Annotated in this window: 61 protein-coding genes; 24 read left to right on the top strand and 37 right to left on the bottom strand. The window is 62.6% G+C overall.

Annotation, left to right across the window (positions count from 1 at the left end; genetic code table 11):
* Positions 1 to 104 precede the first annotated feature (104 nt).
* The 3 genes from H9532_RS06845 to H9532_RS06835 all read right to left on the bottom strand — a co-directional run bounded on the left by H9532_RS06845 (position 105) and on the right by H9532_RS06835 (position 2,948).
* A complete protein-coding gene (locus H9532_RS06845; RefSeq protein WP_296366830.1) occupies positions 105 to 1,250 on the bottom strand; it encodes a beta-ketoacyl synthase N-terminal-like domain-containing protein in 1,146 nt (381 codons plus the stop codon).
* Between the two features lie 38 nt (positions 1,251 to 1,288).
* Positions 1,289 to 1,717, bottom strand: a complete 429-nt coding sequence (locus tag H9532_RS06840; protein ID WP_296366828.1) for a VUT family protein — start codon at positions 1,715 to 1,717, stop codon at positions 1,289 to 1,291.
* Between the two features lie 82 nt (positions 1,718 to 1,799).
* Positions 1,800 to 2,948 (bottom strand): naringenin-chalcone synthase, encoded by a 1,149-nt coding sequence (locus H9532_RS06835; RefSeq protein ID WP_296366826.1) that lies wholly within the window; start codon positions 2,946 to 2,948, stop codon positions 1,800 to 1,802.
* Positions 2,949 to 2,998: 50 nt separating this feature from the next.
* Here H9532_RS06835 and H9532_RS06830 point away from each other — a divergent pair, with 50 nt between their 5' ends.
* Complete coding sequence (locus H9532_RS06830; RefSeq protein ID WP_296366824.1) at positions 2,999 to 3,379, top strand: hypothetical protein; 381 nt, start codon at positions 2,999 to 3,001, stop codon at positions 3,377 to 3,379.
* Between the two features lie 26 nt (positions 3,380 to 3,405).
* Here the strand turns inward: H9532_RS06830 and corA are convergent, their stop codons facing one another.
* Positions 3,406 to 4,395, bottom strand: coding sequence for a magnesium/cobalt transporter CorA (gene corA, locus H9532_RS06825; protein WP_296366822.1), 990 nt, complete (start codon positions 4,393 to 4,395; stop codon positions 3,406 to 3,408).
* Between the two features lie 313 nt (positions 4,396 to 4,708).
* Positions 4,709 to 5,587, bottom strand: a complete 879-nt coding sequence (locus H9532_RS06820) for a proline iminopeptidase-family hydrolase (RefSeq protein ID WP_296366820.1) — start codon at positions 5,585 to 5,587, stop codon at positions 4,709 to 4,711.
* A 105-nt stretch (positions 5,588 to 5,692) separates the two neighbouring features.
* On the opposite strand from H9532_RS06820, the gene H9532_RS06815 reads away from it, so the two are divergent.
* The gene (locus tag H9532_RS06815) at positions 5,693 to 6,142 is read left to right on the top strand and encodes a cupin domain-containing protein (RefSeq protein ID WP_296366819.1); all 450 of its coding nucleotides are present in this window, start codon (positions 5,693 to 5,695) and stop codon (positions 6,140 to 6,142) included.
* 4 nt (positions 6,143 to 6,146) lie between these two features.
* On the opposite strand, the gene H9532_RS06810 is transcribed toward H9532_RS06815, so the two are convergent.
* Positions 6,147 to 6,485: a multidrug efflux SMR transporter gene (locus tag H9532_RS06810; protein WP_296366817.1), complete on the bottom strand. Its 339-nt coding sequence runs from the start codon at positions 6,483 to 6,485 to the stop codon at positions 6,147 to 6,149.
* 190 nt (positions 6,486 to 6,675) lie between these two features.
* Complete coding sequence (locus tag H9532_RS06805; RefSeq protein ID WP_296366816.1) at positions 6,676 to 7,131, bottom strand: hypothetical protein; 456 nt, start codon at positions 7,129 to 7,131, stop codon at positions 6,676 to 6,678.
* Between the two features lie 334 nt (positions 7,132 to 7,465).
* Here H9532_RS06805 and H9532_RS06800 point away from each other — a divergent pair, with 334 nt between their 5' ends.
* Complete coding sequence (locus tag H9532_RS06800) at positions 7,466 to 8,200, top strand: glutaredoxin (protein WP_296366814.1); 735 nt, start codon at positions 7,466 to 7,468, stop codon at positions 8,198 to 8,200.
* 212 nt (positions 8,201 to 8,412) lie between these two features.
* The gene (locus H9532_RS06795; protein WP_296366838.1) at positions 8,413 to 9,438 is read left to right on the top strand and encodes a Gfo/Idh/MocA family oxidoreductase; all 1,026 of its coding nucleotides are present in this window, start codon (positions 8,413 to 8,415) and stop codon (positions 9,436 to 9,438) included.
* 147 nt (positions 9,439 to 9,585) lie between these two features.
* On the opposite strand, the gene H9532_RS06790 is transcribed toward H9532_RS06795, so the two are convergent.
* The 11 genes from H9532_RS06790 to def form a co-directional block, all read right to left on the bottom strand.
* Entirely contained in the window at positions 9,586 to 10,113 is a 528-nt protein-coding gene (locus H9532_RS06790; protein WP_296366812.1) for a VOC family protein, read from the bottom strand.
* A gap of 327 nt (positions 10,114 to 10,440) precedes the next feature.
* A complete protein-coding gene (locus H9532_RS06785) occupies positions 10,441 to 11,790 on the bottom strand; it encodes an MFS transporter (RefSeq protein WP_296366810.1) in 1,350 nt (449 codons plus the stop codon).
* A 566-nt stretch (positions 11,791 to 12,356) separates the two neighbouring features.
* Positions 12,357 to 12,812, bottom strand: a complete 456-nt coding sequence (locus tag H9532_RS06780; RefSeq protein ID WP_296366808.1) for a DM13 domain-containing protein — start codon at positions 12,810 to 12,812, stop codon at positions 12,357 to 12,359.
* 35 nt (positions 12,813 to 12,847) lie between these two features.
* A complete protein-coding gene (locus H9532_RS06775; RefSeq protein ID WP_296366807.1) occupies positions 12,848 to 13,837 on the bottom strand; it encodes a DMT family transporter in 990 nt (329 codons plus the stop codon).
* Positions 13,804 to 14,514 (bottom strand): DUF4079 domain-containing protein, encoded by a 711-nt coding sequence (locus H9532_RS06770; RefSeq protein WP_296366804.1) that lies wholly within the window; start codon positions 14,512 to 14,514, stop codon positions 13,804 to 13,806. The genes H9532_RS06775 and H9532_RS06770 overlap by 34 nt, the downstream gene beginning before the upstream one ends.
* A 72-nt stretch (positions 14,515 to 14,586) precedes the next feature.
* Positions 14,587 to 15,867, bottom strand: coding sequence for a 2Fe-2S iron-sulfur cluster-binding protein (locus H9532_RS06765; RefSeq protein WP_296366802.1), 1,281 nt, complete (start codon positions 15,865 to 15,867; stop codon positions 14,587 to 14,589).
* Between the two features lie 122 nt (positions 15,868 to 15,989).
* Positions 15,990 to 17,036 (bottom strand): DMT family transporter, encoded by a 1,047-nt coding sequence (locus tag H9532_RS06760; RefSeq protein ID WP_296366799.1) that lies wholly within the window; start codon positions 17,034 to 17,036, stop codon positions 15,990 to 15,992.
* A 44-nt stretch (positions 17,037 to 17,080) separates the two neighbouring features.
* Positions 17,081 to 17,758: a molybdopterin-dependent oxidoreductase gene (locus H9532_RS06755; protein WP_296366795.1), complete on the bottom strand. Its 678-nt coding sequence runs from the start codon at positions 17,756 to 17,758 to the stop codon at positions 17,081 to 17,083.
* 21 nt (positions 17,759 to 17,779) lie between these two features.
* Positions 17,780 to 18,349, bottom strand: a complete 570-nt coding sequence (locus H9532_RS06750; RefSeq protein ID WP_296366792.1) for a cytochrome b/b6 domain-containing protein — start codon at positions 18,347 to 18,349, stop codon at positions 17,780 to 17,782.
* A 177-nt stretch (positions 18,350 to 18,526) separates the two neighbouring features.
* Entirely contained in the window at positions 18,527 to 19,384 is an 858-nt protein-coding gene (locus H9532_RS06745; protein ID WP_296366790.1) for a hypothetical protein, read from the bottom strand.
* A gap of 2 nt (positions 19,385 to 19,386) precedes the next feature.
* Positions 19,387 to 19,929, bottom strand: a complete 543-nt coding sequence (def, locus tag H9532_RS06740; protein ID WP_296366788.1) for a peptide deformylase — start codon at positions 19,927 to 19,929, stop codon at positions 19,387 to 19,389.
* 75 nt (positions 19,930 to 20,004) lie between these two features.
* On the opposite strand from def, the gene H9532_RS06735 reads away from it, so the two are divergent.
* Complete coding sequence (locus H9532_RS06735) at positions 20,005 to 20,817, top strand: sulfite exporter TauE/SafE family protein (protein WP_296366786.1); 813 nt, start codon at positions 20,005 to 20,007, stop codon at positions 20,815 to 20,817.
* A 104-nt stretch (positions 20,818 to 20,921) separates the two neighbouring features.
* Positions 20,922 to 21,611, top strand: a complete 690-nt coding sequence (locus H9532_RS06730; protein ID WP_296366784.1) for a J domain-containing protein — start codon at positions 20,922 to 20,924, stop codon at positions 21,609 to 21,611.
* Here the strand turns inward: H9532_RS06730 and H9532_RS06725 are convergent.
* A complete protein-coding gene (locus tag H9532_RS06725) occupies positions 21,608 to 21,859 on the bottom strand; it encodes an NAD(P)H-quinone oxidoreductase subunit O (RefSeq protein ID WP_296366781.1) in 252 nt (83 codons plus the stop codon). The genes H9532_RS06730 and H9532_RS06725 overlap by 4 nt on opposite strands.
* 54 nt (positions 21,860 to 21,913) lie before the next feature.
* Here H9532_RS06725 and H9532_RS06720 point away from each other — a divergent pair, with 54 nt between their 5' ends.
* The gene (locus H9532_RS06720) at positions 21,914 to 23,143 is read left to right on the top strand and encodes a cation:proton antiporter (RefSeq protein ID WP_296366779.1); all 1,230 of its coding nucleotides are present in this window, start codon (positions 21,914 to 21,916) and stop codon (positions 23,141 to 23,143) included.
* A 28-nt stretch (positions 23,144 to 23,171) separates the two neighbouring features.
* Complete coding sequence (locus H9532_RS06715; RefSeq protein ID WP_296366778.1) at positions 23,172 to 24,101, top strand: TIGR01777 family oxidoreductase; 930 nt, start codon at positions 23,172 to 23,174, stop codon at positions 24,099 to 24,101.
* Here H9532_RS06715 and H9532_RS06710 read toward each other — a convergent pair.
* The 4 genes from H9532_RS06710 to H9532_RS06695 are packed head-to-tail and all read right to left on the bottom strand — an operon-like array spanning position 24,070 to position 26,466.
* Positions 24,070 to 24,351 (bottom strand): hypothetical protein, encoded by a 282-nt coding sequence (locus H9532_RS06710; RefSeq protein WP_296366776.1) that lies wholly within the window; start codon positions 24,349 to 24,351, stop codon positions 24,070 to 24,072. The genes H9532_RS06715 and H9532_RS06710 overlap by 32 nt on opposite strands.
* A complete protein-coding gene (locus tag H9532_RS06705; RefSeq protein ID WP_296366774.1) occupies positions 24,344 to 25,564 on the bottom strand; it encodes a lipid-A-disaccharide synthase-related protein in 1,221 nt (406 codons plus the stop codon). Before H9532_RS06705 ends, H9532_RS06710 begins: the two co-directional genes overlap by 8 nt.
* Positions 25,561 to 25,989: a hypothetical protein gene (locus tag H9532_RS06700; RefSeq protein ID WP_296366772.1), complete on the bottom strand. Its 429-nt coding sequence runs from the start codon at positions 25,987 to 25,989 to the stop codon at positions 25,561 to 25,563. The genes H9532_RS06705 and H9532_RS06700 overlap by 4 nt, the downstream gene beginning before the upstream one ends.
* A 57-nt stretch (positions 25,990 to 26,046) precedes the next feature.
* A complete protein-coding gene (locus H9532_RS06695) occupies positions 26,047 to 26,466 on the bottom strand; it encodes an iron-sulfur cluster assembly accessory protein (protein WP_296366771.1) in 420 nt (139 codons plus the stop codon).
* A 104-nt stretch (positions 26,467 to 26,570) separates the two neighbouring features.
* Here H9532_RS06695 and zds point away from each other — a divergent pair, with 104 nt between their 5' ends.
* Genes zds through H9532_RS06680 form a run of 3 tightly spaced genes read left to right on the top strand, consistent with a single transcriptional unit; the run spans position 26,571 to position 29,087 of the window.
* On the top strand, positions 26,571 to 28,064 hold the full coding sequence (gene zds, locus H9532_RS06690; protein ID WP_296366764.1) for a 9,9'-di-cis-zeta-carotene desaturase: 1,494 nt from the start codon (positions 26,571 to 26,573) through the stop codon (positions 28,062 to 28,064).
* A 35-nt stretch (positions 28,065 to 28,099) separates the two neighbouring features.
* On the top strand, positions 28,100 to 28,555 hold the full coding sequence (locus H9532_RS06685) for an SRPBCC family protein (RefSeq protein ID WP_296366762.1): 456 nt from the start codon (positions 28,100 to 28,102) through the stop codon (positions 28,553 to 28,555).
* Positions 28,536 to 29,087 (top strand): hypothetical protein, encoded by a 552-nt coding sequence (locus H9532_RS06680; protein WP_296366760.1) that lies wholly within the window; start codon positions 28,536 to 28,538, stop codon positions 29,085 to 29,087. Before H9532_RS06685 ends, H9532_RS06680 begins: the two co-directional genes overlap by 20 nt.
* Here the strand turns inward: H9532_RS06680 and H9532_RS06675 are convergent.
* The 5 genes from H9532_RS06675 to H9532_RS06655 are packed head-to-tail and all read right to left on the bottom strand — an operon-like array spanning position 29,077 to position 33,358.
* Positions 29,077 to 29,889: a uroporphyrinogen-III synthase gene (locus tag H9532_RS06675; RefSeq protein ID WP_296366758.1), complete on the bottom strand. Its 813-nt coding sequence runs from the start codon at positions 29,887 to 29,889 to the stop codon at positions 29,077 to 29,079. The two genes, H9532_RS06680 and H9532_RS06675, sit on opposite strands and share 11 nt — an antisense overlap.
* Positions 29,890 to 29,894: 5 nt before the next feature.
* Positions 29,895 to 31,088 (bottom strand): glycosyltransferase, encoded by a 1,194-nt coding sequence (locus tag H9532_RS06670; RefSeq protein WP_296366756.1) that lies wholly within the window; start codon positions 31,086 to 31,088, stop codon positions 29,895 to 29,897.
* Positions 31,089 to 31,138: 50 nt separating this feature from the next.
* The gene (locus H9532_RS06665; protein ID WP_296366753.1) at positions 31,139 to 32,752 is read right to left on the bottom strand and encodes a glycoside hydrolase family 3 N-terminal domain-containing protein; all 1,614 of its coding nucleotides are present in this window, start codon (positions 32,750 to 32,752) and stop codon (positions 31,139 to 31,141) included.
* Positions 32,739 to 33,149: a 30S ribosome-binding factor RbfA gene (gene rbfA, locus H9532_RS06660; protein WP_296366751.1), complete on the bottom strand. Its 411-nt coding sequence runs from the start codon at positions 33,147 to 33,149 to the stop codon at positions 32,739 to 32,741. The genes H9532_RS06665 and rbfA overlap by 14 nt, the downstream gene beginning before the upstream one ends.
* A gap of 2 nt (positions 33,150 to 33,151) precedes the next feature.
* Positions 33,152 to 33,358, bottom strand: a complete 207-nt coding sequence (locus tag H9532_RS06655; RefSeq protein ID WP_296366750.1) for a DUF751 family protein — start codon at positions 33,356 to 33,358, stop codon at positions 33,152 to 33,154.
* Between the two features lie 55 nt (positions 33,359 to 33,413).
* Here H9532_RS06655 and H9532_RS06650 point away from each other — a divergent pair, with 55 nt between their 5' ends.
* Entirely contained in the window at positions 33,414 to 34,124 is a 711-nt protein-coding gene (locus H9532_RS06650; protein ID WP_296366748.1) for a glutathione S-transferase family protein, read from the top strand.
* On the opposite strand, the gene H9532_RS06645 is transcribed toward H9532_RS06650, so the two are convergent.
* Entirely contained in the window at positions 34,106 to 34,792 is a 687-nt protein-coding gene (locus H9532_RS06645; protein WP_296366746.1) for a DUF6816 family protein, read from the bottom strand. The genes H9532_RS06650 and H9532_RS06645 overlap by 19 nt on opposite strands.
* Before the next feature lie 52 nt (positions 34,793 to 34,844).
* On the opposite strand from H9532_RS06645, the gene H9532_RS06640 reads away from it, so the two are divergent.
* Entirely contained in the window at positions 34,845 to 35,108 is a 264-nt protein-coding gene (locus tag H9532_RS06640; protein ID WP_296366836.1) for a chlororespiratory reduction protein 7, read from the top strand.
* On the opposite strand, the gene H9532_RS06635 is transcribed toward H9532_RS06640, so the two are convergent.
* On the bottom strand, positions 35,105 to 35,728 hold the full coding sequence (locus tag H9532_RS06635; protein ID WP_296366742.1) for a shikimate kinase: 624 nt from the start codon (positions 35,726 to 35,728) through the stop codon (positions 35,105 to 35,107). The two genes, H9532_RS06640 and H9532_RS06635, sit on opposite strands and share 4 nt — an antisense overlap.
* A 164-nt stretch (positions 35,729 to 35,892) precedes the next feature.
* On the opposite strand from H9532_RS06635, the gene H9532_RS06630 reads away from it, so the two are divergent.
* A complete protein-coding gene (locus H9532_RS06630) occupies positions 35,893 to 36,765 on the top strand; it encodes a 6-carboxytetrahydropterin synthase (protein ID WP_296366834.1) in 873 nt (290 codons plus the stop codon).
* Positions 36,752 to 37,393 (top strand): dihydrofolate reductase family protein, encoded by a 642-nt coding sequence (locus tag H9532_RS06625; protein WP_296366740.1) that lies wholly within the window; start codon positions 36,752 to 36,754, stop codon positions 37,391 to 37,393. The genes H9532_RS06630 and H9532_RS06625 overlap by 14 nt, the downstream gene beginning before the upstream one ends.
* Here the strand turns inward: H9532_RS06625 and H9532_RS06620 are convergent.
* Positions 37,383 to 37,880 carry a hypothetical protein gene (locus H9532_RS06620; RefSeq protein ID WP_296366738.1) on the bottom strand — a complete coding sequence of 166 codons (498 nt, stop codon included), beginning with the start codon at positions 37,878 to 37,880 and terminating at the stop codon, positions 37,383 to 37,385. The two genes, H9532_RS06625 and H9532_RS06620, sit on opposite strands and share 11 nt — an antisense overlap.
* On the opposite strand from H9532_RS06620, the gene H9532_RS06615 reads away from it, so the two are divergent.
* Both H9532_RS06615 and H9532_RS06610 read left to right on the top strand, forming a co-directional pair.
* Entirely contained in the window at positions 37,854 to 39,038 is a 1,185-nt protein-coding gene (locus tag H9532_RS06615; RefSeq protein WP_296366736.1) for a GNAT family N-acetyltransferase, read from the top strand. The genes H9532_RS06620 and H9532_RS06615 overlap by 27 nt on opposite strands.
* Before the next feature lie 23 nt (positions 39,039 to 39,061).
* A complete protein-coding gene (locus H9532_RS06610) occupies positions 39,062 to 39,448 on the top strand; it encodes a DUF4346 domain-containing protein (protein ID WP_296366734.1) in 387 nt (128 codons plus the stop codon).
* Positions 39,449 to 39,464: 16 nt separating this feature from the next.
* On the opposite strand, the gene H9532_RS06605 is transcribed toward H9532_RS06610, so the two are convergent.
* Positions 39,465 to 41,075 carry a radical SAM protein gene (locus tag H9532_RS06605; RefSeq protein WP_296366733.1) on the bottom strand — a complete coding sequence of 537 codons (1,611 nt, stop codon included), beginning with the start codon at positions 41,073 to 41,075 and terminating at the stop codon, positions 39,465 to 39,467.
* A 143-nt stretch (positions 41,076 to 41,218) separates the two neighbouring features.
* Between H9532_RS06605 and H9532_RS06600 the strand changes: the two genes are divergently transcribed.
* Complete coding sequence (locus tag H9532_RS06600) at positions 41,219 to 41,311, top strand: cytochrome b6-f complex subunit 6 (RefSeq protein WP_296366731.1); 93 nt, start codon at positions 41,219 to 41,221, stop codon at positions 41,309 to 41,311.
* Between the two features lie 22 nt (positions 41,312 to 41,333).
* Here H9532_RS06600 and H9532_RS06595 read toward each other — a convergent pair whose 3' ends face one another.
* Both H9532_RS06595 and rimO read right to left on the bottom strand, forming a co-directional pair.
* The gene (locus tag H9532_RS06595) at positions 41,334 to 42,572 is read right to left on the bottom strand and encodes an MFS transporter (protein WP_296366832.1); all 1,239 of its coding nucleotides are present in this window, start codon (positions 42,570 to 42,572) and stop codon (positions 41,334 to 41,336) included.
* A gap of 23 nt (positions 42,573 to 42,595) precedes the next feature.
* Positions 42,596 to 44,008 carry a 30S ribosomal protein S12 methylthiotransferase RimO gene (rimO, locus tag H9532_RS06590; protein WP_296366729.1) on the bottom strand — a complete coding sequence of 471 codons (1,413 nt, stop codon included), beginning with the start codon at positions 44,006 to 44,008 and terminating at the stop codon, positions 42,596 to 42,598.
* Positions 44,009 to 44,116: 108 nt separating this feature from the next.
* On the opposite strand from rimO, the gene H9532_RS06585 reads away from it, so the two are divergent.
* Positions 44,117 to 45,058: a vitamin K epoxide reductase family protein gene (locus H9532_RS06585; protein ID WP_296366727.1), complete on the top strand. Its 942-nt coding sequence runs from the start codon at positions 44,117 to 44,119 to the stop codon at positions 45,056 to 45,058.
* Here H9532_RS06585 and nadB read toward each other — a convergent pair.
* The 3 genes from nadB to H9532_RS06570 all read right to left on the bottom strand — a co-directional run bounded on the left by nadB (position 45,051) and on the right by H9532_RS06570 (position 48,013).
* Complete coding sequence (gene nadB / locus H9532_RS06580) at positions 45,051 to 46,697, bottom strand: L-aspartate oxidase (RefSeq protein ID WP_296366724.1); 1,647 nt, start codon at positions 46,695 to 46,697, stop codon at positions 45,051 to 45,053. The genes H9532_RS06585 and nadB overlap by 8 nt on opposite strands.
* Positions 46,698 to 46,799: 102 nt before the next feature.
* Complete coding sequence (gene psbU, locus H9532_RS06575) at positions 46,800 to 47,177, bottom strand: photosystem II complex extrinsic protein PsbU (protein ID WP_296366722.1); 378 nt, start codon at positions 47,175 to 47,177, stop codon at positions 46,800 to 46,802.
* A 107-nt stretch (positions 47,178 to 47,284) separates the two neighbouring features.
* Positions 47,285 to 48,013 (bottom strand): DUF3120 domain-containing protein, encoded by a 729-nt coding sequence (locus H9532_RS06570; protein ID WP_366664538.1) that lies wholly within the window; start codon positions 48,011 to 48,013, stop codon positions 47,285 to 47,287.
* Between the two features lie 108 nt (positions 48,014 to 48,121).
* On the opposite strand from H9532_RS06570, the gene H9532_RS06565 reads away from it, so the two are divergent.
* The 5 genes from H9532_RS06565 to H9532_RS06545 all read left to right on the top strand — a co-directional run bounded on the left by H9532_RS06565 (position 48,122) and on the right by H9532_RS06545 (position 54,368).
* Entirely contained in the window at positions 48,122 to 48,988 is an 867-nt protein-coding gene (locus H9532_RS06565) for an undecaprenyl-diphosphate phosphatase (RefSeq protein ID WP_296366718.1), read from the top strand.
* A gap of 41 nt (positions 48,989 to 49,029) precedes the next feature.
* On the top strand, positions 49,030 to 50,409 hold the full coding sequence (locus H9532_RS06560) for a TIGR03279 family radical SAM protein (protein ID WP_296366717.1): 1,380 nt from the start codon (positions 49,030 to 49,032) through the stop codon (positions 50,407 to 50,409).
* Between the two features lie 47 nt (positions 50,410 to 50,456).
* Positions 50,457 to 52,139 carry a TolC family protein gene (locus H9532_RS06555; RefSeq protein WP_296366715.1) on the top strand — a complete coding sequence of 561 codons (1,683 nt, stop codon included), beginning with the start codon at positions 50,457 to 50,459 and terminating at the stop codon, positions 52,137 to 52,139.
* Positions 52,140 to 52,206: 67 nt separating this feature from the next.
* Positions 52,207 to 53,562 (top strand): BCD family MFS transporter, encoded by a 1,356-nt coding sequence (locus H9532_RS06550; protein WP_296366713.1) that lies wholly within the window; start codon positions 52,207 to 52,209, stop codon positions 53,560 to 53,562.
* Positions 53,559 to 54,368 (top strand): inositol monophosphatase family protein, encoded by an 810-nt coding sequence (locus H9532_RS06545; RefSeq protein ID WP_296366711.1) that lies wholly within the window; start codon positions 53,559 to 53,561, stop codon positions 54,366 to 54,368. The genes H9532_RS06550 and H9532_RS06545 overlap by 4 nt, the downstream gene beginning before the upstream one ends.
* The last annotated feature ends 62 nt before the right edge of the window (positions 54,369 to 54,430 follow it).

Raw genomic sequence — 54,430 nt, 5'->3', positions numbered from 1 at the left:
GATCACAGAGGGTAATTGTCCCGTGAATCGCTTCGGTTTTCCAGAGCCTCCCTAGTTCCGTAGAAGCCGTGAGCAAGCGGCTCCGTATCAGTCTTTTGTTGAGATTACGGGACTGCTCTGAAGTGGTTCATCACCACGACGCCTCCCATGCCTGATGCCAATTGCAAAGCATTCTGAGGTGCCAGAGCTGGATAATTCTCCGGTTGGTTGAGGCCGAAGGTGGGATCGATCACCTTCGGCCACGGAGGCACTTCGCCTCGATGCAGGCCCTCCACGATCAGAGCAGCCTCCACGACCCCCGCCGCCCCAAGGCTGTGACCCAGGCTCCGCTTGAAGGCGCTGATCCAGGGCAGCGTTGGAAAGGCTTGGTTCACGAACGCGATTTCTTCCTGGTCAAACCTGGGCGTCCCGGTCGCATGCAGACACAGCCAATCAATCGGTGTTTGCTTTCGATCGGCTCCTGACAGGAGCTGTTCCAATAAGGCATGGCTCAAAGCCTGGCCAGGAAGGGGGGCCACCAGGTGATGAGCCTCGCAGCCTGACGTACACCCATGCAGTTCGGCGAGTGGTGTGGCTCCCCTCCTGCTGGCGTGTTCGGGATGCTCCAACACCAGTGCAGCGGCCGCTTCCCGTGGCACCATTCCGCTGCGATCAGCCCGAAGTGGCTGAGACGAGCCGTTGGTTGCCATGGCACCGGATCGTCGGTTGGCTTCGAGCAATAACGAGGGCAGAGCAGGTTCTGCACCCACCACCACGGCTACCTGGAGAATGCGGGCCTCGATCAACCTTGCGGCCAAAGCAATGGCCTGAGCACCACTACTGCTGGCTGCATTGAGATTGAATTGATCCCCTTGAAGCCCAAAACGCACGGCCAACGCGGCGCCTAACGCATTGCCCCGCCACCGACTCAGGCTGGTGGGGCGTGGCCGTGATCCTGGTGTTTGCTGTTCAACCAGCAGGCTGCTCAAATCACCGAGAGCACTGGCACTCACCACGCCAGCCTCACGCCGCCACGGCTGGTTCAGGGGGGCATGTTGCTCACCGCGCAGCGCTTGCCGTTCCGGCGGCAGCCCCGCTTCTTGCCATGCGAGCTCAGCAGCTGCGAGCCCCAGTTGCTGTTGCCGGCTGAGAATGGCCGTTTCCCCACGGCTGAGTAATGCCAGCTGGCAGACCACGTCTGCCTCAATGGTGAGCGCAGGAAGCAGTTCATCGATGCACATCTGCTGCCAGACCTCCCGGCGCCTGTGCATGCCTGCAGTGATCACCGAAGCGCCTGTGATCGCGATGTTCATTGTTGAGACAGCGATTGCTTCCGTAACGACAGACTGATCAGGGCGCCAGCCAGGATCTTGCTGCCGCTACCGATGGCAAACAGATCCCAGCTCCAGAGGTGAGCCAGATGTAGAAATACAGCGGTATCAACCGGTGAGCTGAGTAGGACTGAGCGCCACACGCGCTCGGCGAAGGGGCGCTGGGTGGTGGTGTATACAAGCCAGTCCACCGATTCGCTGATCAGGAAGGCGCACACGCTGGCAAGGGCCACAGCTGGGTTCCCGAGCCAGAAGGAGAGCCCAGCTCCAGCCATCATCCAGAGCAACACCGCATGGCCCCAGCTGCGCTGAGCTCCATCCCGCAGTGCAAGCACTCCCCCCACCAGCACCGACCACAGCCAGTCCAATTCAGGATGGTGACTGAAGCCCACATTCACAACCACCACGCCGCTCAGGTAAGCGGTGGCTGCGGGCCATCGCGTGAGCCTGACACCAGGCTCACGCGTCTGCACAGTCTCTAAATGAGCTTCAGGCGCTGATTTCAAAATGCAGCATCTCCACGCCAATGCCAGGTGAGAACGAAAATGCCAGTCCATTTTTTCCTCGGCTGGCTTTCAGCTTGTCAGTGTGCTCTGTTAGCTCAATAGTGTCATGGCTGTTGTTGTGGCGGCATGCATAAAGATGGCGCTCAAGAACGAACAAGACGGCGCAGCTCAGCATGTTGCCGTACTCCGAAAGCACGTCCCACGAGTGCTTGAGCTGGGCTTCAGATAGGGATAAGCACTCCTGTACTGAGTTCAGGATTCGCGTGCCACCAGGATGCACTGCCCAGATCGCAATATCGCTCCGCTCCAGATTGGCTTTTGCTAGATGTTGATCGGTGATGTCTGGAAGGGCCGTACTGATCATTTCAGGTAGGTGCCTAGAGAGTGTGCAGGTAATGCCGTTGTCTCGGAGGCCGAGCACAATGCCATCCTCTGTTCCTGGTGTGAGCACACTTCTCTGTTCTCGGAGAATGGCTCGTCCACTTGGAATACTACTGGGTTCGTTGACGGATCTCAACACGACCGCCGCACAACCATCACCGAATATGCTGTGGATAATGACATCATTGAGATCATCCTCCAATGAGGCATTCAGCGAGCTCAGCTCGAGGCATACCACTAAAGCTCCGTGGCCAGGATGGGCCTTCACGTGATCACTGGCGATCCGCAGGCCAACCAGTGCGGCAGCACATCCCATGAACAGCACAGGATGTCGTGCCGTATCAAGCTTCAGCCCTAGCTGTTTGATTAAGTGAGCATCAATGCCCGGGGCCAGGAAACCCGTGCTGGATACAAACACAACCAGATCAATCTCGTCCGTTGTGCAGCCTGCATTCTCTAAGGCTGCTTGGCTAACCCGTTCGGCCAGTGGAAGGGCATGGCTCTCATACATCGCCATGCGCGTTTCTAGCGTTCCGTGCTTCCGTAGAAACGATGCTGCTCCAGGTTCCAGCAGCGAGTAGGCCAGATGTCGCTCTTGAATCCGGGTGTGCTCAAAGATGGTTTCGATGCGGTCATGGGTTTTCTCCAGGCCGTCGAGATGAGCCATGAAGGCAGCTGCCTCTTTCTGGGACAAGCGCGCTGCTGGAGCACCGCTGGCAATCCCCTGGATAAACACCTGAGTGTCTTGCATGCCAGCGATATCTGAGCTGCTCTACGATCGCACAGCGCTGTTACAGTTCAATGAGCCTTCACGAGGCCAGCCTGGAGTTGCTCTACGAGAATCCTGAAGAGTGTCCAGGGCCCTACCGTGTGGTGCACAAACTGCCTACACTTCCAGAATCTCTGAAAGATCACATTGAGATTGATAATGTTGTGGTCGACGTCCTGATGACGCATCAGGATTTTCTGAAAGACATCGGAGAACTTACGGCCCGCGCCCTCCTGCAAGTCCATGGTGCCAGCGCAGAGCTCAATACCGCTGCGGTCCGTGGCATGGCTGGCCAAATTGCCACCTCATTGGCAGTCGCAATGTTGCGTGGCGAGATGCTGGAGGACGCGATCGCGGCAGCTCTTGCCAGGTTGAACGCTCAGGGCCAAGCGCAGCTTGCGTGCCCTGAATAAGGGTGGCTCGTGATTGTGAGGTGTGCTTAGCTCCGAGACGTCGTCCAGTCTTCGAACCACCCACGCTTCCATAGGAACCAGCTTTGCACTGAAGCAACGAGCGTCATCACAATCAAGCAGGCGAAATATCCGTAGTGCCATTGAAGTTCCGGCATGTCGTTGAAATTCATTCCGTAAATGCCTGCAATGAATGTCAATGGCGCAAATATCGCTGAAATGATTGTTAGTGTCTTCATGATTTGATTCATGCGATTGCCTGTGCTGGCCATGTGAGCAGCTGTCACCGCGTCGCATTGGTGTCGTAGTAATTCACAGCTTTCAAAGACCTGCTCAATAGTCTGGGCGATTTCATGGAACCCATTTAAGCTTTTGGGGCCTATGAGTGGCTGATTCTGTCTGAGGAAGAGCAGCGTCTGGTGTTTCAGTGGCCATAATTGCTGGCGAATCCTGCGCAGGGTTCCGCGCAAGGCATAGGTTTTCCCGATCACCCGTGGAGTGGGTGCTCTGAGAGCGGCTTCCTCAAGGCTGTCAAGGCGATTAGCGACCTGCTCCAGCATCGGGAAAATACCATCTAGCAAGGTATCCACCATGTAATGCAGCAGATCATCCAGATCCTCGTCTGCTGTGTTCGGGTGTTCATGCACGAGCCAGTCCGTCAGGGCGCTAAATCCTTCTGGTGTCTCAACTTCCTCAATGGTGATCAGGATCCCGTTGATGAGCAGCATGCTCACCTGATCACTGGCGAGACGCAGATTGTTATTCTCGAAGTGCAGCCGGTGCATCACGAGGGCAACGACATCGGCGAAAGAATCCAGCCGTGGAGCCTGGGGCGTCTCCAGTACGAGATCAAGAAAGATGCCGGGGATGTTGCACAACTCAAACAGTTCTCTGATTAACCGTGGCTGCCCGAGGCCATTCACGCGCACCCATAGTGGTCGGCCTGACTGAATGAGTGGATCCAGCTCCTGCACGTGTCGTATCCGACGTTCCTGAGCCCCTTGCGGATCCAGGATCACGGCCGAAAGCTGTGTGTTGGCGATATCCCCCGAGACGGCTAATCGACTCGGAATGCACCCAGGTCGCTCTTCTAGGCGCCTTGAGGTCAGGCTTCCAGGTGTGGGGCGAAACTGGGGCACGATCGGCCTCAACGCTGGTTGACACGGAGGAGTGAGCTGTTCAAGGTCAGCCTGGTATCGCTTCCACTGAGCTCACGCCCCATGCATACCCACTACATGGCTCGAGTGACAGGCTTCGATGTGCATATTGATTCTTTGAGCGTCGATCGAGGTAGCCGAGCTCCCAATTGCCAGGGGCCTACCACTGGATGTTTCAACAGGGTGCTGGCTGGTTTGATTCAACCTTGTCCAGAAAGGTGTTCACTCGCTCGAGATAGCGCTCAGTTTGCTCGAGATGGCAGAGATGCGAGCAATCTGCCATGAGCTCCCATTCTGAGTGGGCAATCCCCTGATGCAGGGCGCCAGCCACTTTGGGAGTGGCTTCATCGTATTGCCCGCTGATCACCAGCGTTGGCTGCTGGATCAGATGTAAGCGATCAGATCGATCCCAGTCTCGCAGCGAGCCTGTCACATTGAATTCACTCTTGCCGCACATGGCGCGATACACCCTTGGATCAGCTTCCATGGAGCTGAAGGAGCGCATCAGGCAGTCTGGCCATTGATCCAGGCGGCAGACATGACGTCGATAGAACACCATCATGGCTTCTTGGTATTCCTCGCTGTCGGTTGTGTTGGCGTTCTCGTGTTGATCCAGACGTATGCGCACCTCCACCGGTAACTCCTGGCGTAGACGGGCTGTTTCTTCGACCCATAGCGGCATGCTGCTCGGAGCGTTGGACAGGATCAGGCTGTTCACGCCCTGAGCATCTGATAACGCCACCTCCAGTGCCAGCATTCCGCCCCAGGATTGGCCATAGAGGTGAATCGTTTCCAGGCTCAGCGCCTTGCGCAGTGAGGCTAGCTCCTCCACAAAACGATTCACTTGCAGCAGAGCGGGATCATCTGGATGATCAGATCGACCACAGCCAAGTTGGTCGTACAGAATCACTTCACGCCCACTCTCTGCCAGGCGCTCGAGGGGTTCCAGATAATCACTCGGAACGCCTGGCCCTCCATGGAGCAACACAACAGGCCATCGACCGGATGCACTCGCTTGCCCAATCCGTTTGCTCCAAACCTTGTAGCCACCCACCTCGACCCACTGCTCATGCATTTGCATCGGATCAATGACCTGCCGTGCTCTTGTCTTTACCTATGCTAGGGCGTGAACCACTATTTACAGCTTGCAAGGTGCGTTATGGATGTGAAGATCCTCAACATCGAGCACGAGATCAAGGCTAGGCAGGGTTTTCAACGAGACACCGTGGAGATTCATGCCGAGGTGTCTTTCAAGACGATTCAATCCCATCTGGATACCCGAATGAACCTGGTCGTCATTGCTGGCGGCCAGAATGGGTTGCAGCTTCCTCATTATCACAAGAACGGATTTGACTTCTTTGTGGTTCTTGAGGGGCAGGGGCTACTTCACACGGCTGACCTCGCGGATGGGCTGATCTGCGCTGAGGGCTGGCGGCATCAGCGTCTTAAGGCTGGTGATTCCTATGGAGTTAAGCCCGGTCAGGTTCATTGCTTACTCAACGATGGTGTTGCTGATCTGGCCTTTCTAAACGTCTCTCCAGCCGGGCATATGGATGCAGACTATTTTGTGTTCGATGGTGTTGACTATGGCAGCCTGAGGCAGGCTTGAGTGTTCAGTTCAGATGCTCGCCCCCTAGGTTTACGATAACAACGCCTACGACAATGAGCGCTACGCCGATCAGTTGGTTCATGTTTAAGACTTGTCGATAAGCCAGCGTGCCAATCGCCACAACGGCAAGCGTGCCGATTCCACTCCATAGCGCGTAGGTGATTCCAAGTGGGATCACGGTGACCACCCGAGCGACCAGCGCGATGGCGCAGGCATAGGCTGCCAGTAGAAGGGCCGTTGGCCCGGGGCGCGACAACCCATCTGAAAGCTTCAGCAGCGCAGTGCCTGTCACTTCTGCTGTAATGGCGAGGAGTAGTGTCAACCAGGCCTGTGTATTAGTCATGGGTGTTTGGGATACAAGCGTGTTCTTTGATTCATCACAGAGTCGTACCTGACCACTGCTTGGTTTGACTGGAGATCTGGGTAGCAGTCGCCGCGAATTCTTACGCGATGGACATGGCAACTTCTTGCAAATGGAGTCTGCCGACAGATCAGTTCAATATCTGATTCAAAATCCAAGATTGCACTGAATCCTAGAAGCCCGAAAGATTCGTGTACTGAGTGACCCCAATGAACCCTTCGTCGCTAGCTTCGGCTTGCTCAGTGATGGTTAGGTTTATGACTCCGGATCGCCTGCTAATATGCCCAAATCCAACATCGTTGTCGTCAAGACCGAGAACATAAAAAGAGTTCTGAAAAGGCTGGATACCAACAACGTAGTTTTCGGTATCGATGCTGCCGTCTCCATCCACATACTGGCGTCGCAACTCGACGGAGCCATCTTGGAGGAGGGAGAAGCTAAGCGTCTCCAATGGCAGGATGTCTTTGCCTTTGAAAAAGCTTGTAACAGTATCGCCGTCGGCATAGGTTGCGGAGTTGTAACTGCTATGCCAATCGCCCTCCACTAAGTAGTTGGTCAGCCTGTCAAGCTTTGCCTTGAATTTCTTGTTGTTAGCGGCTTGAGCTTTTGACCAGGGCTTGGCGGACATGTTCATGATGGCGTTTCTCATTGCACGATATCTATGCTTCAGCACAGAGCTTGTAGGCACAGAAAGAATTAATGCTTGCTGCGGTTACGGCCTGTTGAATGAGTGCACCCGCGATGTCGAAACAGCAGCTTTATGTCTTTGTGTTTCAGCCCAGGGATCACCTTCCCGGTTGTGCTCACATCCGCGAGCGACGCCACTCGCAAAGTGGGCTGCCTTACCTGCGCACAACCCCAGCTACGCGTGGGGCTCCGCGGCATTACACCACTCCCTCTGCGTGAGCCTCCAGTTGATTGGACTCGGCACACTGAACCCATCGTCCGCTTCGGTGTTCTTCATGGCTGCTCCGATTCTTAAAGGCGTCCGCCTTTACCGCATGGATCTACCGGATCACCCATGTCCATGGGGTTTACGTGCTGTACGGCTGTTGCAGGAGCGCCAGATCCCCTACGAAGACCACCGTCTCACCAGCGAGCAAGCCGTGGAAGCTTTCAAGGCCGACCATGGCGTAGCCACCACTCCACAGGTGTTTGCTGGGGATGAGCGGATTGGCGGCTATAGCGATCTAGCGTTCCGGCTTGGGGTGAAGCCTGAGTCTGCCGATGTGTCGTATGGGCCTGTGGTAGCCGTGTTTCTCACGGCCGCGCTGATGGCGCTGACTCTGGAGGTAGGTGTTGGTGGCTTCATGGGAATCGCCATCTGCCTGCTCGCCATGCTCAAGCTGATGGATGTGGATGCATTCGCTGCCAGCTTCCGCAAATACGACTTGCTTAGCCAGCGCTGGGGTGCCTGGGGTCTGTTGTATCCCGGCATCGAGCTGCTTGTCGGGCTGGGCATCTTGGTCCAACCACAGGTGGCCGCCGCGTCGCAGCTGGTGGGAGGTGTTGCCCTGCTGCTCGGCGTCATGGGCATGGTGTCTGTGGGCAAGGCGGTGTTCATCGATCACCTGGCGCTGAACTGCGCTTGTGTGGGCGGCAATTCCAAAACCCCACTCGGTGTGGTGAGTTTTGCTGAGAATCTGCTGATGGCTGGCATGGGCTCTGTGATGCTATTTGGTTTGAGAATGCAGTGATTCCGCGCTCACCTCCTCGGGCATAGAGAGTTGGAGGGCGGGCCGCCCGCATCAGCCTTGGTTCACGGCCTGCTGATGGAGAATTGCACATTCTGTTCGGGGGCGACAGCAGCTCCAGCTATCTGGTGAACTACCGTCCGTCGAGCAGTTGGGTCAGTCTGTGATGCCTGTTCGTTCGACCCTTGTATGAATACGTCTTCAACCAAAACTGAATCACTTCGAGTGGGACTGGCCGGTGTTGGCAAGTTCGGCCAACTTCACGCAGCGGTGTTGGCCGACTTCCCGGTGTTGAGTTAGCCGCAGTGGCGGATCCAGATCGTGAGCTGCTGGATCGCATCGCCACATGCCACGGCATCGAGTCGTGTTATCGAGATGCATTGGCACTGATTGATGACGACAGTCTGGATGCCATCATTCTGGCCACGCCAGATGAACAACATGTCTCCCAAGCCATGGCTGCCCTGGAGCGCGGCAGGCATTTATTTGTGGAGAAGCCCTTGGCGTCCACGTGGGAAGAAGGGCGTGAACTGCAACAGTTGGCAGTGAGTCATGGTGTGCTCCTGCAAGTGGGCATGATTCTTCGTTATGAAGCTTCTCACCGTTGGCTGTACAGCCAAATTGAAGCCGGTCTATTTGGAGACCTGGTGTCATTTCGTGGTCAACGTAATTGCAGCCGTCGGTCGTTCCAGGGTATAGCTGACCGAATTCATACCGTCCACCGTACCCTGATTCATGACATTGACTTGTTGCTTTGGTTTAGCGGGAGTCAGGTGATTTCAGTCATGGCTATGGATTATCGCCAGGGCAGCCATCTTTCTCCTAACGGTTGTCTTGCGATGCTCAAGCTCGCCAATGGATGTGTGGCGCAACTGGAGAGCAGCTGGTATGTCCCGGATCACTCCCCTGTCAATGTGATAAGTGACCATTGGTCTGGTTGCATTGATGCTGAACTTGCCGTTGTTGGGACACAACGAAGTGCTCGAATCAACGGGTTGCAGTCCCCACTTCAAGTTTGGACGAATCAGCAGCTTCAGAGCCCAGATCTCAGCTTGTGGCCATCCATCAACGGACGTGTGTTTGGTGCTCTGCGTGAGCAACTGGCAGATTTTCTGGGATGTGTCGCCAGCGGTCAGTCGTCTAAAGTTGCTGACGTGAAGAGTGCCGTCGAAGCATTGAGGATTGCACAGGCAGTCGTCGAAGCATGCCGGACCAACACAGTGGTTAGCCTCAACTCATAAGATCAAGACATCTGGTTTGATTCACTCAGGATCGCTGTGCCGATCTGCCTGGATGGTCTTGTTAGAATCCTTGCGATTACAGACTTTTTGTACCGGAAATCCAATCACATCTAGTTGCCTCCATCGAGGCCAGAATTCGAAATACCCTCATTTCATTTGCTCTCCCTCGTTCGGCTGAGCTGCTAGCTCGAACAGTGCCAAGTTAGCTGGGAACTGACGCTTGCCGGGATCGCGATCTGTCGCATTGGGAACGCGTAACCGCGTGGTGTATTCCATCCGCAGACCATTGACTGGATCTTCAAGGAAAAAGGACTGATACGGATTGAGGCTGATAAGCGGGCCTACAACGACACCTCTCTCCATCAGTTCCTGACGGCGTTCTGCCAGCTCTACCTGATTCGCGCAACGTAAGGCGAAATGATAAGTGCCGTTGGGCACACCGAGTCCTCGATTAATGCTGGGATCAAATAGATCTGGAACGCCAGGAACATCATGCCACTGCATGAATGCCAAGGCGCATCCACCGCCACAATCAAAGAAGATGTGATCAACCCAGCCGCCTTCCTCCATTTTTAGGTACTCATGGATCAGCACGGGGAACCCCAGCTGGTCTTCGTAGAAGCGGCGTGTGGCACTCAAATCGAGTGTTCCGAAACTGAGATGGTCAATTGTCATATCTAGTTGGCTCCGGGAATGATTTGCGAGATGCCAACTATATTCGCCATCTCGCGGCGGCGCTCGATCGATGGCCAGCCGCTCTCTTGCTTGCTCATCTTGTTAACTGCAATCTCGCTAACAGTATCTGGCTAAGCATGAAGTTGTTCGGTATCAATGGGAAGGCTCCGGCCAGGTTTAAATGGCGCGCCGTCCGCAAGGTTGCTCTGCACAGCCTTTTGGCTTGCGTCGTGATGCTGCCCCTGCCGTTGATCCCTTTGCCAGTTTGGGAAGGATGAGTAATAGCGTCCCTTTGATGTAGCCCAGCACCCTTCGACGGCGCAGGTATCACGAGTTCCAGTAATCCACCTCTCGATGTCCGACAGACCGTGTGATTCTCATCCTGATGGTCGTTCCATTTCCTCGAGCTGGCTCCAGGTTGTCACCACTCTGAGTCCAGTTTGTGTTGGTGTTTGAGTGGTAAGTGTATGGCCAAATTGTCAAGTCTATGAACCTAAGCGCTGATTCCATAAGACGATGGCTGATAGCCACCCAATCAACGCCAGCAGCCCAAACCACATCATGACGTTCGCTTCGATTCCAGATCGAAGCATCAGGCTTGTCGGCAGCACTTGAAAGATGCCCCCCCGTTAAACAACCAATCCCGTTGACCAGCCCAACCACCTGAGCAACTCTTCCTGGAGCAACTGCTAGCCCAGCTTCTCCGAAGGCAAGGCCACCCACTGCTGTGCTCAAGCCGAAGATCACCAACGCAGGGAGATGAAACTGGCCTTGTTCAGCCACAGGCAACCGCAGAAGGCTCAGCAAGACCATTCCGCCTGTTGTTGTGCCAATCAGCATCAACCAACAGCGAAAATGTCGGCCTCTCGATAGTATCCCGAAGAAGACTGTTCCTGCACCGACGGCTAGGAACAGCAACAGGCTGCTCTGCGTCACCTCCCGCATCGTCAACAGTTGCTGACGCTCCAGCCAGAGGCTCCAGAACCCTCCGAATGCAAACACCATGCCTGCCTCCCACGCATACACACCCGATGCAGCCCACACCACCGACCACTGCACCAGTAGTTTCTGCTTCTGTTGTCCTTCTGTTTCTAGGTGCACCATCGACACGTCTTTACGCCAAGCCTGATAACAACCCCTTGCCATCCAAGTCGCCAAGATCAGCGCCAGCAGAGCTTCCACCATGCTGACGGTGCGCCACGACAAGTCGGGTGCCCAGAGCAGAAACATCGCGGCGGCCGCTGAACCAAAGCCGATGCAGCTTTCCAGTATGGCCATAGCCAAACCGAATTGACGGCCGCTACAACTAAACCTCAGCAGTTGCGCTACTGATGGAAACGCAAAGGCAGCTGAAGCACCCGTGAGCAATCGCCCAGCGAATACCATTTCGTGCGTGGTGGCAGATGCAAAGAGCCCTGCGCCTACAGCACACCCCAGGGCCGCCAAGCCAAGTACCCGTTGTGCACTCCAGCGATCGATCAGTTGACCAGCTCGCCATTGCATCGCGGCATAAGGCACCAAGAATGTGAGGCCAAGCCACGCCTGCTCCATAAGTGGCAGGTGTAGATCTGCTGCGATCGCATCGTCCAGCAGCCCGTAAAGGAGTTGAAAGCTGATTTGCCAGAGCACCAGAAGCGAGCCCGGCAGAATCTGCTTAGCCTCACCGAAGCGTGTCAATGGACGTGGTCAAATTGACTCGACGACTCCAGTGGTAACCAGATCGGAGCTGATGGATCCTTCACAAACACGTCGAGCATGCTGTATCCATTGGGTCCTGCCACCACCGCTACACGGGTGTTGGCAGGCATAGTGAAACAGTTACCTGCTACAAGCCGTTGCGGTTGTTGCCCATCGATGTAGCGCGTGACTGACCCTTCCAGAAGGCAGCTTGTTACTGAACGCGGATGGTAATGGATAGGCCCCCGATAGCCAGCTTGGCGGGTGGTGATTTCCACCACTCGCTCCTCCGTTCCCACTTGCTGTTTGTATAGTGTTCGGCTCACGGCCCCACCCAATGGAGCGGTGAGAGGCGCTCCATTGATCAACAACCTCCGATCAGCCGGCGGTTCGCTGGGAACAGGCAAAGCTGCCGGTTCCAGTGGTGTGGTAATCGCGTCAAATGGCGTTGAAGCCTGAGCGCACTGGTTCCACGCACTGCAGAGCGTGATCAGGATTGTCAGAGCGACTCGTGATGAGATCTTCATGGTTTAGAGAGGGTGAGGCCCAGAGGGCCCCATTCCAGCTCACTTCAACGGTGCCCAGGCCATCGTGGCGTTCGCCACCTTGCACCAGATCAGCACCGACCCGAAGGCTTTCAAGTCAACTCCAGCGGGGAGTGTGTATGTCTGTGCGCCTTTGGCGCTCTTCAGCGGCGCAACTTGCGTGTAGGTGCCGGCGCCGAGAGGGTAGTGGGGAGCCTTCAGGCTCTTCAGCGGTGTAGCCGACTTCAGCAGCACGACCTGCAAGGCAGGTGCCTGAGGATTCGTGCTGAAGTCTTTGCTGAACACCAGATTGGTTTTGCCATCCTGTTGCTTCACTGTGAAGCTTCCGGTAACCGGTGCTTCAGCCTTCTGAAAGGCGATGGATTTGCTCTGGGCCGCAGCGATGAGTTGTTGCGTCGGTGGCGTCACAGCGCTGACGCTTGGCACAGTGGCGACAGCTCCGAGGCTCAGAGCGAGAATCGCGGTTGCCTTGAACATGGATCGTTCGGCTCGTCAAACTTGACCTCAGAACCCTAGATGGCCCTTTGGAGCCTGTCAGCCTGGTTGTCTGAGGTTGACGCCAATGTATTCAGTCCGACCGCGACCAGGATCAGCGCAGCTCCCACCAGCGATAACCCACTGAGCTTCTCTTCCAGCAGCAGACGGGCTTCCACTAGAGCGATCACGATGGTGAGCGATGCCCAAACGCTCACCCTGGCCACAGGTAGCTGCACGTAGCTCTTCATCAGGCTCCATTGGCTACCCAGAGTGATGATCAGCGCATAGCCGCCGATCACTCCCAGTACCCACCAGCTTTTGAGATATAAAAAATGGCTGGGGCCAAACAGCACAAGTGCAATCACAGCGAATGCGGCGGCGGCCGCCAGGCTGTTGATCCCTACCGTGAAACCAATCCCTAACCCTCGCCTGACTGCAAGACGATTGATCACGGCGCTGATACCGAACGCCATCACACCCAATAGCGCCCACAGCACACCGCGAAAGTCGACAGGAACAACCATCTTCATTCCCAACTTTGTGTGGTTGGCTAGCAGCAACCCGCAGGAGATCATGGCGCAGGTCAGGGCAAAGCTGCGGGGCAATGCTTCCCTAATGAGTGCACGAGCTAATAAAGATGTGGTGGGTACCGTGAGGCTGAACAACAGGGTCTGTTCCACCACGCTGAGCCGATCCAGCGCCAAATAAAAACACATGGGGCCCAGAAAAAAGCCGCTGAAGCTCTGCAGCGCGAGTAACCAGCGATCCTCTGGATTAAGCGACGGTAGCTGACGTTGCACCCCCTCCCGATCAATCAGCAGAAGCGCTAGCCCTGTGATCAAGCTTGAGAAGAAAAAGACGTTGCAGAAGCTGATCGCTTCAGGCCCACCGGCCGCATGAGTGGCTTCTCCGGCACGCTGTAGCAGTTTGAGCAACGTGGTGTCACTGCCGCGCAACAGGATGAACAGCGCAAGGTAGCCGACTCCGCTTCTCAAGGCGCCGCCTTTGTGGCTAGCGGCGGGCATGTCATGGCTGACCAATCACATTGATAGAGCGTGGGTTTCTGCCAGCCAAGCGGGATCTCCAGCAGATCACGGGTGCCGGTGATGCCTTGAATGGTGAATAACACTGCAGCGAGCAGATTTGCGGCCACATGGACTCGGCGCCAGCGCAACTGCCGCAGAATCTCTGGCCGTGCCCCCAGTGAAAACAGCATTAGGCCAGTGACCGCTACTCCTGCCCAGTAGTGCGACTGCCAGAACTGTGGATCGAGGGGGTTGTCACTCAGCCTCCATACCTCCGGCTGAGCTCCCAGGCTGATCACACCTACCCATGTCAGCAAAGCAAATAGCAAACGCATGGCTTTGCTGGTGGCGTGCCACAGAGCTGCCAGGGAAACGATGGTGCCCAGCAGCACCAACAGCAAAAGCAGACCTCTGGGCACACCACCAGTGAAGGCACTCAGCGGTTGATGGGTCACGATTGCCGCCACCAGTGCGATCAGCACGATGATCACCACACCCGCAGAGAGCCAACGGCCCAGATCGGTGTGTTCACTCCCGCTGGTGACAGCGATTTTGTGATCGCCGAGACGTCGTTGGCGTGCCAGGACACCCAGCCGCACCACCATGCCAATTAATGGATAGATCAACACCACCGCTAACGCGGGATGCACGATTGTTAACCAATCAACGCCTTGCATTGCGACCGTCGGGAGGCATGCACCCAGGATTGGCGATGCAGAACACGGGGTCAACGTGTTCTGCTCCATTCGTCACTGATCTAATTCCAGCGTGTCGCTGGCCGGGCGGGCGATGCAGATCAAAGCTGATCCTGGTGGCACCACCGCAGTTGGATCCGCTAGGTAGTCGACCTTGCCGCTTCGCACGCGAGTGGTGCAGGTGCCGCACACGCCGGCTCTGCAGGCCGATGGAGGCCTTACACCGTTCGCCTCGGCCAGCTCCAGCAGGCTCTGTTCCGGATTGCTCCCATCCCAGGTGACCCTGCGGTCGCTGCGGCAGAACTGCACTTCACAGGAGTTCACAGGCGTAGCTGTTGTCGTTGGCGTCGCACGGGGAGCCTGGCTGAATCGTTCGAACCGAATCGCCTCCGGCTCTATTCCGGCTTGTTGCAGCGCCATCACCAGGCTGTCCATAAAGGCAGGTGAACCGCAGAGGTAGTAGGCGGCTGGCCCCTGGATCAGCTGTTGCAGCAGCGCGCCATCCACATAGCCCTGGCTTTGGTAATGCCCTTCATCGTCTGGCCTTGGCCGGCTATAGGCCACGTGTAGGTGCAGGCTGGGGTGTGCACCCGCCAGCGCTTCCACATCGCTCTGAAAGGCGTGATAGTCACTGTTCCGGCAGCCATGCACAAACCAGATGGGCCGTTGCGGGCAGAGCTTCAGGGCGGCTTTGAGCATCGCGAGCATCGGGGTAATCCCCACGCCATTGCTCACCAGCACGATGGCCTCGGTGCTGTCGCTGTCGAGCACGAAGTTGCCCGCCGGCGGGCGAATGTTGAGGTTTGTGCCTTCCTCCACCTGATCATGCAGGTATGTGGAGGCAAGGCCGGGAGGTACGTCGAGCCCCTTTGGAGCCGGTTCGCGCTTCACTGAGATGCGGTAGTGATCGGGGGGGGCATCGCTACCGGGATAGTCGGACAGCGAGTAGGTGCGGAGTACTGGCTTGGCCTGTCCGGGGATCTGCAGTTCAAGCGTGAGAAATTGGCCTGCCAGAAAGCGAGGTAAAGGCCCCCCGTCCACGGGGCGCAGCTCAAACGATGTGATCTCGGCGCTCTCTCGGTGCTTGCGCTGCACTACAAAGCGTCGCCATCCCTGCCAGGGGTTGCGGCGGCGACGGCGCTGTTCGGCTGCGCCCCACAGCAGGCCTGCCAGCCCTCCAAGGCCTGCTCCGGATGTGGTCTGGCGCAGGCCGGCTTGTGCGCGCTCCAAGGCATTCGCTTGGGGTGAGGCAGGTAGGAGGGTGAGGATCCCAAAGGTGGCAACGGTGCCAGCGGCGAGCCCGGCCACCAGCCCTTTCAACAGCAGCAGGCCCATGGATCGGTCTCTAGATGTCCTGGAAGCTACAGCTGTTTCCGCTGGTTGTCTTCGGTTGTGTTGGTTGATCAGTGGGAACGTATTTCGGCGTGGCAACTGACCTGGTTCATTCAGAAAAATGGTTAGTTTGGTGGAGTGCTGATTACGGCCTGATCTCGGCTACTTAGCTTTTGGGCCTCAATCAGGCCAATGCCGGCCGCCGCAATCAGGCAGCTGACGACAAGATTCAGGGTTAGTTGCTCTCTTAACAAAAGCCACGCGAGCAATCCGCTCGCAAAGGGTAGAAAGCCCTCGCAGAGGGCCACGAGTGTTCCGCCTGCTTTGGCTAGTGCAGCCGCCTCCACTAATGTGTACGCTGTGGAGATCACGCCTCCGTAGACCAGCATTGCTTGCCACAGGAGAGAAGATCGTAGATCATAGAGATGGGCAAAGCCAAACGTCGTCGTCGCCCAAATCAAGAAAACAACTGTTTGTACGCCGGTCTGCCAGATGGCGTAGGAAAAAATGTCGGCTTCCCGTGTCACGGGCTCTGAACATTTGAAATAGAGCACGCTCAGGCCAAGGATGAGGGCCAGGAGTAAGCCATTGCCAACTGTTGTATTGGGTATCAGATTGGCTCCCATCGAGCTGAGTCCTATGCCTGCGGAGGTGTCTTTTTCTGGCCCCAGCGCAATCCATGCGGACAGTGCTACAAGAACTGCTCCTATCGTTGGGACAATCTTCGGTGCTTTGCGTTGATCAAGGCAGTCCCAGGCCATTAATGCGATAGCCGTGCAGGCCACGGTGAGGGTCACCTGGATGGCATTAATCCGAGAAAAGGCGATCACTAGCGCTACTTCTAGCAGCGCGTTAAATCCAATTGGGAGCAGGGATCTGGCTGCCAGTGTCCAGTTCCACGCAGTATTCTGCTCTCTGTGTGGTTTGTTTTGCTGCCTCTGGCAGCGCCTTGCCAGCAATAGTGCTGCCAAGCTGAAAGCGTTGCCGAACAGTAGGCCATTGCAGAAGTTAATTGGGTTGTGCCCATTCACTAATCGCGTGGAGCCCAGTTGATAGGCGAGCACCAGGGCTAGGGGCTGGAGAGCCTCGAGACCGGTCGTGGCTAAAGCGAGTGCGATCCCAGTGCTGCCGGGGGCTTGGCTTATTTTGGCTCGAGCCTGGTTGTAGTTCACTCTTGATTCTGTTTGAATTTACTGGTCTGAAGTAGTCAAGTCTTTCATAATCCTGCATACCACTCATACCCTTGATCTTCCCATGTGCCGAGCCGGTGAGGATTCAGGGTGTCAAGCACGTGGATGGCGGTGATCCACTTGCTCAGTTTGTAGCCGAGTTTCAGCGGGGAGGTCAGCCGTAGTGGTGCACCATTGGCCACAGGTAAGGGTGCACCATTCATCTGAGTCGCTAGCAACGTCTGGGGGTGGAGCGCCGTACGCAGATCCCATGTTTCGAAGTATCCATCGGCTGATTCGAAGGCCACATATCCCGCCAGCGGTGAGACTTCTGCCAGCCTGAGTACATCCGCTAGTCGCACACCTCCCCAGGCCACGATGGCTGCCCAGCCTTCCACGCACACGTGCCGGATCACGATCTCCTGCTGGGGGAGCTGGCCGAGTGTGCTCAGACCCAATTGCTGCGGTTGTTGCACCAATCCATCCACGGTGAGTGAAAAGTTGTCTAGATTGATCTCTGGGATACCGTTGAAGCTATTCACCAGCAGGGCCGCAGGCTCCACCTGGTTCCGTTTGAATTCAGGAACAGGAGTCGTTGCCTGCATCCACGCTTCGATGCGCTCGTTCAGGGGCCGGGTGAGTTGAGCCACCTCTTGGCCCAGCGGATTGAGGGCACAACCGCCGAGGCTTAAAAGCCCACCCGTCCCAAGGGCTGATTGCAGCAAGCTTCGCCGTTTCATCAGTGTTTACCAGCTGATTGTTCTCAACAGGCGCAGGCCGCCGAGTTTCAACGACAGCAGCACGTGACCCAACACGAGCACTCCCATAACCGGAACGGTCGCAAAGTGCAGAACGCGTAGCTGCTGCCAGCTCCCAAACCAACCCGACAGCCACCACAGCGTGGCGGGTTTATACATCGCCAGCCCGGTGAGCAGTGCCAACGACAGGACCACCAACATCAACGTGTAGAGGATCTTGTGAATCGCATAGTTTCGCTTTTTGGCATTGGCGCTAGCGCTGAGTGTTTCTAGATCTCCACCACGACCCAGTCTCTGTCTGCGCCACTGCATGAGCAGCAGCAGCCAGCTGCCCAGAACGAACGCAAACACGCCCATTAACCCGAAGTGCCACCAACGACCGCCCGCCAGCCATCCCCCGAGGGTGAACAGACTGGGTATGGGTTCTCCTGCGCGACCGCCGAAAACGGGATTGGCGTTGTAGATCTGCAAACCACTGCTCGCCATGCCAATCAGCAGGGCTCCATTGCAGGCATGGAGTGTCCGCGTCCAAAGCGGATGGTGATGTTGGGATTCCATCGCCTGCAGTCTTTGGTTTCACACTAGCCGTTGTCACGGCCTATGAGTGCCCGAGATGCGGACTTGGTTCACGACCTCCATTTGGATGGACGAGGATCAGGCCATCGCTCTTCAAGGCGGGTTAGTTGTTCCTTTGTGCGCTTCTCGTTCTTGAGGGCCGCGTGACGGCTATCGTGATTATGTAGCGTAGGGAACGATATTATTGAGCTTCTGTATGTTGACCCGCCGCTGTCCCTTTTTGTCGGTGCTCACTAGGTCGCCATAGCGGTAGCCGAGCATGATGTCCTTCGCTGAATAAAGATGTGTCTGCACTAGTCCCGAGCCTGTCGTCTCATCAACGCCTTCCACGAGTGGCATGATGACGGCGTTGCGTTGCAAGAGTCCGTCGATCCCCATTCGCTTAATTGGGCTGCTCTCGTCCAGGTTGTGGGTGAGTGTGGCTGTTTGGCTCAGTTGAGGTGTGCCGGTGTTGAGAGTTGTCAGTGGAACAATGCGTCGTTGCCACAGGCCTGGCTCTGGCTCATCGTCAAAAATCAGCGATAGTGTATAGGTCACGTTCAGCCACTGACTTCTGTCTGTTGTGGCAAATCGGCAGAATAAATGACCGCTGTCAAGGCTGCTGATGCAAATATGTCGGCTGAAGATGAGCGGCGTTTCGTTGCTGCTCAGTCTTGAGAAAACGACGGCCGTTAGGGTTGATAGTGTGATGAGCCCACTGATGAGGTCAAGCACGGCAACCACATAGGTGAATTGTGAGTCTGGTGCGAGTCCGTTAAACCCATTGGCTAAGAAGGCTTCGACGGCAAACGCGAATGGTTTTGGGATTCCCATTGGTGGATCGCCGATGATGTGTTTGGAATCGAGTCCCAAAATCAGTCCGAAAATTGCGATTTCGCTTAAGTAGATTCCCACCATCGTGGCGAAGAACAGCCACCACGGCATGCGGATCATCGCGGCCAAGGGTTGTCGCCACAGCTCGTACCACGGTGTGTGCTGGTGATCGGTGTGGATGCGGCGTTTGCTGAAGTCGAACATTCTCACCCGGGTACCGCTGGGATCTGGCCTGATGTGATCAGTTCTTCAATGTAGCCAAAGCGTTGGTTAGACGTCAGTTTCTGGGGAAAGAGAATCCCGTTGAGGTGATCGCATTCATGTTGAACCACTCGAGCTTCAAATCCCTCCAGAACCCGCTCAAGCTCTTGGCCCCTGCTATCCAGTGCCTGAATGCGTAGCCGCTTCCAGCGCCTCACTTCGCCCCTCAATCCTGGAACGCTGAGGCATCCTTCCCAGCCGCTTTCTGTCTCCGTTCCGATGGGTTCAAGACTTGGATTCATCAGGATCGTTTCGGCGATAGTCGGCGCCTCGGGATAGCGAGGGTTGGGAGCACCTGTTCCGTAGATCACCACCTGCACGGACTGCCCAATCTGTGGTGCTGCTAGTCCTGCGCCATGGTGCGCGCGCATGGTGTCGCGGAGATCGTGGATCAGTTGCTGGATCTCGGGTGCGCTGGCGTCTCTGACGGGGCGAGCGAGCTGTTGAAGGATGGGATGCCCCATACGCAAGACATTTTGAATGCTCATGTTTTCGCTTGTGCTTCAGGTCTGATGTGCTTTGGTATTTGCCAACTTAGCTGAGATTGCGGTTGATCGGTGTTCATGGCAAGCTGTGTGCTCTTGGCCAGCGTTATGTACCACTGGATGTATCTGCTGATTGCTGGTGTTTGTTGTGGATTTCTCAATGCAGCTGCTTCCAGCGGTTCAGCCATCACGCTGCCGGTTTTGTTGGCTTTGGGTTTGCCTCCAGCTCTTGCGAACGGCACTAATCGCCTTCCTGTCTTGGTGGGTATGGCAACGGCTTTTTGGAGTTTTCAGCGTCGTCGCGCCATTCCCTGGTCATTTGTCCTGCGCTTATTGCCGGCCTTTTTGCTGTCTGCCTTGTTAGGTGCTGGGCTCGCGTCGGCATTGCCGATGGGCCAGATCCGGCTTCTTGTTCACGTTGCCGTCGCGCTTGCTTTGTTGCTGCTGTTGTTCAAGCCTCAGCGTTGGTTGCACGATGGTGCCGATCTTACGGATCTAATCTTCCCTTCCGCACGGTTGCAGGTTGCTATGGCGGGAGTTGGCCTCTGGACCGGGCTAATTGTCTTGGATGCCGGCACTTATTTGCTGATCAGCCTCGTTCTGATTGGCGGGCTTTCACTCAAGCAGGCGAATGCGGTCAAGGTGGTTCTCGTTGGTGGAGCCACGCTGATTTCCCTTGCTGTTTTTATTGTGGGTGGCGAGATTGACTGGCCTTCGGCCTTTCCCTTGATGCTTGGGAGCGCTGTTGGTGGTCGATTTGGCGCTGCGGTCGCGCTTGGGCCTTCGGCTCGGCAATGGATTTATCGCTTGTTGATTCTTGCTTTGCTTTTGGAGCTTGCCTCCATGGTGTGGATCTGGATTTCCCCATCTACGAAGCCGTTCATGATGTAAGGCAGGCATCGGCTTTGCGCAGCTTGTGCGCATGGCCCTCGCTGCTGCTGGGTTCTTGTGCCGGCCGCTCGCAAGGAGAGGATGGGACCCCTTCCTGTTTGCCTTTGCCCAGGTCCTCCCCTGCTCGCGACCCGTACCAGGTTCTTGGCGTGGCTCCCTCCGCCTCGGCGGCGGAGATCAAGGCCGCCTATCGCGCCCTGGTGAAGCAGCACCACCCTGATGCCGGTGGCGATGAGCATCGGATCCTGGAGCTCAATGCAGCGTGGGAAGTGCTCGGCGACGCCGAGCGGCGCGCGGCTCACGATCGGGCGCATCCCCCTTCGGCTGCAGGGTCAGCTCGTTCGGCTGCCGTTGGGCGCGCTGCTCGCAAGGCCACGGCCCAGGCCGCCCGCGGCGATGCCGAGCTGCTCGCCTGGTTGCAGCAGGTGTATGGCCCGATCGATCGGCTGCTGGCCCAGGTGATCAACCCCTTCCCGGCGCAGCTGCGCGCCCTCTCCGCTGATCCCTATGACGATCAGTTAATGGAAGCCTTCTGCTCGTTCCTCGAGCAGAGCCAGGCCCGCATGGAGAAGGTGGACGTGCTGTATCGCTCCATGGCGGCTCCCGCGTCAGCCATGGGCTTCAGCCTCAGCGTGTATCACTGCCTCTCCCAAGTGCAGGACGCGCTTACTGAACTCGAGCGCTACACCATGGGCTATGTGGACAGCTACCTGCGCGATGGCCGCGAGATGCTGCGGGAAGCCAAACAGCGCCGAACCCGTCTGCACGAGGAGCGGCGGCGCTTGGAGATTTAGAAGCTCTCCAGTTGATCAGCCCGTAGCCACACATCGGGCACAGGGCGCCGGAAGCGCAGTTGGGCGTAATCGCCCTTGATCACCAGCACTTCGGCAGGACCTTCAAAGATGTAATCGGGCGCCACGGTGTCGCTGGCTTGGGCCTCAAGGCTGTTGGCGTAGGCGCTGCGGTTCACCCGCACCAGGCTGCCCTTTTTGATGGTGCTCTTGGCGGCGGCCTCGGGTGTGGCCGCGGGCGTTTCAGCCATGGCGCTGTTGCGTGCTGCCAGGCAGGCTAGAGCCCGCTCCTCGCTCCTGGTTTTGTGCCCCCCAGCCTGGCTCTGCTGCTGGTGCTCTTCGGTGGCCTGCTGCTGCTGGCGTTGTTTCTCGACGACATCGCCTCCCAGATCCGCATGCCCGGCATCCTGCTGGTGTTGGTGCTCGGTTTGCTGATCGACAACAACATCAATGCCGGGCCCGATCAGCCGGCGGCGCTGCTCAACCTGGCTCAAGCCGATCAGCTGGCCCAGGTGGCGTTGGTGTTGGTGCTGTTCTTTGGGGGGCTGGCGGCCAACTGGCAGCAGATGCGCCAGGTGCTGGTGCCATCGATGCGCTTGGCCACCCTCGGTTCCCTGCTCACCGCCGCTGCCCTGGCGGTTGTTGTGGTGGTGACGCAGCACCTCCCCTGGCGGCATCACGCCCTGGGGGTGGCTGGTGCCCTCTTCGTGGGGGCCATGTTCTGCAGCACCGATGCCTCCGCCGTGCTCAGCCTGCTCAGGCCGTTGCGGCAGCGCCTGCCTCAGCGGCTGCTCGATCTGCTGGAGTGCGAATCGGGCTTTAACGACCCCATCGCGGTGGTGCTGGCCGGTCTGGCCATTGCGCTGCCCCACAGCCAAGACACCGCCATTGCTCCCCTGCTCGTGGAGGTGGTGCGGCAGTTTCTGTTGGGTGCTTTTGTGGGGTTTCTCGGGGGCAAAGCGGCCGAGCTGCTGCTGGGCCGCCGCCGCCATCCCCTCAACCTCAGCCAGGTGACGGTGATGGCCCTGGCGGCCCTGATGCTGGTGGCGGGCGGCAGCAGCCTGGTGGGAGCCAGCCCTCTACTGGCCGCCTATGTGATGGGCCTGGTGCTCGGGAATAGCGATGAGGTGGATCAGGAGCAGCTTGAGGCCAGCCAGGCCGGCTTCGCCAAGTTGGCGGAACTGATGCTGTTTCTCTGCCTCGGCCTGGTGGTGCAACCCACCGATGTGGTGGAGCTGCTGCCCACGGCGCTGTTTTTGCTGATGGTGCTGTTGCTGGTGCGCTGGTTGGTGGTAACCCTGCTGCTGCTGCGTTCGGGCTTCAGTCGGGCCGATTGCCAGTTCACGGCGCTGGCGGGCTTGCGCGGTGCGGTGCCGGTGGCCATCGCTCTCCAGGCCGCCGCCTCCGATGTGCCCTGGGGGGACGCCATGCCTGCTTTTGCGCTGGCGGTGGTGCTGCTCGGGCTGGTGCTGCAGGGCTCGCTGCTCAATCCTGTGGCGCGGCGCCTCGGCCTGGTGGGCAGCAGCCATCCCTAGCGTTGGCCGGTGAGCTGGAGTTGAGCGCGTGCGGATTGTGTTGGTGGGCTGCAGCGGCTTTGTGGGCCGCGCCCTGGTGCCTGGATTGCTGGAGGCCGGCCACAGCCTCACGCTGGTGAGCCGTGCGCCACAGCCATTGCTGGGCCTGCAGCACCCGCAGCTGCAGCGGCTCCAGGCCGATCCTGCCAACCCCGCCAGCTGGCAGCAGCCCGCCCTGCAGCAGGCCCTCGCCCAGGCCGAGGCGGTGGTGAATCTCGCCGGCGAGCCGATTGCCGAGAAGCGTTGGACGCCCCAGCATCTGCAGTTGCTCAACAGCAGCCGGATCGACACCACCCGCGCCCTGGTGGCTGCCATGGCCGCTCTGCCGGAGGGGCAGCGCCCCGGTGTTCTGATCAATGGCTCCGCCATCGGCTACTACGGCACCAGCGCCAGCCAGGAGTTCATCGAAACCAGCCCAGCCGGCACGGATGTGCTCGGCCGGCTGTGTGTGGCATGGGAGCAGGAAGCCCATGCCGCTGAAGCGCTCTGCCGCGTGGTGATCCTGCGCATTGGCATCGTGCTGGGCGGCGATGGCGGTGCCCTCGGCAAGATGCTACCGGTGTTCCGCATGGGCTTCGGTGGCCCGATCGGCGACGGTCAGCAGTGGATGAGCTGGATCTCCCGCTCGGATCTCTGCCAGCTGATCAGCACCGCGCTCGTGGATCCCGCTTACAGCGGTGTGTACAACGCTGTGGCGCCGCAGCCCTGCAACATGGCCGCCTTCGCCGCCGCTCTGGGCCGTTGCCTTGGGCGCCCCAGCCTGTTGCCGGTGCCGGGGCCCCTGCTGCAGCTGCTGCTCGGCGATGGCGCCAAGGTGGTGCTGGAAGGCCAGAAGGTGCTGCCCAAGCGCCTGCAAGAGCAGGGGTTTGCGTTCCGCTACGGCGAGCTCAGCGCTGCACTCGCTTCTGCCACCAGTTGATCGCCCAGCCCAGCACACCGCTCAAGATGGCGGCCCCCATCAGCAGGCCGATCGCCGGGGTGAACAGCGGCTCCCACAGCCGCTGAAACCAATCCAGCGGTGTTTCGATGCCGCGGCTGTGGCACAGCACCGCCACGCCAAACCAGATCGCCCCGGCGATCACCACGAACACATCCACCACCAGCAGCGTGTCGATCCAGCCCTTGAGCCGCTGGCCGAGGGAGATGCTGCTGGCGCTGGGTTCAGCCATCCAGGTGGGAGTTCAGATCGGCGGCCATCCTGGCGGCCCCACCCCCGCTGCCGATGCGTTCGCTGCCGAGTTGTTGCAGCGCGGCGCGCCAGGCTGAATCGTGGAGCAGCCGCTCCAGCAGTTGCTCCAGCAGAGCAGCCGTGGCATCGAGTTGTGCATCACTGCCTGGCTGAGCATCGGCGCAGAACACCCCTGGCCCCAACAGCCGGCGCTGGGCTTCCGCGAAGTTCTCGGTGAATTGGGGGCCATCACCCACCAGCTGCAGCACGGGTTTGCCCAGCCCCACGCACTGCTCGGCGGCCGTGCCGGTCATCGAGAGCAGCAGGTCGCACTGCTGCACCACCGCGGCAAAGCGCCCCCACTCCAGCTGCAGCAGGAGCGGCCCCCGCTGCAGGCAGCAGCGTTCTTCGCCTTCCAGCTGCAGCTTCCAACCCAAACGGCTGGCTAGCGGCGCGACTTCCTGCGGCGTCAGCTTGCCCACCAGGGCCGCGTGCAGCCCCAGCCGTTGGGCTGGCCGCAGCGGTTCTGGCAGCCGCTCCAGCACCCGCAGCATCAGCTCGAGGTTATGGAGCGCCTCCGGCAGACGGCTGCCCGGCAGCAGCCCAAGCCGCTGCTGAGGTGCGCCTTGCAGCGGTTCGCTGGGGCTGAGGGCACCATCGAAGAAGGGATTGCCGAGGAAATGCACCGGCCGCTGCAGCTGGCCGGTGAGGTCGGCGGCGGTGAGCGCATCACGGCTGTAAATCGCCACGGTGCGGCGCTGGCGCAAACAGGGTGTGCAGGGCCAGGGCAGCCGCAGCTTGCCTTCGTAGTGGCTGGAGTAGGCCACCAGGTAGGTGGCTGTGGGCCGGCCGCTCAGCCAGGCCGCCAGCACGGGGATCACATCGCCCACCACCAGGATCAGCCGGTAGCGGCGGGCGATGCGCAGCAGCAGCAGTAGCCGGCTGATCAGATAAAGGATCTGCCCCTGCACCACTTCGGTGAGGCGGCCCAGGAAGCTGGTGTAGCCCAGCCCACCGGTGCTGTATTCACGGGTGCGCCCGCGCACCAAGATTCCCGCCTGGCTGTAGGCGCGGCCGTGGCCCACCAGGGGCAGGGCTTCCACTGCTAGTCCGCGTTGCTGCAGGGCCTGGCCGATCAGGGCCCCGCTGAGGTCTTCGCCATGGCCGTTGCTCAACAGCAGGATCGGCCGGGCATCACGCGCGTGCGGGGTCAACCCTTGAGCCAAGCCTGCACCTTCTGCAGGGCCTGCCAGTCGGGGCGGCGGGCCAGGCCATCGGCCATCGAGCCATCCAGCTCTTCAGCCAGCTCCGGTGCCATCGCACGCACGCGCAGCACCCATTCGATGTGCTCGCGCACGCCTTTGGCGTTGGTTTCCAGCATCGCCAGGCTGAGATTGATGCGGGCCTGGGGGTCCTGGGGGTTGAGCTTCACGGCGTTGCGGGCCGAGCGCAGGGCGGCTTGGGGCTGGTTGTCGAGCAGCTGCAGCCAGGCCAGGCAGGTCCAACCCGCTGAGAGTCGCGGCTCCTGTTGGGTGATCGTGAGGAAGCTGTCGATCACCTCGGGCAGCGGCGCACCTTCCTGGTAGCGCTGCAGGGCCTGCTCAAACAGAGAAGGGGCTTCGGCGACGGCGTCGGTCATGGGCTGGCAGCAGGCCTGGTCGTGCCCTCAGATTCGCACCCGGGCGGCCAAGGCCACTCACACCGCAAACGAGCTGCCGCAGCCGCAGGTTTGGGTGGCGTTGGGGTTGGTGAAGTTGAAGCCGCCGCCGATCAGGGCGTTGGAGAAATCCAGCTGCATTCCATAGATGTAAAGGAGGCTCTTGGGATCGCTCACCACCGTGAAGCTGGGGGCACCGGCGGGCTCGTAGATGTAGCGCTCGTCGTCGGCCTCGATCTCAGCGGCATCGATGAAATCCATCGTGTAGCTCATGCCGCTGCAGCCGCCGGAGCGCACGCCCACCCGCAGCACCTTGCCCTCGCCCTGGGCGGGCAGCAGTGTGGCCAGCTGCTTCATGGCGCTTTCAGTGATCTGAATGCCTTTGCCGTCGCGGCCGGTGTGGGTGGCCTGGGCGACGGGGGCGTCGGCTGTGGTGGCTGTAGCGGTATCGCTGGTCATCGGAAGGCCCTGGCCTGATCACCCCATCGTATGGAGCACAACCCACACCTGCCGCTCCGGTGGGCGTCTCCATAGAGTCGTGCCCATTCCGTGGGAGCAGCAGGGTGCGCGTCGCCATCGTGGGTTCGGGTCTGGCCGGGTTGGCGGCGGCGGTGGATCTGGTGGATGCCGGCCATCAGGTGGACCTCTACGAAGCCCGGCCGTTCATGGGCGGCAAGGTGGGCAGCTGGGTGGATGAAGGCGGCAACCACATCGAGATGGGGCTGCATGTCTTCTTCTTTAACTACGCCAACCTTTTTGCCCTGCTGCGCAAGGTGGGCGCGATCGACAACCTGCTGCCCAAAGATCACACCCACCTGTTTGTGAACACCGGTGGCGATCTGCGGGAGCTGGATTTCCGCTTCGCTCTCGGTGCCCCCTTCAACGGCCTCAAAGCGTTCTTCACCACCCCCCAGCTCGACTGGCTCGACAAGCTCCGCAATGCCCTGGCCCTGGGCACCAGCCCGATCGTGCGTGGTCTGGTGGATTACGAGGGGGCGATGAAGGTGATCCGCGATCTCGATCGCATCAGCTTCCAGCAGTGGTTCCTCGGCCACGGCGGCAGCGAGCAGAGCATCAAGCGGATGTGGAATCCGATCGCTTACGCCCTCGGCTTCATCGATTGCAAGGCGATCTCGGCCCGCTGCATGCTCACCATCTTCATGATGTTCGCGGCCAAAACCGAGGCTTCCAAGCTCAACCTGCTCAAGGGTTCGCCGCACCGCTGGCTCACCGGCCCGATCTTCGACTACATCCAGCAGCGCGGCGGCCAGCTGCACCTGCGCCACCGCGTCACCGAGGTGATGTTTGAAGAGGGTGCCGCCGGCACCGATGGCCAGCCCAGCACCCAGGTGAGTGGCCTCAAGCTCGGCACTCCCGATGGCGACATTGAGGTGAAGGCCGATGCCTACCTCGCTGCCTGCGATGTGCCCGGCATCCAGCGGATGATCCCGGAAACCTGGCGCCGCTGGCCCCTGTTCGACAACCTCTACAAACTCGAAGCGGTGCCGGTGGCCACGGTGCAGCTCCGCTACGACGGCTGGGTCACCGAACTCGGCGATGGTGCCCTCGAGGAGGCTGCCCGCCGCGATGTGGAGCGCCCCGCCGGCCTCGACAACCTGCTCTACACCGCCGACGCCGATTTCAGCTGCTTCGCCGATCTGGCTCTGGCCAGCCCGGTGGATTACCGCAAAGAGGGCGTGGGCTCCCTGCTGCAGTGCGTGCTCACCCCCGGCGATCCCTGGATCCCTAAGAAAACCGAGGAGATCGTGGCCGCCACCGATGAGCAGGTGCGCCGCCTCTTCCCCTCAGCCCGCAACCTCAAGTTGGTGTGGAGCAACGTGGTGAAGCTGGCCCAGTCGCTGTATCGCGAGGCGCCGGGTATGGAGCCCTATCGCCCCGATCAGGCCACGCCTGTGGGCAACTTCTTCCTGGCCGGTAGCTACACCAAACAGGACTACATCGATTCGATGGAAGGCGCCACCATGAGCGGACGCCTGGCCGCTGCCGCCATCCTGGGCAGGAAGGCCGAGCTGGCCACCAATGCGGCTGTGGCTTGATCACCTCAGCCTGATCACCCCCTCGCTTGATTCCCATGGGCCGTTGGCTTGAACACAGCGTCACCACGGAGGTGCAGGCCTCAGCCCAGCGGGTGTGGGAGGTGTGGAGTGATCTCGAGGCTATGCCCCGCTGGATGAACTGGATCGAATCGGTGGTGACCGAACCCGGCGATCCCGACCTCACCGATTGGACCCTCGCCGCCCAGGGCTTTCGCTTCCACTGGAAGGCCCGCATCACCCAGCGGGTGGAGGCACAGCAGCTGCATTGGGAATCTGTCGGTGGGCTGCCCACGAAAGGCGCTGTTCGCTTCTATCCCCAAGGGCCTGATCTCACGGCTGTGAAGCTCACCGTGAGCTACGAGCTGCCGGGGGTGTTGGCACCCTTGATGGAACCCTCCATCCTGGGGGGGATCGTGACCAAGGAGCTCCAGGCCAACCTGGACCGCTTCCGCGATCTCGTGCAGAGCGGGTATGGCCAGCAGCAGGGATGACGCCACCGATCACCGCCGCGTTCTGAGCGGCCGCCGCGCGTGTTGCAGCTGGCTCAGCGGGCTTGCTGTGCTGCCTGCCCTCACCGCCTGCGCTTCCAGTTCGGGGCCTGAAACCATCAGCCTGCCGCCCCCGAACCCCAAGCCTGCAGCCGCTGAACAACCTGCTGCAGCCGAGCCCACGCCGGCGGCTGGGTTCACGCCGTTGCCCACACCGCAGCAGGTGGTGGCAGCGCTACCCACCGGCCGCCTCGATCCCTTTGCCCCTTTGCCCCAGGCGAAAGCAGCCGCTCCAGGCGGTGCTTCGGCTGGCGACCTGCGCTTCACCGGCGTGATCCGCAGTGCCGGTCAGGCCCAGGCCTTGGTGCAGGTGGGGGACCAGAGCGGGGCGGTGTGTGTGGGGCGCCGCGGTGTTTGCGTTGGTTCCGGGCTGCCGGCGTTGCTCCCGGCTGATTGGTCGGTCACCAGCATTGATGTGGCCAGTGGTCGTTTGGTGCTCAACCAGGCCGGTCAGCGCCGGGTGTTCAACCTCTGAGCGGCCGCCCCTCCAACGCTTGAGCGCAGGCCGCCACCAGGCCGTCGAGGTCGTGGGGATTGGCTTCGCTGTCCACGCGGCCCAGCTGGGCGCGGCAGGTGTGGCTTGTTTGCGGCCCGATCGACACCAAGGCCACCCCGCTCAACTGCTCCGGCCATGGCGCACCAAAGTGCTGCTCCAGCAACTGGGCGGTGTGCTGCACAGTTTTGCCGCTGCTGAAGGTGATCGCATCCACGGCACCGGCGGCCAGGGCCGCGGCGGTTGCTGGTGGCAGCGCTGCAGGGCAGCGCGATTCATAGGCGGCCACCTCCACCACCCGAGCACCCGCTTCACCGAAGGCTTCGGCCAGCACCGTGCGGCCGCCGCTCTGCACCCGCGGCAGCAGCAGCCGTAGGCCCCAGCCCGACACCGGGAAGTGATCGATCAGGCTGTCGGCCACAAATTGGGGCGGCACGAAATCCGCCGGTGCCCCAAGCGCTTCAAGCCGCGCCGCTGTTTTGCGGCCCACGGCGGCGATTTTCAGGCTCTGGGGGCGGCGGGCGAGGCTGCCCCCCAGCCGTTGGAGCCGCTGCTCCACCGCATCCACGCCGTTGCTGCTGGACACCACCAGCCAGTGGAATTCATCCAGCTCGGCCAGGGCGTCATCGAGCGGGCCCCATTCATCCGGTGGACCGATCACCAGCGCCGGCAGATCCAGCACCGTGGCCCCGGCCTGCTCAAACAGGCGCCGTGCCTCGCCCAGCTGCTGCTCCGCCCGGGTGACGGCGATGGTGCGTCCCTGCAGGGGCGTGGTGGTTGGCATCTGGCTCAGCCCTCCAGCTTCACCATCGCCCCGGCCTGCTGGCGCAGTTGAGCGGCTTCGCCGTTGCGGCCCTGCTGGTTGAGCAGCGCGATCGCCTGGCGGAAGCTGCTGCGGGCGCCATCGATGTCGCCGCCGAGCAGCAGCGCTACCGCCAGGTTCTGATGGGTTTCCGCGTGCTCGGGCTGGAGCCGCCGTGCTTCGCGGTAGGCCTCCAGGGCACCGGCGATGTCGCCGAGGCGGCGGCGAATCAGGCCAAGGTTGTACCAGCCCAGGCTGATCTCAGGGGCCGCGGCAGTGGCTCGTTGGCAGAGCGCTTCGGCCTCTTGCGGTTGACCCTGCTGGAGCAGCAGGGCCGCCAGGTTGAGCCGGGCGGCGAGGTTCAGGCGCGGTGCCAGCGGCAGCGCCAGGGCTTCTCGATAGAGGGCCACCGCAGCGGCGGGATCGCGCGCTGCTTCGGCCAGGGCCAGATGCAGCAGGAGCTCATAGCGCTCGGGGTGCGCTTCGGCCGTGCACTGCGCCAGCCCTTGGCGCAGCAGCGCCGTGCCGCGCTCCAGGTTGCCTTCCGCCACCTCCAGGCTGCCGAGCTTGGCGCAGGCGTAGGGATCACCCGGCCGCTCCAGCAGCTCGGCTTCCATCGCCTCGCGCAGCCGCTGGGGCTTGTTGCCCTGGGCCAGCAGCTCCGGCCGGTAGCCGTCGTGCAGCAGGGCGGGTTCGGGGCAGTCGGCGATGCGCCAGTGGCTGTCCTGCTGGAGCAGTTCAGCCACGCTGTCGTCCACCATCGAGTGGTAAGCGCGGCTCCAGCGGATCGCCGGGTGGCGGCGGAACAGGCGGCTCACATTCGAGTAAGGCGATTGCACCGCCCCGCGCTCGTGGCGCAGCAGGTTGATCAGCAGCACATCCGGTTGCGCCATCAGGGCCCGCAGCGGCGCCATGGCTTCTGGTCGCAGGCGCTCATCGGCATCGAGCACCAGCACCCAGTCGCCGCTCACCCATTGAAGGGCCTGGTTGCGGGCCGGGGCGAAGTCGCCCGGCCACTCGATCCGCTCCACCCGCGCCCCCATCGCTTGCGCCAGGGCCACGGTGTTGTCGGTGGAGCCGGTGTCCACCACCACCATCTCGTCCACGAAGCCCTGCACCGAGCGCAGGCAGTCTTCGATCTGCGCCGCTTCATCGCGCACGATCATGGAGAGGCTGAGCATGGCGGCGGAGCAGGCGGCCTGAGGCTAGTGGCAGGGCGCGGCTTGCTTGCTCAGTCGGTGAAGCCTCCCTCCAGGGCGGCCGCCGTCAGCCCCAGAGCCTCGAGCACCACGGCCTGGGCCTGCGGCATCTGGCCTGGGCTGTAGGCCGCCGGCAGCTCCGGCGGCAGCAGCGTGCGCAGCTGCTCCCAGAGGTAGGGGCTGCCATACACCGCCAGCCCCGCCAGCCGTCCTGCCGCCAGCAGCTGCAGCACCACCTGCGGCCAGGGTTCATCGCCGCCCGCACTGCCGCGGAAGGGATTGCCGCGCACCAGCAGCTGCAGCAGCACCGGGCCGCTCCCTAGGCGATCCAGTGCCAGCGGTGCGTCTGCGTTGCCGCTCCAGGGGCTCGGGCTGCGGCCATCGAGCAGCACGGGCTGATAGCCCTGGGCTGCCGGCCGCAGCAGCGCCGGTGCCATGGCCGGCAGCTGCGGGGCATTCACTTGGCTGTCAAGCCGGATCAGGTTCACGCCAACCTCCGCGGCTGGCACCGAGCCGCCTTGCCGCTCCAGGCTTAGCTCCAGCAGCACATGGGCGAGCGCGCGCTCCTCGTCTGCCACGAGTGTGTTGAGCTCCTGCACCACCACGTTCAGGCTCGCTGAACCCGGAGGACGGCAGCGCTGCAGGGCAGCCCTGCGCCGCTCCAGGCTGGCCTGCACGCGGGCCTGGCTGATGCGCCCGCTCTCCACAGCTGCTGCCAAGCCATCCAGGGCGGCGCTGGCATCGGCGGGCATCAAGATCAGATCGGCGCCTGCTTCAAAGGCCAGCACAGCCGCTTCAGCCGCGCCGTAGGCCTTGGTGATGGCGTCCATCACCAGCGCATCGGTGACCACCAGGCCCGTAAAGCCAAGGTCCTGCCGCAGCAGGGTGGTGAGCACGGCCGGCGAGAGGGTGGCCGGATGGGTGGTGTCGAGGGCTGGTAGCTGCAGATGGGCTGTCATTACCGAGGCCACATCCGCCGCGATAGCGGCGCGGAAAGGCGGCAGCTCCACCGTGTCCAAGCGCTCACGGTTGTGGGGGATCAGCGGTAGCTCCAGGTGGGAGTCAGCGCTGGTGTCGCCATGGCCGGGGAAGTGCTTGGCGCAGGCCAGCACCCCCTCCCTCTGGCAGCCGCGCACAAACGCAGCCGCCAGCGCGCCCGCGCTCTCGGGGGTTTCACCCCAGGCCCGCACGTTGATCACGGGGTTGGCGGGGTTGTTGTTCACATCGCACACGGGCCCCAGCACCCAGTTGAGCCCCAGCAGCCGCGCCTGGCGGCCGCAGCAGCGGCCATAGCGTTCCGCCAGCTCCACAGCGCGCGCCGGATCTCGGCCATGCAGCCGCCCCAGAGCGAGGGGCGGCACCAGCCAGCTGGCTCCTTCAAAGCGCTGGCCCACGCCCTCCTCTACGTCGGCGCAGAGCAGCAGGGGCTGCTGAGCCCAGAGCTGCAGTTGAGCGCAGCGCAGCCGCAGATCTTCGGCGCTGCCCCCCAGCAGGATCACACCGCCCACGCCCACCTCGAGCAGCTGCTTCAGCTCGGCATTGGTGAGCTCCCAGCGGGGATAGCGGCGCTGGCTGTCGCGGCTGAAGCCGCTGCCGCGCACCACCAGCAGCTGCGCCAAGTGGCGGCGCAGTTCAGCTGAGGTCATCGTCGATCTGGCCGGTGCCCTCCGGGATCTCGCCCCGTTCCTGACGCTTCTGCTCCAGTTGGTTGAGCAGCCCCAGCACCGACGTTCCTTTTTCGATGCCCCGATCCAGGTGGAAGATCACTTCCGGTGTGCGGCGCATGTTGAGGCGGCGGCTCAATTCGCCTTTCACAAAGCCCGCCGCTGAGCGCAGCCCGGCCAGAGCCTGATCCTGCACCTCCGGGGCGCCATAGACGCTCACAAAGATCTTGCAGTGCTGCAGATCGCCTGCCACCTCCACATTGGTGACGCTCACCATGCCCAGGCTGACGCGATCGTCCTTGATCCCGTTCACCAACAGCTCGCTGATCTCACGGCGGATTGAGGCCGCCACCCGTTCCACCCGCCTGCCCTGCGCCATGCCTAGGCGATCACATCTGTGCTCACCATGGCACGCAGGATCAGCCCCAGGCTCAGCAGACCGCTCACCAGCGCTCCCACCAGGGCAACGGCCGTGACCGGATTGCTGCGCCGTTGGGCCAGGGGCTCGAGCACCGAGTTGGCCACGCCCAGGCCAAAGGCGATCAGGTAGCGCGGGTAGCGCGTCACATTGAGGAAGAAATCCCGCATCGGGGCTCGGGCGCTGGCCGTTGAGTGCTGGCTACTCTGCCGCGAAAAGGGTCCGATGCTGGAGCTCCATCAGTTCCGCCACTCCGCCTTCTGCGAGAAGGTGCGTTTGGTGCTGGCAGCCAAGGGCCTGCCCTACAGCGTGGTTGAGGTCACCCCTGGGGTGGGGCAACTGGAGCTCTATCGCCTGTCGGGGCAGCGGCAGGTGCCGGTGCTGGTGGATGGCTCCAACGTGGTTGCTGATTCCAGCGCCATCGCCCAACACCTGGAGCGCCACACGCCGCAGCCGGCCCTGTTGCCCGTGGATCCGATCCAACGCGCTCAGGTGCTGCTGCTTGAAGACTGGGCCGACACCGCCCTGGCCGCCGGCGTGCGGCTGGCCCTCGTGCAGGCAGCGGCCGCCGATCCTGTGCTGCGGGGCGGACTGCTCCCTGATGCCACCCCCGCCCCTCTGCGCAGCCTGGTTGGGGCGCTGCCCTCCAGCGTGCTCAGTGGCCTGGGGCAGGTGATCGATCACGGCGGCCTTGAGCAGCTGCGCGCCAACCTCGAGCAGCTGGCGGTGCTGGTGCAGCAGCAGCCCTATCTGGTGGGCGATCAGCTCAGCCTGGCGGATCTGGCCGTCGTCGCTCAGCTCTCGCTGCTGCTGTTTCCAGCCAGTGCCGGAGCACCCCTGGCAGGCCGCGGCGTGCCAGGGCTGGCAGATGACCCCCTACTGGCGCCCCTCTGGCAGTGGCGCGATGCGATCGGCACTCAGGTGGGGCGCCCCTGATCGAGGCGTTCCAGCACCAACTGGCCCCGCCAGCTGCGCCGGGCCGCGCCGGCTAGCCCATCGGCCGGCGAGCCATAGCTGGCCTGCCATTGCTCGGCTTCGATGCGATCTGGTCCCACCAGCTGGTAGCGGCTGAGGGTTTCTACGCGGCTCACCCGCGGATCGCCAGGGCCATGCACCACCTGCAGAGCCAGTTCGTCGGCCAGGAAGCAGCGCTCGCTGGTTTGAGCGCTGCGCCGCCCCACCACCGTGGATTCCAGCCGCTGGTCACCGGCGAGCAAGGCCAGCTGACGGTTGGGGTTCAGCGGATCGTTGCGCACCTGCAGCAGCTGATCCCCCAGCAGGGCGGCTCCGATGGCCGCGGCGTTGAAGGCCCGATCGCCCACCACTTGGCCTTGGGGATTGGCGCTGAAGCGCACCTCGTAGTGGAGATCGGGTTCCGCGCCGCTGGGGTCGTGATTGGTGGCCTGCCAGCGCCCCGCAAACCACTCCGGGTACAGCAAATCGCGCTGACCGGGCCGCGGCAGCGGTGCCGGCAGGCTCCAGCTTGGCCAGCTCGCCAGGCGCTGCTCTAAGGGCTCGGCAGCGGAGGCGGCCAGGGCCATCGGCGTTTGCAGCAGCAGCAGTAGCGCTGCCAGGCAGCAGCCACGCAGCAGTGCAATCTCCATGGCTGAACAGGCGTGGCAGGCTGCGCTGATCCTGGCGCTACGCCCCGGCTCCATGTCTGATCCGCTGATCCGAGAACTGGATCATTACGTGGTGCTGGAGCCTGGCCGCCCCCAGCAGCTGCTCACCGCTGAAGAAACTCTCGCCTGGCTCACGCAACAGCTGCAGCATCTGGATCCGTTGCCAGCCGATCTGCTCTCTCTGCCGGATGCGGGGGCCCGGGCCCAGCGCCTGCTGGAAACCGCTTGTGAGCTCGAGCTCGAGCCAGGGGTTGTGGTGCAGTGGTTTGCGATCCGGTTGGAACCGCCGGGCCGCTAGTTGATCGAGCTGCTCACGTCACCGGCTTCGTTCACCACCTGCAGCCGGTGCTGCGGGGCTGCCGTGCGTTCTTTCAACACGCCAGGAAGTGCTTCGAGGATCTGGGCAGCCACCTGATCCGCGGGGCGGCCGTCTTGAGCGATGTGCAGATCGGCCTGGGCATAGAGCGGTTTGCGCTCGGCCAGCAGGGTCGCCAGGCGTGCCGCTGGATCATCGGCCTGAAGCAAGGGCCGTGGGGTGGGATCGCTGCTCAGCCGCTCCAGCAGCAGGGCATCGGGGGCATCCAGCCAGATCACCACACCCTGGTGCAGCTGGCCCCAGTTCTCCGGCCTCGTCACCACGCCGCCGCCGGTGGCCACCACCAGCGAATGCCAGCTGGCGATCTGATTGAGCACAGCGGCTTCCAGTGCACGAAAGCCCGCCTCGCCTTCGCTGGCGAACAACTCCGGGATGCTGCGGCCGGCAACCTGCTCGATGCTGGTGTCGGCATCGAGAAAGCGGTACCCCAGCAGTTCGGCCAGGTGCCGGCCGGCGGTGCTTTTGCCGCTGCCCATCATCCCCACCAGATAGAGGTTGAGTCCCTCCAGGCGCTGGCGCAGGGCGGCATGCGGGTGGGCCATCGGTGCTGAGGCAGCGCAGCGGTTCACATTCCTAGGATGCGGCCTTGCTTGATGCAGCTATGACTCCGCCCCCCGTGGCGGCGCCTCCGGCGAGCCCGGTGCCCGCCGTTCCTGCAGCAGCTCCCCCGCGCAGCCATGCCGCCCATGGCCAAGGCCGTGGGTGTGTGATCACCCGCCGCGCCTGTTTCAGTGCCAGCCACCGCTACTGGCTGCCCGAGCTCAGCGCTGAGGAGAACCAAGCCCGCTTCGGCCCCTGCAGCCAGGCACCCGGCCACGGCCACAACTACGAGCTGATCGTGGCCATGGGTGGCCCGCTCGATGCCGACGGCATGGTGCTCAACCTCTCGGATGTGAAGCACGCCATCCGCGAGCAGGTCACCGCTCAGCTCGATTTCCGCTTCCTCAACGAGGCCTGGCCGGAGTTCGATCTGCAGCAGAGCGGCGGCATGCTGCCCACCACCGAAGCCCTCACCCTGGCGATCTGGCGCCGCCTCCAGCCCCACCTGCCCCTGATGGGGCTGCGCCTTTACGAAACCGACAAGCTCTGGGCCGATGTGCTCGGCGATTCCATGGAAGCGTTCCTCACCATCAAGACCCATTTCGCGGCGGCCCACCGCCTGGCACGGCCCGAGCTGAGCCCCGAAGAGAACGACGCCATCTACGGCAAGTGCGCCCGGCCCCACGGCCACGGCCACAACTACATGCTCGAGGTGACGGTGCGCGGCGCTATCGATCCCCGCACCGGCATGGTCTGCGACCTCACCGCCTTGCAGGGCCTGGTGGACGACCTGGTGGTGGAGCCCTTCGATCACACCTTCCTCAACAAGGACGTAGCCCATTTCGCCACCACCGTGCCTACGGCGGAGAACATCGCCCTGCACATCGCCGATCTGCTCAGCGCTCCGATCGCTGGCCTCGGCGCCAGCCTCCACAAGGTGCGCCTGCAGGAGAGCCCCAACAACGCCGCTGAGGTGTTCGCTGAGGTGCCGGCCCTCGGCATGCAACCCCAGGCCCTTGAGGCCCTTGCCTCGGCCTGAACTGCGCCTGGTGCTGGCGGTCAGCTTGGATGGCCGCCTGGCACCGCCTGACGGTGGTGCCGCCCAGATCGGTGGCCGCGGTGATCGCCAGGTGCTGGAGGAGGCCCTCGCCTGGGCCGATGCTTGCCTGATCGGCGGCCGCACACTGCGCCTGCATGGCAGCACCTGTTTGATCCATGCGTCCCCGCTGCTGGAGCAGCGCCGCCGCCAGGGGCGGCCTGATCAGCCGGCAGCTGTGGTGGTGAGCCGCGGCGGTGGATTCGATCCCCAGCTGCGGTTTTTCAGCCAGCCGCTGCAGCGCTGGCTGCTGGTGCCTGGCCAGATGCCTCCCCCCACGGGTTTTCACGCCGCGATACCGCTGGTGGCCTGGCCCGAAGCCCTGATTGCTCTGGCTGCTGCGGGCCTGCACCGTTTGGTGCTGCTGGGCGGCGCTGAGCTGGCCAGTGCGCTGCTGCAGGAGCAGTTGGTGGATGAGCTGCAGCTCACCCTGTGCCCGCTGCTCTTGGGCGGCCCCCACAGCTGGCTGCCCAACGGGGTGCGCCTCGATCCCAACCGCTGGATCTTGCAGGAGCAACGCCCGCTGGAAGGCGATGAACTACTGCTGCGCTACCGCTGCCTCAGGGGTTGAGGGCCGGCGCAGCTACTGCTTTGAAGCGGCGCGCGAGATCGCGGATCGGCACATCCATGAAGCTCTCGGCCGGTAGACCCAGCAGTCGCCCTGCGCAACGTTTCACCACCACTTCGCTGTCGTCGCCGAAGCGCCCTGCCAACAGCTCCGTCATCACGCCGAAGCTGCGGCCGCTGCGCTCGGTTTCCTCGATCAGGCAGCGGCTGGTGGGGCCGGCCAGGGCCCGGCAGGGCGGCGCCATGCGCTCCTCCAGGCTGCGATCACCGCCGCTGGCCCACTGCTGACAGGCCGCCGTGATGCGCGATTCCAGCTGGGGCCGCATCAGGTTCAGCAGCGGCTCCAGCAGCCCGGCCTGGGCGATGGCCCCATGTCCGCTGATCAGGCTCAACCCGGCGAGCGACGCCGCCAGCCGCGCGGTGCCTAGCTTGGCCAGCCCACCGCGCAGTGCCGCCCAGCGTTGATGGCAGAGCTCACGGCCCGTTGGCACCGCGCCCTGGCGGAGATCCCCGAGGCGCAATGGCATGCCTTGGTTTCGGCGGAATCCCTCCCCTTTTACTCCTGGTCGTGGCTGGTGGGGCTGGAGCGCAGTGGAAGTGTGGTTCCAAGGCAGGGTTGGCAGCCGTGCCATCTCGGCCTGTGGGAAGGCGAACGCCTGATTGCGGCGGCTCCTCTGTATCTCAAGGGCCACAGCTACGGCGAGTTTGTGTTTGATCAGTCGTTCGCCCAGCTGGCGGCGCAGCTGGGCCAGCGCTACTACCCCAAGCTGCTGGGCATGAGCCCGGTTAGCCCGGTGCTGGGCTATCGCTTCTTCACGGCTCCTGGCGAAGACGCTGCAGCGCTCACGGCGCTGATGCTGGAGCTGATCGATGCCTTCTGCCGCGAGCATCAGATTTTCAGCTGCAACTTCCTGTATGTGGATCCGGCCTGGCAGCCGCTGGCGGAAGCGGCGGGGTGCGCCACCTGGCTGAATCAGCAGAGCCTGTGGAGCAACCAGGGCTACGCCGATTTCGAGGCCTACCTCAGCAGCTTCAACGCCAACCAGCGCCGCAACATCAAACGCGAGCGCAAGGCCGTGCAAGCCGCTGGCCTACAGGTGACACCGGTGGTGGGGGAAGCAATCACCCCGGCCTTGCTCAGCCGCATGCATGGTTTCTACGAGCAGCATTGCGCCCGTTGGGGCCCCTGGGGCAGCAAATACCTCACAGAAGCCTTCTTTGATCACGCCGCAGCAGCGCTGCGGCAGCACCTGGTGCTGTTTAGCGCTCACCGCGGTGATCCCGAGCAGCCGGTGGCGATGTCGCTGTGTGTGCACAGCCAGCAGCAGCTCTGGGGCCGCTACTGGGGCAGCGATGAGGAGATCGACAATCTCCATTTCGAGGTTTGCTACTACGCCCCGATTGAGTGGGCGATCGGCCGCGGCATTCAGCAGTTCGATCCCGGTGCCGGCGGCAGCCACAAGCGCCGCCGCGGCTTTCTGGCCCGCCCCCATGCCTCGCTGCACCGCTGGTATCACCCACGGTTTGAGGCGATCGTGCGCCGCTGGCTGCCGGAGGCCAATGCCGAGCAGCTCGAACAGATTGAGGCGATCAATGCCGAACTGCCCTTCAAGGCCAGCGCAGCGGATCTGCTCAGCTCGGCTGCGTAGCATCCGCAGATGGCGAGCCTTCGATGACGAGCTTTTCAGCGGAGCAGCGCCGCAGCCTCGATGAGCGGCTCTCCCAGCGCTTCATTGCCCTGGATCCGGCTGGTTATTTCCTGATCAAGCTTGACCCCGAGGCCGGTGAGTTGATTGCCGAGCACTACGGCAATGCCATCGATGAGCGTGGCCTGGCCACCGACCCCGACACCGGTGAGGTGATCAGTTGCCGCGGCGGCGGGCCGCGCTCACCGTTGAAGATCTACCGCGGCCGTTCGGCCAAGGAGTTGGGCATGGCGCTCACCGAGGGCGAGGGCCCCCATCCGATCAGCTGCCTCGACCACGCCCTGTATCTGGGCAGGGAACTGCAGAAAGCCGAGCATTGCCTCGAGGACGGCAGCACCTACATCCAGGACTGACGAGGCCCAGGCCGGATCAGGCCGGTTGCAGTTCCCGTGCGGGTGATTCCGACGTGGATGGTGGCTCGGGGGGCAGGCAGGCTAGCTGTTCCTGAATCTCCCGCGTCACCACAGCCCGGTACTCCTGGAAGTGCTCGTTGTGAGCCAGGGTCACCACGTACTGCTCGAAGTTGGCTGGATTGCGTCGGGCGATGCGCGCCAGGGAGCGCCAGAAGCGGAAACGGGTGTTGCGCTTGAAGCCCTGCCGCCAGATCACCGTGGCCAGCGCCTTCACATCGTTGAGGGGCGGAAGAGCCGGCTTATCCGAGTTTTCAGGCTTGTAGAACGCTTTCCAGCGGGGGGCACCCACCTTGCCGTAGTAGTGCGTGACGCGATCGATATAGGCGTTCGGTTCGTAGAGCCGGCAGAAGGCATCAACGTATTCGTTGGCAATGTCGCGGATCGGCCGGGTGGGCACGAAGTTGAGCAGGTTGGTCTGATTCACGCCCTTGGCATCAGCCTTTTCCTGAATGAGGCGGCCTTCCTTCTCGAGGCGATGCCAGAGGCCAGTGTTGGGCAGGGCCTGCAGCATGCCCATCATTGCGGCGGGGATCCCCGTGCGGCTCACGAAGCGCACGATCCGATCGCCAGCGCCGCGTTGTTCTCCGTCGAAGCCGATGATGAATCCCGCCATCACGCGGATGCCATAGCTGGTGATCCGATCCACGGATTCCTCCAGCGAGCTGCGGGTGTTCTGATGCTTGCCGGCCACCGAGAGGCTCGCCTCATCCGGCGTTTCGATGCCGAGAAACACCGCTTCAAAGCGGGCTTCCGCCATCATCCGCATCATCTCGTCGTCGGAAGCGAGATCCACGGAGGCTTCGGTGGTGAAGCTGAAGGGATAGCCCCGTTCGATCTGCCATTCCTTGATCGCCGGCAACAGCAACTTGGCATTGCGCTTGTTGCCGATGAAGTTGTCATCCACCAGGAAGATGGCGCGGCGCCAACCCAGCTCGTAGAGGCGCTGCAGTTCGGCGACGAGCTGCTCAGGTGTTTTGGTGCGCGGCTTGCGGCCGTAGAGCACGATGATGTCGCAGAACTCGCACTGGAACGGGCAGCCCCGCGAGAACTGAACGCTCATCGAGTCGTAGGCGTCGAGCTCGAGTAGATCGAAGCGTGGGATGGGCGTGCCGGTCACGTCCGGTTTGTCGCCGTTGGCGGAGAAGCGCCCGCCTGATTCGCCCCGTTCGATCGCTTCGATGAACATCGGCAGGGTGATCTCACCCTCGTCGAGCACCTTGAAATCGGCCAGCTCCAGCTCCGGTGCATCCGGGGTGGAGCTGGCGAAGGGGCCGCCTACGGCCACGGGCAGGCCGCGTTCTTTGGCGCGGGCGATCTGCACGGCCATATCGGCCTTCTGCACGATCATTCCGGAGATCACCACCAGCTCGGCCCAGTCCCATTCGGCTTCGCTCACCTCCCGCACATTGCGGTCCACCAGCTTCATCTCCCAGTGCTGCGGGAGCAACGCCGCCACGGTCACCATCCCGAGCGGGGGCAGCAGCACCTTGCGGTTCACCAGCTCGAGGATCTTCTCGTAGCTCCAGAAGGTCTTGGGGAACTCCGGGTAGATCAGGAGTGTGCGCATGCCGCAGTAGAGCGATCCGTTGAATCAGAGCAACGGCTTGCCCTGGTGGGCTTCACCGGTGGTGGTTGCTCAACCCTAGGTGGGGTGCTGGGTTGCAGTGGGGTTCTGCTGTAATGGCTGTGACTTTCCCAACACATCCAGCGATGGGTCCTGTGATTTATCTCGCCCTCGTGGGCGGCGGTTTGGTGGCCGCGGCGGCGATCTCCTTTGTGCTGCGTGGCATCAAGCTGATCTGAGGCGGATCAGCCGCTGGCTGCGTCAGGCCAGGCGCGTGCGCCCCTGACGCAGCAGCTCCACCACTCCCAGAGCTGCGCCGAAGCTCCCCAGCAGCGCGAAGCAGCTCCACAATCCTCCGGGGAGCCAGGCCGTGAGCCCAGCGGCCATCAGCCCGCTGATGCCTCCGCCCCCCAGGAAGGCGATCTGCCCCAGTCCCGCCATGCGGCCGCGGATCACCTGGGGTGCATGCACCTGGATGATCAGGTTGGTGCCCGCCAGCAGTGAGGCGGTGCCCCCGCCGATCAGAAACGCCATCGCTAGCCCCCACTGCTGGGGGGCCTGCAGCGACAGCCCCAGCTGGCCCAGGGCTGTGATCACGGTGCTGCCGCCCAGCAGTAGGCCCGGGCGGCGACTCCACAGCTGCGCGTTGCGTTGCAGTACGACCCCGGCGCTGATGCTGCCGCAGGCAATCACGCTGGTGAACAACCCCAGGGCCAGCGGGCTTGGGCCCAACAGGTTCAGGGCCATCAGCGGTGCCAGGCCGGGATGGAAGAAGCCCACCAGGCAGGCCAGTCCGCAGAACACCAGCACGTGGCGCAGTGCCGGCCCGCAATCGCGCCAGGCGGTGGCCAGGCTGGCGCCGCTGCCGCTCGCGCTGCGCCGCTCGCGCTCGCGGTAGGGGGTCATCAACCAGAGCAGCGTGAGGATCGGCAGCAGGTAGGTGGCGGCATCCAGGCTCAGCGCGAGGGTGGGGCCGGTGGCCGCCAGCAGCAGGCCGCCGATCGGCGGGCCCACCAGCTTGCCCACGTTGAAGATCACCGAGAAGCTGGCCAGATAGGGCCCCAGCTGTTCCGGCTCATCCACCAGCAGGGCCACATATTTATTGCGGGCGGTGAGTTCGTAGGTGCTGGCCACCCCCACCCCCAGCGTGCTCAGCAGCAGCAGCGCATCTTGTTGGCCGCCGCTGCTGATGGGGATGGCGATGGCGCCGAGCACCGCTGCTGCCAGCAGCGCCCACTGGGCGCGGATCAGCACACGCTCGCTGCCGAGCCGATCGGTGAGCACCCCGGCCGGCCCGCTCACCAGCAGCGTGGGCAGGGTTAGCAGGGCGAAATTCGCAGCCAGCAGAAAGGGATTTCCCGATCCCTCCATCAGCAGCCAGCCCTTGGCGGTAAGCCCGGCGAAGGAGCCGGCGGTGCTCAGCCCGGAAGCCAGCAGAAAGGTGGTGCGCTGGTACTGGGTGAGCTGTCTGCGGATCCGCCCGAGGGCTCGGCGCGGGATTCGGACGGCTTGTGCGATCAGGCTCAAACCCCTGCCTGGCGGGCGGCGAGCGCGTCGCTCACCATCGCCTTCGCTCCCACCACTTCACCCACCAGGTCGTAGGTGTCGGCGGCGGTGATGCGCACCGGCACAAGTGTGCCTGGAGAGGCGCAGATGCCGCCAACACCAGGATGCACCCGCACCTCGCCATCCACCTCGGGAGCGAAGCGTGCGCAGCGGCCAAGCATCTCGCCCGTGCTTGGGTTCTCCTGCTCGATCAGCACATCCACAATGCGGCCGACCCAGGCGGCGTTGCGCTCGGCGGCGATCGGTTGCTGCAGGGCCATGAGGCGATCCTTCCGCTCCTGGGCCACCTCGGCGGGCACCTGATCGGGTAGATCAGCGGCGGGAGTGCCTTCTTCTGCTGAGAAGGTGAACACGCCCACGTGATCGAATCGCTGCTCGGCCACGAAATCGAGCAGATGCTGGAAGTGCTCCTCGGTTTCTCCCGGGAAGCCCACGATGAAGGTGGTGCGCAGCACTGCATCGGGCAGCTGCTCACGGATGCGGCGCAGGACGCCACCGGTCACATCCGCCTGCCAGGGGCGGTTCATCGCCCGCAGCACCTCAGGGTGGCTGTGCTGCAACGGCAGATCCAGGTAGGGCAGCACATTGGGCACCTCCCGGTAGGCCGCCAGCACCGCTTCGGTGAGACCGGTGGGGTAGGCGTAGTGCACGCGGATCCAGGGGATCTCCACTTCCCCCAGGGCCCGCAGCAGCTCGGCCAGCTGCGGTTTGCCCGCCAGATCAAGGCCGTAGTTGGTGGTGATCTGGCTGATCAGCACCAGCTCCTTCACCCCCTGGGCCGCCAGCTGCTGCGCTTCGGCCACGATGCCCTCGATCGTGCGGGAGCGCTGATCGCCGCGCAGGTGGGGAATGATGCAGAAGGCGCAGCGGTAGTCGCAGCCCTCGGCCACCTTCAGATAAGCCACCGCTTCGCTGGTGGTGCGGTAGCGGGGCAGGTGTTCATCCGCCACGAAGGTGGGGTTGGCGCTCACCTGCTTTACGCGCTCGCCCGCCTCCACCCGCTCCAGCACGCTCACGATGTGCTGGTAGTCGCCGGTGCCCACGATCGCCTTGGCCTCGGGCAGGCTCTCCAGCAGTTCGTCTTGGAAGTGCTGGGCCAGGCAACCCGCAATGATCAGCTCCTTGCCCTGTTCGGCCAGCTCCACCAGGGTGCGCACGGATTCCTCACGGGCGTCCTGGATGAAGCTGCAGGTGTTCACCACCACCACGTTGGCGTCGCTTTCGTCTGCGCTCACGCCGTAGCCGGCCTGGGCCAGCAGACCGAGCATGTGCTCGGTGTCCACCCGGTTCTTTTCGCAGCCCAGGTGGGCAAAGGCCACGGTGGGTTTGGTGGATGGGGCCGCCGTGGATGCCGCGGTGCTTTGGCTCATCGGATTGGGGATAGGGGCCGCGCGCTGGCCAATCCCCAACCCTACCGATCGGCATCGCCTGAAGCGGATTGTGCCTGCCACAATCAGCCCAGCAGTGAGATCTCCTGAGTGACCTCCTCTCGCCTCAGCGAGCGCCTCGCCGGCCAACGCCGTCGCGGCGATTCCGGCAGCAAATGGATCCGCGTGGCGATGGCCGTGCTGGCCACCATCGGTGTGATCGATACCGGTTCGATCACCTTGAAAGCGTGGGGGGTGCTGCCGTCGCTGAGCTGCAGCAGCCAGGGCTTTTTCGGCTGCAACGGTTGCGAAAAAGTGCTCTCCAGCGATTGGGGCAGCCTGCTGGGCCAGCCCCTCTCGCTGTTTGGCTTTCTGGCCTACGCCGCCATGTTGCTGATGGCCGTGGTGCCCCTGGTGCTGCAGGGGGAGGCTCGCCAGACCCTGGCGCAGCCCAGCTGGTGGGGCATGGCCCTGCTCGGCACCGGTATGACCGTGTTCAGCGCTGTGTTGATCGGGGTGATGGCCTTTGCCATCCGCGATTGCTGCCCGTTCTGCATCCTTTCGGCGGCCCTCAGCACGGGCCTGCTGCTGCTCAGCCTGTTCGGGGGTGACTGGGAGGATCGCGGCCAGCTGTTGTTCCGTGGCTTGATCACCGCCTTGGTGGTGGGGGTGATTGGGCTGGGTTGGGCAGCATCGGTGGGGCAGCCCGCCGTGGAAACCGGCAAGGGGGTGCCGCCGCCGGTGCGCGCGGAGAGCACCGCCGCCACCATCGCTCTTGCGGAACAGCTCACCGCCAAGGGTGCGCGCATGTACACCGCCTACTGGTGCCCCCACTGCCACGAGCAGAAGGAGTTGTTTGGGCGGCAAGCCACCGAGAAGCTCACCGTGATCGAGTGTGCTCCTGATGGCCGCAACAGCCAGAAGGAGCTCTGCGAGGCCAAGAAGATCGAGGGCTATCCCACCTGGGAAATCAATGGAACACTCGATTCCGGCGTGAAGCCCCTGCTCAAGCTGGCTGAGCTGATTGGCTACAAGGGCCCCGCGCTCAACTGAGCGGGGCCACCGCCTCGGTGCTGATGGGCTGGTGGCGGCGTTGCACGGAGTGGCGCCGCCAGAAGGGCTGGGCTGCAGGGGCATCCACCCGGAAATGACCACCGCGGCTCTCCTGCCGGAAGAGGGCTGCTTCCAGCAGGAGCTGGGTGACCACAAGGCGCTGGCGTAGGTCGTGGGCATGGCTGATCCAGGCGCACTCGGTGGCGTCGAGGCTGGTGGAGTGCCACGGGGCCATCGCCGCCGTGGCTTCGAGCCAGCGGTCCTGTTGGATCTGCTGCCGCAGACGCTGCAGCTGCTTCAAGCCTTGCCGCAGCTGGCTGCCCTGGCGTTCGACCCCCGCCACCTGCCAGCAGAGGCTGCGCAGGTCCTGCAGGGTGCGCTCCAGCTGGCGGAACTGCTCACCGGTGGGAACCGGCAAGCCCGAGATCGGCTGGTGTGAGGCGTTGAGTGGCGTGAGCGCTGGCGGCTGCTCGATCTGGCGCAGCTGGCGGGCGAACACCAGGCATTCCATCAGCGAATTGCTGGCTAGGCGATTGGCGCCATGCACGCCAGTGCTGGCCACCTCACCGACGGCATACAGGCCGGGAATGGTGGTGGCGGCCATCGCGTTGGTGTGCACGCCACCCATCCAGTAGTGGGCCGCCGGCGCCACGGGGATCGGTGTGCTCGTGGGCTCCAGCCCCAGCTCCCGGCAGCGCCCCAGGATCGTGGGGAATTGCTGCTCGAGCCGCTCCCGGCCCACCGGGCGCAGATCCAGCCACACGTGCTCCAGCTGCTGCTCGCGCATGCACTGCACTAGGGCGCGGCTCACGGCATCCCGCGGGGCCAGGTCGGCGCCGGGCAGCTGGCTCACCGGGCTGCCCCCGCGGCCATCCAGCAGCCGAGCTCCTTCCCCTCGCACCGCTTCTGAGATCAGAAAGTGGGGCGCCCCCGGCAGCATCAGCGCCGTGGGGTGAAATTGAACGAATTCCAGATCGCGGATCTCGGCACCGGCTTGCCAGGCCATGGCGATGCCGTCGCCGCTGGCCTGCGATGGGTTGGTGGTGTTGGCATAGAGATGGCCGCCACCGCCGGTGGCCAGAACCACCGCCCCGGCCTGCAGCCAGCGCAGGGTTCCCGCATGGAGCATCTGCAGACCGCAACAGCGGCCGGCCTCGATCCAGAGCTGCAGGGCCAGGGCCCCCTGCAGGCGCACCAATCCCGGTCGTTGCAGCACCCGCCGCTCGAGCGCATCCACCAGGGCGCCGCCCGTCCGGTCTTGGGCATGCAACACGCGCCGGTGGCTGTGAGCGGCCTCGAGCGTGGTGCTCAGGCTGCCGTTGTGGCGATCGAAGTCCATCCCCAGTTCCAGCAGCCGCTCCACGCAGGCCGGCGCTTCCCGCACCAGCAGCTCCACGGCCGGCGGGTCGCAGAGGCCGCCACCGGCCCTGAGGGTGTCGTCGCGATGGCTGGCGAAGCTGTCGTCGGCGTTGGTCACCGCGGCAATGCCGCCCTGGGCCCAGCGGCTCGAGGAGCGGGGGGCGTGGTCTTTGCTCAGCAGCAGCACCCGGAGCTCTGCGGGCAGCTCGAGGGCCGCCATCAGCCCTGCGGCCCCACCGCCCACCACGATCACATCCCAGTTGGAGGGCAGCTGAACCACGGAGCCCGAGGCGTGAAGGGCAACAAAAAAGCCGCCGGGAGGGCCCGACGGCTGGAACCGGTGAGCGAATTTAAAACTCGGTGATCACACCAGCGCTGGCGTTCAGCGGTACTGGCCGTCGTTGATGCGGTCGAATCCTTCGTTCAGAGCGATCGAGGCGGGGGTCACGGTGAAGTTGCTCTTGTACTTCTCCACCAGCTCTTTCTGGCGATCGGTGAGATCGAGATTGAACAGGTCGTCAACGGTGTTGTAAGGGCCACCCAGAACGATCTTGCCGGCCAGGGTGGGATACATGCCGGGGAACGCCTGGAAGCGGCGCACCGAGCAGTTGTTCAGGTCGACTTTGTCGCCGCGCTCGGCGATTTTCTCGTCTGCCACGTTGCTCAGATCGGCCGCTTGGGCCGCGGGTGCCATCACCAGGCCGAAGAGCAGGCTGGCCAGCAGCACGCCACTCATGAGCCACGAAACCAGCCGTTTCATCGAAGTCTCCGTCTGAACGGGAATCACAGGGACTGCCAAGCAGCGTTGCAAAGCTACAGGTGTGATGCCTTGGCCTTGAGCCCAGGCCGGCAGGCTTTTGCAGTTCTTCAGATCAGGCCGCTGAGCTGTGGGGCCCACAGCGCTGCTGCGAGAAACACGCCATCGACGGCCAGCGTGGTGGCGATGGCGGAAGCGGCCAGGCGCCAGGCGGGATCTGGATGGAGCCACAAGCGTCTGCACAGCACCAGCAGCAGTGCACCGGCCAGGAGTGTCACCGCCAGTGGAAGGGGTTGCAGCACTTCCAACGCTGCGGCTTGGAGCTGCAGAGCGGCCTGATCGGCAGGGGCGAGCAAGACCTCGGTCCAGTGACGCATCACGCCCGTGATCGCCATCACTCCATCGGTGCACGCCGTGCCCAGCAGAGAGGCCAGATAGAAGCTGGCGGCCAGGCGCCAGCGGCTGTTGAGCCCGCCTAGGGCCAGGGGCAGGGCAAAGGCTTCGATCGGGAGATGCCAGAGCGGGTGCAGCCGGCACCAGCCCCAGAACAAGCACCCCCCCAGCCAGCTACCGCTGAATCCCACCAGCAAGGTGCCGGCTCGGCTCAGGTTGGGGTTGGGGCTCTCAGCCAGCAGAACACCGAGTAGCAGCAGGGGGGCCGTAAACAGGGCGGCGCTGAAGGGGGCCAGCCGAACCCATGGCGCCTGCAGAAACACCGGCAGAGCCACCAGCAGGGCCCCGGCCAGGCCGATTCCCACACCCACGCTGGCGCGGTGGTTCGCCCGGATGGCGCTGGGGGGCATCGCGGCCACCGTGAGGCTGGGCGGAACCCCGATCACCACTGTGTGAAGAAAGTTGTGCAACCTTAGAGGATGCCTTCAGTGTTGCCGTTTCTGGCCAGCGCCGGCTTCGCCGCATAGGGTCGATCCCGTGCTGCCTCTTCTGCGGTGTTCGCTGCCCTGCCCCCGATTGATCAGCTCGGGGTGCTCCAAGCCTGCTGGCGTTTTTTCGTGCTGGGCGTGGTGCAGGGGCTGACGGAATTTCTGCCCATCAGCAGCACAGCCCATTTGAAGGTGGTGCCTGTGCTGCTGGGCTGGGGTGACCCAGGAGTGGCCGTCACCGCTGTGATTCAGCTGGGCAGCATCCTGGCTGTGGTGGGATTTTTCCGTGATGACCTGCGCCAGGTGCTGGCGGGGATCAGTCAGGGCCTGCGCCATCGCCGCTGGGACGACCCTCAGGCCCGCCTGGGCCTGGCGATTGGGCTCGGCACGATTCCGATCCTGATCGGCGGGCTGGCCATCAAGCTCTGCGTGCCCAACTTCGATCAATCCCCCCTGCGCAGCCTCACCTCGATCGCGCTGGTGTCGATCGTGATGGCGCTCCTGTTGGCCCTGGCCGAACGCATCGGCACCCGTCGCCGCCTGCTGCAGCAGGTCAGCGTTCGCGATGGCCTCTGGGTGGGGCTGGCTCAGGCCCTGGCTTTGATTCCGGGGGTCTCACGCTCTGGCAGCACGCTTACCGCCTCGCTCTTCGATGGGTGGAAGCGCGCGGATGCAGCCCGCTTCTCCTTTTTGCTTGGGATCCCTGCGATTGCGATCGCTGGTCTGGTGGAGCTGAAGGAGGCATTCGCACAGCCCGTGGCTGGTGGCGTGCTGCCGCTCTTGGTGGGGATCGCTACCTCGGCTCTGGTGTCGTGGTTGGCGATCGCCTGGTTGTTGCGCTTTCTGCAGCACCACAGCACGTGGTGGTTCGTCGGCTATCGGCTCTTTTTCGGCTTTGGTCTGCTGCTCTGGGTTGGTCGCCTGGCGGGCTGAGCACTCACACTGGAGAGAGCAAGAACGAACGGGCAGCGCCTGTGTGGAAGGAACCCTCGGCCGGTGTTCCCCTGGTGGATGCCAGTGAGGTGCGTCTGCCTCAGCCGGCTTTGGTGGATGCGGTGGAGCCGGAGTCGATCGGGGATGAGCTGGGGATCCAGCCGGGTGATCGGCTGCTGAGCATCAATGGCGTGCGACCCCGCGATCTGATCGATCTGCAGTTCCTGGTCTGCGCGGAGGAGCTCACCCTCGAGGTGCAGGACCCTGACGGCAGCGTGCACGTGGTGGAGCTGGAGAAGGATGCCGACGAAGGTTTGGGTCTGGCCTTCAGCGAGGCCTTGTTCGATGGCCTCAAGCAGTGCAACAACCACTGCCCGTTCTGCTTCATCGATCAGCAGCCGCCAGGCCACCGCCGCAGCCTCTATCTCAAAGACGACGACTACCGCCTCAGCTTTCTCTACGGCTCATACCTCACCCTCACCAACCTCACCGCGGCTGACTGGCAGCGCATTGAAGAACAGCGGCTTTCGCCCCTGTTCGTGTCCGTGCACGCCACGGATGCCGACTTGCGCTCCAGGTTGCTGGTGAATCCCAGGGCCGGCCTGCTGATGGAGCAACTGGCCTGGTTTCAGCAGCGCGACCTGCAGATTCACGCCCAGGTGGTGGTGTGCCCTGGCCTGAACGATGGCCCCGCCTTGGAGCGCACCCTCACCGATCTGGCGCGCTTTGCTGGCGGTGAGTGGCCCGCGGTGCTCTCGGCGGCTGTGGTGCCGGTGGGGCTCACCCGCTACCGGCCAGACGGTGACGGGCTGGTACCGGTGGACCGCGCCTGCGCGCAACAGGTGATTGCCCAGGTGGAACCCCTCCAGCAGCGCTTCCAGGCGGAGCTGGGCAGCCGCTTTGCCTGGCTCTCCGATGAGTGGTACTTGATGGCGGGCTATTCGCTGCCGCCCCGCGACGATTACGAGGATCTGCCGCAGGAGGGCAATGGCGTGGGCAGCATCCGGGCCTTCCTCGAGGCGATGGATGCGGCCACCGACTCCCTACCCGCTGCCTTGCCTCAGCCCCGGCGGGTGAGCTGGGTGGTGGGTTTGCTGGTGGCGGAAGCGCTGCAGCCTGCGGTGGATCGCCTGAATGCTGTGGAGGGATTGGAGCTGTTGCTGCATGGCCTGCCGAGCCCCTACTGGGGTCAGGATCAGGTGGTCACAGGCCTGCTCACGGGTTCCGATCTGCTGGAGGGGCTCCAAGGCCGCGATCTTGGTGAGGAACTGCTGCTGCCTGCTGTGATGCTGCGGCAGGGCGAACCGGTGTTTCTTGACGACCAGCGCCTCGAGGAGGTTGCGGCCCAGTTGCCCGTGCCGGTGCAGCTGGTGGGAGGGGCAGCTGAGATCGTGGCCGCCTGCCTGGGCACCGACTCCTGAACTGACTAAGCTCGCCGAGACAACTTTTATCTGGGCAGAGTTTTTCGGTGACGCGACCCTTCAAGACCTGGCTTGCTGCAGCTGGCACCGGTCTGCTGGCCATCACCGGCACCGGCTTTGCCCAAGAGCAGCCTGCTGCCAGTGTTCAGGCTCCCTTGCCTCTGGCGCCGCAGGTGAAAGGGTTGCGGCCCAAGTCCGATGCCAGCGTGTTGGCGCCGGCTGCCACCAAGCTTGATCCAAGTCTGCAGAACCTGGCGGCTCCCGCCACCCTGGCGCTCCCGAACAAGCCGGAGCAGGTGCGCATTGCTGAGTTGCGCCCGCTCTCGCTCAAAGACGTTGAAAATCTGGCTGAGGTTAATAACCCCAACCTGAAGGCGATCGCCAGCCAGGTGGATCAGGCTCAGAGCCAGCTCCGCTCCCAGATCGCTGCCTGGTATCCAACCCTCAGCGTGAATGCCCAGAACTTGCCCGGCTACACCGGTGGCAACCAGCGCATCATCTCGCCATCAACCAATCAGCTCACTGGTCAGACCACAACACAGAAGAGTTACACCTATACCAGTCGTTGGGATATGGGTGCCCAGCTCTCCGCACAGTGGGATCTGATCAATCCGCAGCGGGTTCCTCAGATTGCTGCTGCCAGAGACCAGTTTGAGCAGGCAAAAAATCAATATTTAATCGCTCTGCGGGAGCTCCGCTTGCAGGCCGCTCAAGCCTACTTTGAGCTCCAGTTCAGCGATGAGGCGGTTAGGATCGGCCAGGATTCCGTTCGGGCTTCCATTGTGAGCTTGCGTGACGCAACCGCACGTTTCCAAGCCGGCGTCGCTACGAAGCTCGAAGTTTTAGAAGCCGAAACCCAGCTTGCCCGTGACCAGCAGCTGCTCACCAATGCGCTGGCGCAACAGTCGGTTTCACGCCGAGATCTCGCGCGCTTGTTGGATCTTCCCCAAAATGTAAGCCCAACAGCCAGTCAACCGCTCAAGCCTCTCGGTGTCTGGACGGCGTCGCTTCAAGAGAGCGTGATCGCTGCTTATGCATTCCGCGAGGAACTTGATAACGCCCTGCTCGATATTTCTGCTGCTAACAGCCAGGCCAATAGCGCTCTGGGTTCTGTTCAACCATTCTTGTCGATCTTTAATAATCTCAGTGGCTTCCGCTATCAAGGTATTGAAAATGTACTTGTTGATCTCAAGGGAAGAAGCGGCTGGGCTGTTGAAAATGCCGTAGGCCTGCAAGCCAGCTGGAATATCTTTGATGGTGGTGCTGCCCGTGCTCAATACAGGCAAGCCAAGCAGAGGGCGCAGGAAAACACCTTCCGCTTTGCCGATACGCGAGATCGTCTGCGCTTTGAGGTCGAGCAAAGCTTCTATCAGCTTCGTCAGGCCAACCGCAATATTCAGACAACATCCCGTCAGGTGATTTCGTCTCGGGAAGCCTTGCGCCTGGCTCGTTTGCGCTTCCAGGCGGGTGTCAGCACCCAGCGCGAAGTGGTGGATAACCAGCGCGACCTCACCCAGGCAGATCTTGCCTATGCCCAGGCCCTGGCTGACTACAACGACCGATTGGCCACACTTCGCCGTCGGACGGGTCTCGATCAGATTGCCGTGTGTCAGGCCGCGTCCCTGCCTGCCAGCAAGTCGATCGACGATGAGAGCAACAGCGTCCCGGTCCCGCCCGAGCCTCTGCAGCCAGCCTGCCAGGCCGCGGTTTCCGCCCAGCCTGCATCCTGAGACGGTCAAACCGTCCTAACGTCAGTAGTCAGCTGAAGGCTGACAGCTGTCACTACCTCTTCCCCGTTTGCTGCGGCTGGGCCTGTTTCAGGGCTGCGTCGGATGCCTGGCCGTGATCTTTGTGGGGCTCCTCAACCGGGTGATGCTCACGGAGCTGGGTTTCCCTGGTTTGCTAGTGGGCGGCGCTCTGGCGTTTGAGCAGCTGGTGGCACCCTCCCGCATCCTGTTCGGCCAGATGTCGGATGCACATCCTGTGGCGGGCCGGCACCGAACGCCTTACATCTGGATCGGTGCTGCGCTGTTCTGCAGCCTTGCGGTGCTGTTGATTCCTTTGATCTTCCGGCTGCACAACGCCCTCGAAACCGGCGCTGGATGGGGCATCGCTCTGGGCGTTGCCGCGTTGTGCGGTCTCACCGCCTGCTACGGACTGGCCGTGTCACTGGCCACCACCCCCTATCTGGCTTTGGTGATCGACAGCACCACCGAGCAGGAGCGCCCTCGGGCGGTGGGGCTGATCTGGTGTCTGCTCACCGTGGGGATTGTGGTGGGTGCCATCGCGAGCTCGATCTGTCTGAAGGGCCTCGATGGCGTGACCGATTCAGGGCTGTTGGAAACGGCCCTCTTCACCTTCATGGGCAGGGTGGCTCTGGTGGTGTTTGCCCTCACCCTGATTGCCACCTGGGGAATTGAAACGCCTGGTCGCCGTCAGCAGCTCAGCCGCGCCGAAGATCGTGATGACGCGATCACCCTGGCGGTGGCCTGGCGCCTGATCACCTCCAGTCGCCAGGTGTTGGTGTTCTTCTGCTTCCTGCTGGCGTTCACCCTGGCGGTGTTTCTGCAGGATCCGATCCTGGAGAGCTACGGCGCCGAAGTGTTCAACCTGCCCATCGCAGCCACCGCTTCACTCAGCGCGGTCTGGGGGATCGGCACCTTGGTGGGTCTGCTGCTGGCCGGCCTGTGGTTGGTGCCGCGGCTGGGCAAATTTGTCTGCGCCCGCCTGGGTTGTCAGTTGATTCTGGCTTCGCTCGTGCTGCTCACCCTGGTGGGCCTCACCGCTGAGCCGCAGTGGCTGAAGTTGGTTCTTTTCCTGTTTGGCTTGGCGACCGGGATCGGCACCAATGCCACGCTGGTGTTGATGCTGGATCTCACCTTGCCAGAAGTGGCGGGCACTTTTGTGGGGGTCTGGGGCTTGGCCCAGGCTTATTCCCGCGCCGCAGGGAAAGTGCTGGGTGGTGGCTTGCTGGATCTGGCCCGCACGTTCAGTCCTGCCGGCAGCGCCTTCCCCCCCTACGCGGCTGTGTTTGTGGTGGAAGCAGCCATCGCAGTTCTGGCCTTGGTGTTGCTCAGCCGCGTCAACCTGCGCCAGTTCCGCGACGACACCGGCCGCAGCCTCGATCGCGTTCTTGCCATGGAGCTCGGATGACCGCTTCGCCCATTCGCATGCCAGAGGGGCTGGATGCCCTGGGTCTCCTGCTCGATCGGGTGGCCGAGCGCCAACGTGCAGATTTTGGCCAGCTGGATTCTGAGGCCAAGGCCGACGGCAGCCTGATCACAGCTTGCGATCGCTGGAGTGATGCCGCCTTGGTGGACGGTCTGGCCCAGCTTTATCCAGGCGAAGGCGTGCTGAGCGAGGAAGGCAGCCAGTGCGTGCCGAGCTCGCCAGCCTTTTGGGTGGTGGATCCGCTGGATGGCACCACCAACTTCGCTGCGGGCATCCCTTATTGGGCCATCTCCTTGGCGCGCTTCGAGAATGGCGTTCCTGTGCTGGCGGTACTGGATGTACCACCCCTACGCCAGCGGATCGTGGCGATTCGCGGTGGCGGTGCCTGGCGGAAGCACAACAAATTGCAGCCACCAGCGGCCCGCAATCAGGTTGCCGGTTGCGCCTCCCTGTGCAGCCGCTCGATCGGGGTGCTGCAGAAGCTGCCTCATCAGCGCTTTCCCGGAAAGATCCGCTTGCTTGGGGTGGCCAGCCTCAACCTGGTGAGTGTGGGGATGGGGCAGACCATCTCAGCCCTCGAGGCCACACCCAAGATCTGGGATCTGGCGGCGGCTTGGCTGGTGCTGCATGAGCTGAACTGTCCGATCCGCTGGTTGGAGCGTGATCCCGCTCAGCTTCAGGCCGGTGAGGATTTGTCGCAGGCCAACTTCCCAGTTCTGGCGGCCCGTGACGCCCAAACACTGGCCACGTTCAAGCCCTGGGCTGACGCGCTGGTGTCGCCCACTTGACAAGCCGCCGGCAAGGGGTGTTATGGTTTTGGACTGCGCGGGAGCCGAGAGGCGAACGTTGC

Source organism: Vulcanococcus sp. Clear-D1 (genome assembly GCF_014654725.1).
Taxonomy (GTDB): domain Bacteria; phylum Cyanobacteriota; class Cyanobacteriia; order PCC-6307; family Cyanobiaceae; genus Vulcanococcus.
This window is presented reverse-complemented; position numbering and strand designations above follow the sequence as displayed.

Excerpts from the sequence above, each read along its gene's own strand:
- H9532_RS06845 (WP_296366830.1), bottom strand. The coding sequence starts at position 1,250 with ATGCACAGGCGCCGGGAGGTCTGGCAGCAGATGTGCATCGATGAACTG.
- H9532_RS06835 (WP_296366826.1), bottom strand. The coding sequence starts at position 2,948 with ATGCAAGACACTCAGGTGTTTATCCAGGGGATTGCCAGCGGTGCTCCA.
- H9532_RS06830 (WP_296366824.1), top strand. The coding sequence starts at position 2,999 with ATGAGCCTTCACGAGGCCAGCCTGGAGTTGCTCTACGAGAATCCTGAA.
- H9532_RS06815 (WP_296366819.1), top strand. The coding sequence starts at position 5,693 with ATGGATGTGAAGATCCTCAACATCGAGCACGAGATCAAGGCTAGGCAG.
- H9532_RS06810 (WP_296366817.1), bottom strand. The coding sequence starts at position 6,485 with ATGACTAATACACAGGCCTGGTTGACACTACTCCTCGCCATTACAGCA.
- H9532_RS06805 (WP_296366816.1), bottom strand. The coding sequence starts at position 7,131 with ATGTCCGCCAAGCCCTGGTCAAAAGCTCAAGCCGCTAACAACAAGAAA.
- H9532_RS06800 (WP_296366814.1), top strand. The coding sequence starts at position 7,466 with ATGGCTGCTCCGATTCTTAAAGGCGTCCGCCTTTACCGCATGGATCTA.
- H9532_RS06790 (WP_296366812.1), bottom strand. The coding sequence starts at position 10,113 with ATGACAATTGACCATCTCAGTTTCGGAACACTCGATTTGAGTGCCACA.
- H9532_RS06780 (WP_296366808.1), bottom strand. The coding sequence starts at position 12,812 with ATGTTCAAGGCAACCGCGATTCTCGCTCTGAGCCTCGGAGCTGTCGCC.
- H9532_RS06775 (WP_296366807.1), bottom strand. The coding sequence starts at position 13,837 with ATGCCCGCCGCTAGCCACAAAGGCGGCGCCTTGAGAAGCGGAGTCGGC.
- H9532_RS06770 (WP_296366804.1), bottom strand. The coding sequence starts at position 14,514 with ATGCAAGGCGTTGATTGGTTAACAATCGTGCATCCCGCGTTAGCGGTG.
- H9532_RS06765 (WP_296366802.1), bottom strand. The coding sequence starts at position 15,867 with ATGGGCCTGCTGCTGTTGAAAGGGCTGGTGGCCGGGCTCGCCGCTGGC.
- H9532_RS06750 (WP_296366792.1), bottom strand. The coding sequence starts at position 18,349 with ATGGAATCCCAACATCACCATCCGCTTTGGACGCGGACACTCCATGCC.
- H9532_RS06745 (WP_296366790.1), bottom strand. The coding sequence starts at position 19,384 with ATGTTCGACTTCAGCAAACGCCGCATCCACACCGATCACCAGCACACA.
- def (WP_296366788.1), bottom strand. The coding sequence starts at position 19,929 with ATGAGCATTCAAAATGTCTTGCGTATGGGGCATCCCATCCTTCAACAG.
- H9532_RS06735 (WP_296366786.1), top strand. The coding sequence starts at position 20,005 with ATGGCAAGCTGTGTGCTCTTGGCCAGCGTTATGTACCACTGGATGTAT.
- H9532_RS06725 (WP_296366781.1), bottom strand. The coding sequence starts at position 21,859 with ATGGCTGAAACGCCCGCGGCCACACCCGAGGCCGCCGCCAAGAGCACC.
- H9532_RS06710 (WP_296366776.1), bottom strand. The coding sequence starts at position 24,351 with ATGGCTGAACCCAGCGCCAGCAGCATCTCCCTCGGCCAGCGGCTCAAG.
- H9532_RS06700 (WP_296366772.1), bottom strand. The coding sequence starts at position 25,989 with ATGACCGACGCCGTCGCCGAAGCCCCTTCTCTGTTTGAGCAGGCCCTG.
- H9532_RS06695 (WP_296366771.1), bottom strand. The coding sequence starts at position 26,466 with ATGACCAGCGATACCGCTACAGCCACCACAGCCGACGCCCCCGTCGCC.
- H9532_RS06685 (WP_296366762.1), top strand. The coding sequence starts at position 28,100 with ATGGGCCGTTGGCTTGAACACAGCGTCACCACGGAGGTGCAGGCCTCA.
- H9532_RS06680 (WP_296366760.1), top strand. The coding sequence starts at position 28,536 with ATGGCCAGCAGCAGGGATGACGCCACCGATCACCGCCGCGTTCTGAGC.
- H9532_RS06675 (WP_296366758.1), bottom strand. The coding sequence starts at position 29,889 with ATGCCAACCACCACGCCCCTGCAGGGACGCACCATCGCCGTCACCCGG.
- H9532_RS06670 (WP_296366756.1), bottom strand. The coding sequence starts at position 31,088 with ATGCTCAGCCTCTCCATGATCGTGCGCGATGAAGCGGCGCAGATCGAA.
- H9532_RS06665 (WP_296366753.1), bottom strand. The coding sequence starts at position 32,752 with ATGACCTCAGCTGAACTGCGCCGCCACTTGGCGCAGCTGCTGGTGGTG.
- rbfA (WP_296366751.1), bottom strand. The coding sequence starts at position 33,149 with ATGGCGCAGGGCAGGCGGGTGGAACGGGTGGCGGCCTCAATCCGCCGT.
- H9532_RS06655 (WP_296366750.1), bottom strand. The coding sequence starts at position 33,358 with ATGCGGGATTTCTTCCTCAATGTGACGCGCTACCCGCGCTACCTGATC.
- H9532_RS06650 (WP_296366748.1), top strand. The coding sequence starts at position 33,414 with ATGCTGGAGCTCCATCAGTTCCGCCACTCCGCCTTCTGCGAGAAGGTG.
- H9532_RS06645 (WP_296366746.1), bottom strand. The coding sequence starts at position 34,792 with ATGGAGATTGCACTGCTGCGTGGCTGCTGCCTGGCAGCGCTACTGCTG.
- H9532_RS06640 (WP_296366836.1), top strand. The coding sequence starts at position 34,845 with ATGTCTGATCCGCTGATCCGAGAACTGGATCATTACGTGGTGCTGGAG.
- H9532_RS06635 (WP_296366742.1), bottom strand. The coding sequence starts at position 35,728 with ATGGCCCACCCGCATGCCGCCCTGCGCCAGCGCCTGGAGGGACTCAAC.
- H9532_RS06615 (WP_296366736.1), top strand. The coding sequence starts at position 37,854 with ATGGCAGAGCTCACGGCCCGTTGGCACCGCGCCCTGGCGGAGATCCCC.
- H9532_RS06610 (WP_296366734.1), top strand. The coding sequence starts at position 39,062 with ATGACGAGCTTTTCAGCGGAGCAGCGCCGCAGCCTCGATGAGCGGCTC.
- H9532_RS06605 (WP_296366733.1), bottom strand. The coding sequence starts at position 41,075 with ATGCGCACACTCCTGATCTACCCGGAGTTCCCCAAGACCTTCTGGAGC.
- H9532_RS06600 (WP_296366731.1), top strand. The coding sequence starts at position 41,219 with ATGGGTCCTGTGATTTATCTCGCCCTCGTGGGCGGCGGTTTGGTGGCC.
- rimO (WP_296366729.1), bottom strand. The coding sequence starts at position 44,008 with ATGAGCCAAAGCACCGCGGCATCCACGGCGGCCCCATCCACCAAACCC.
- psbU (WP_296366722.1), bottom strand. The coding sequence starts at position 47,177 with ATGAAACGGCTGGTTTCGTGGCTCATGAGTGGCGTGCTGCTGGCCAGC.
- H9532_RS06545 (WP_296366711.1), top strand. The coding sequence starts at position 53,559 with ATGACCGCTTCGCCCATTCGCATGCCAGAGGGGCTGGATGCCCTGGGT.